At 71.8% G+C, this 56017-nt stretch carries 50 protein-coding genes and 1 pseudogene (2 of these 51 running past the window's edge); 22 read left to right on the top strand and 29 right to left on the bottom strand.

What is annotated here, in order from left to right; all coding sequences use genetic code 11:
* The 4 genes from ACZ69Q_RS28295 to ACZ69Q_RS28280 all read right to left on the bottom strand — a co-directional run.
* Positions 1–818, bottom strand: the start of a protein-coding gene (locus ACZ69Q_RS28295; protein WP_471046842.1) for an N-acyl-D-amino-acid deacylase family protein. The gene continues 913 nt to the left of window position 1, outside the view; only the first 818 of its 1731 coding nucleotides appear in the window; its start codon is at positions 816–818; its stop codon lies beyond the left edge, outside the window.
* Positions 819–930: 112 nt separating this feature from the next.
* The gene (locus ACZ69Q_RS28290; protein ID WP_471046840.1) at positions 931–2049 is read right to left on the bottom strand and encodes an LLM class flavin-dependent oxidoreductase; all 1119 of its coding nucleotides are present in this window, start codon (positions 2047–2049) and stop codon (positions 931–933) included.
* 98 nt (positions 2050–2147) lie between these two features.
* Complete coding sequence (locus tag ACZ69Q_RS28285) at positions 2148–2918, bottom strand: SDR family NAD(P)-dependent oxidoreductase (protein WP_471046838.1); 771 nt, start codon at positions 2916–2918, stop codon at positions 2148–2150.
* A gap of 8 nt (positions 2919–2926) precedes the next feature.
* On the bottom strand, positions 2927–3832 hold the full coding sequence (locus tag ACZ69Q_RS28280) for a TIGR03619 family F420-dependent LLM class oxidoreductase (protein ID WP_471046947.1): 906 nt from the start codon (positions 3830–3832) through the stop codon (positions 2927–2929).
* A gap of 445 nt (positions 3833–4277) precedes the next feature.
* Here ACZ69Q_RS28280 and ACZ69Q_RS28275 point away from each other — a divergent pair, with 445 nt between their 5' ends.
* A complete protein-coding gene (locus ACZ69Q_RS28275) occupies positions 4278–5156 on the top strand; it encodes a hypothetical protein (RefSeq protein WP_471046836.1) in 879 nt (292 codons plus the stop codon).
* Positions 5157–5211: 55 nt separating this feature from the next.
* Here ACZ69Q_RS28275 and ACZ69Q_RS28270 read toward each other — a convergent pair whose 3' ends face one another.
* The gene (locus tag ACZ69Q_RS28270; protein WP_471046834.1) at positions 5212–6444 is read right to left on the bottom strand and encodes an amidohydrolase family protein; all 1233 of its coding nucleotides are present in this window, start codon (positions 6442–6444) and stop codon (positions 5212–5214) included.
* 187 nt (positions 6445–6631) lie between these two features.
* Between ACZ69Q_RS28270 and afsR the strand changes: the two genes are divergently transcribed.
* From afsR to ACZ69Q_RS28255, 3 genes are all read left to right on the top strand, one after another.
* Complete coding sequence (gene afsR / locus ACZ69Q_RS28265) at positions 6632–9592, top strand: SARP-family global regulator AfsR (protein ID WP_471046832.1); 2961 nt, start codon at positions 6632–6634, stop codon at positions 9590–9592.
* 216 nt (positions 9593–9808) lie between these two features.
* On the top strand, positions 9809–10006 hold the full coding sequence (gene afsS, locus ACZ69Q_RS28260; RefSeq protein ID WP_471046830.1) for a regulatory protein AfsS: 198 nt from the start codon (positions 9809–9811) through the stop codon (positions 10004–10006).
* A gap of 198 nt (positions 10007–10204) precedes the next feature.
* On the top strand, positions 10205–11563 hold the full coding sequence (locus ACZ69Q_RS28255) for an O-antigen ligase family protein (RefSeq protein ID WP_471046828.1): 1359 nt from the start codon (positions 10205–10207) through the stop codon (positions 11561–11563).
* Positions 11564–11878: 315 nt separating this feature from the next.
* On the opposite strand, the gene ACZ69Q_RS28250 is transcribed toward ACZ69Q_RS28255, so the two are convergent.
* Entirely contained in the window at positions 11879–13444 is a 1566-nt protein-coding gene (locus ACZ69Q_RS28250; protein WP_471046826.1) for a FadD3 family acyl-CoA ligase, read from the bottom strand.
* A gap of 95 nt (positions 13445–13539) precedes the next feature.
* Here ACZ69Q_RS28250 and ACZ69Q_RS28245 point away from each other — a divergent pair, with 95 nt between their 5' ends.
* Genes ACZ69Q_RS28245 through ACZ69Q_RS28235 form a run of 3 tightly spaced genes read left to right on the top strand, consistent with a single transcriptional unit; the run spans position 13540 to position 15888 of the window.
* Positions 13540–14697 (top strand): lipid-transfer protein, encoded by a 1158-nt coding sequence (locus tag ACZ69Q_RS28245; RefSeq protein ID WP_471046824.1) that lies wholly within the window; start codon positions 13540–13542, stop codon positions 14695–14697.
* A 7-nt stretch (positions 14698–14704) separates the two neighbouring features.
* Positions 14705–15121: a Zn-ribbon domain-containing OB-fold protein gene (locus ACZ69Q_RS28240; RefSeq protein ID WP_471046822.1), complete on the top strand. Its 417-nt coding sequence runs from the start codon at positions 14705–14707 to the stop codon at positions 15119–15121.
* Positions 15118–15888 carry an enoyl-CoA hydratase/isomerase family protein gene (locus ACZ69Q_RS28235; protein ID WP_471046820.1) on the top strand — a complete coding sequence of 257 codons (771 nt, stop codon included), beginning with the start codon at positions 15118–15120 and terminating at the stop codon, positions 15886–15888. The genes ACZ69Q_RS28240 and ACZ69Q_RS28235 overlap by 4 nt, the downstream gene beginning before the upstream one ends.
* A 1-nt stretch (position 15889) precedes the next feature.
* Here the strand turns inward: ACZ69Q_RS28235 and ACZ69Q_RS28230 are convergent, their stop codons facing one another.
* The 3 genes from ACZ69Q_RS28230 to kbpA form a co-directional block, all read right to left on the bottom strand.
* On the bottom strand, positions 15890–16402 hold the full coding sequence (locus ACZ69Q_RS28230; RefSeq protein ID WP_471046818.1) for a hypothetical protein: 513 nt from the start codon (positions 16400–16402) through the stop codon (positions 15890–15892).
* A 269-nt stretch (positions 16403–16671) separates the two neighbouring features.
* A complete protein-coding gene (gene afsK / locus ACZ69Q_RS28225) occupies positions 16672–19026 on the bottom strand; it encodes a protein serine/threonine kinase AfsK (protein WP_471046817.1) in 2355 nt (784 codons plus the stop codon).
* A 233-nt stretch (positions 19027–19259) separates the two neighbouring features.
* Positions 19260–19997 (bottom strand): AfsK-binding protein KbpA, encoded by a 738-nt coding sequence (gene kbpA / locus ACZ69Q_RS28220; RefSeq protein WP_471046815.1) that lies wholly within the window; start codon positions 19995–19997, stop codon positions 19260–19262.
* Between the two features lie 134 nt (positions 19998–20131).
* Between kbpA and ACZ69Q_RS28215 the strand changes: the two genes are divergently transcribed.
* Positions 20132–20767, top strand: coding sequence for a TetR family transcriptional regulator (locus ACZ69Q_RS28215; protein ID WP_269645394.1), 636 nt, complete (start codon positions 20132–20134; stop codon positions 20765–20767).
* Between the two features lie 79 nt (positions 20768–20846).
* On the opposite strand, the gene ACZ69Q_RS28210 is transcribed toward ACZ69Q_RS28215, so the two are convergent.
* Positions 20847–21299 carry an Lrp/AsnC family transcriptional regulator gene (locus ACZ69Q_RS28210; RefSeq protein ID WP_471046813.1) on the bottom strand — a complete coding sequence of 151 codons (453 nt, stop codon included), beginning with the start codon at positions 21297–21299 and terminating at the stop codon, positions 20847–20849.
* 82 nt (positions 21300–21381) lie between these two features.
* On the opposite strand from ACZ69Q_RS28210, the gene ACZ69Q_RS28205 reads away from it, so the two are divergent.
* A complete protein-coding gene (locus tag ACZ69Q_RS28205) occupies positions 21382–22005 on the top strand; it encodes a LysE family translocator (protein ID WP_471046811.1) in 624 nt (207 codons plus the stop codon).
* A gap of 3 nt (positions 22006–22008) precedes the next feature.
* Here the strand turns inward: ACZ69Q_RS28205 and ACZ69Q_RS28200 are convergent, their stop codons facing one another.
* Together ACZ69Q_RS28200 and ACZ69Q_RS28195 are read right to left on the bottom strand one after the other, a co-directional pair.
* Positions 22009–22506, bottom strand: a complete 498-nt coding sequence (locus tag ACZ69Q_RS28200; RefSeq protein ID WP_471046809.1) for a nitroreductase/quinone reductase family protein — start codon at positions 22504–22506, stop codon at positions 22009–22011.
* Entirely contained in the window at positions 22503–23780 is a 1278-nt protein-coding gene (locus ACZ69Q_RS28195; RefSeq protein WP_471046807.1) for an acyl-CoA dehydrogenase family protein, read from the bottom strand. The genes ACZ69Q_RS28200 and ACZ69Q_RS28195 overlap by 4 nt, the downstream gene beginning before the upstream one ends.
* A gap of 105 nt (positions 23781–23885) precedes the next feature.
* On the opposite strand from ACZ69Q_RS28195, the gene ACZ69Q_RS28190 reads away from it, so the two are divergent.
* The 3 genes from ACZ69Q_RS28190 to ACZ69Q_RS28180 are packed head-to-tail and all read left to right on the top strand — an operon-like array spanning position 23886 to position 26206.
* Positions 23886–25064: a thiolase C-terminal domain-containing protein gene (locus tag ACZ69Q_RS28190; protein WP_471046805.1), complete on the top strand. Its 1179-nt coding sequence runs from the start codon at positions 23886–23888 to the stop codon at positions 25062–25064.
* A gap of 32 nt (positions 25065–25096) precedes the next feature.
* On the top strand, positions 25097–25522 hold the full coding sequence (locus ACZ69Q_RS28185; RefSeq protein WP_471046803.1) for a pyridoxamine 5'-phosphate oxidase family protein: 426 nt from the start codon (positions 25097–25099) through the stop codon (positions 25520–25522).
* A gap of 27 nt (positions 25523–25549) precedes the next feature.
* Entirely contained in the window at positions 25550–26206 is a 657-nt protein-coding gene (locus ACZ69Q_RS28180) for a pyridoxine/pyridoxamine 5'-phosphate oxidase (RefSeq protein WP_471046802.1), read from the top strand.
* Between the two features lie 115 nt (positions 26207–26321).
* On the opposite strand, the gene ACZ69Q_RS28175 is transcribed toward ACZ69Q_RS28180, so the two are convergent.
* The 5 genes from ACZ69Q_RS28175 to ACZ69Q_RS28155 all read right to left on the bottom strand — a co-directional run bounded on the left by ACZ69Q_RS28175 (position 26322) and on the right by ACZ69Q_RS28155 (position 30664).
* Entirely contained in the window at positions 26322–27872 is a 1551-nt protein-coding gene (locus tag ACZ69Q_RS28175; RefSeq protein WP_471046800.1) for an alpha/beta hydrolase, read from the bottom strand.
* Between the two features lie 281 nt (positions 27873–28153).
* Complete coding sequence (locus ACZ69Q_RS28170; RefSeq protein ID WP_471046798.1) at positions 28154–29026, bottom strand: GNAT family N-acetyltransferase; 873 nt, start codon at positions 29024–29026, stop codon at positions 28154–28156.
* Positions 29027–29146: 120 nt separating this feature from the next.
* Entirely contained in the window at positions 29147–29752 is a 606-nt protein-coding gene (locus ACZ69Q_RS28165) for a GNAT family N-acetyltransferase (RefSeq protein ID WP_471046796.1), read from the bottom strand.
* A 24-nt stretch (positions 29753–29776) separates the two neighbouring features.
* Positions 29777–30184, bottom strand: coding sequence for a Zn-ribbon domain-containing OB-fold protein (locus ACZ69Q_RS28160; protein ID WP_471046794.1), 408 nt, complete (start codon positions 30182–30184; stop codon positions 29777–29779).
* Positions 30185–30217: 33 nt separating this feature from the next.
* Positions 30218–30664 (bottom strand): DoxX family protein, encoded by a 447-nt coding sequence (locus ACZ69Q_RS28155; RefSeq protein ID WP_471046792.1) that lies wholly within the window; start codon positions 30662–30664, stop codon positions 30218–30220.
* 198 nt (positions 30665–30862) lie between these two features.
* Between ACZ69Q_RS28155 and ACZ69Q_RS28150 the strand changes: the two are divergent.
* Positions 30863–31651: pseudogene (locus ACZ69Q_RS28150) on the top strand (subtype B tannase); the annotation flags it as partial.
* A 17-nt stretch (positions 31652–31668) separates the two neighbouring features.
* Here the strand turns inward: ACZ69Q_RS28150 and ACZ69Q_RS28145 are convergent.
* Positions 31669–32658: a helix-turn-helix transcriptional regulator gene (locus ACZ69Q_RS28145; RefSeq protein WP_471046790.1), complete on the bottom strand. Its 990-nt coding sequence runs from the start codon at positions 32656–32658 to the stop codon at positions 31669–31671.
* Between the two features lie 93 nt (positions 32659–32751).
* Between ACZ69Q_RS28145 and ACZ69Q_RS28140 the strand changes: the two genes are divergently transcribed.
* On the top strand, positions 32752–33183 hold the full coding sequence (locus tag ACZ69Q_RS28140) for a VOC family protein (protein ID WP_471046788.1): 432 nt from the start codon (positions 32752–32754) through the stop codon (positions 33181–33183).
* Between the two features lie 112 nt (positions 33184–33295).
* Here the strand turns inward: ACZ69Q_RS28140 and ACZ69Q_RS28135 are convergent, their stop codons facing one another.
* From ACZ69Q_RS28135 to ACZ69Q_RS28125, 3 genes are all read right to left on the bottom strand, one after another.
* The gene (locus ACZ69Q_RS28135) at positions 33296–33973 is read right to left on the bottom strand and encodes an HNH endonuclease family protein (RefSeq protein WP_471046786.1); all 678 of its coding nucleotides are present in this window, start codon (positions 33971–33973) and stop codon (positions 33296–33298) included.
* Between the two features lie 137 nt (positions 33974–34110).
* Positions 34111–35316: an NAD(P)/FAD-dependent oxidoreductase gene (locus ACZ69Q_RS28130; RefSeq protein ID WP_471046784.1), complete on the bottom strand. Its 1206-nt coding sequence runs from the start codon at positions 35314–35316 to the stop codon at positions 34111–34113.
* 151 nt (positions 35317–35467) lie between these two features.
* On the bottom strand, positions 35468–36415 hold the full coding sequence (locus ACZ69Q_RS28125; protein WP_471046782.1) for an RNA polymerase sigma-70 factor: 948 nt from the start codon (positions 36413–36415) through the stop codon (positions 35468–35470).
* Positions 36416–36613: 198 nt separating this feature from the next.
* On the opposite strand from ACZ69Q_RS28125, the gene ACZ69Q_RS28120 reads away from it, so the two are divergent.
* From ACZ69Q_RS28120 to ACZ69Q_RS28100, 5 genes are all read left to right on the top strand, one after another.
* A complete protein-coding gene (locus ACZ69Q_RS28120; protein ID WP_471046781.1) occupies positions 36614–37852 on the top strand; it encodes a flavin-containing monooxygenase in 1239 nt (412 codons plus the stop codon).
* Between the two features lie 159 nt (positions 37853–38011).
* The gene (locus ACZ69Q_RS28115) at positions 38012–39499 is read left to right on the top strand and encodes a flavin monoamine oxidase family protein (protein ID WP_471046780.1); all 1488 of its coding nucleotides are present in this window, start codon (positions 38012–38014) and stop codon (positions 39497–39499) included.
* A 154-nt stretch (positions 39500–39653) separates the two neighbouring features.
* On the top strand, positions 39654–41879 hold the full coding sequence (locus ACZ69Q_RS28110) for an acetate--CoA ligase family protein (RefSeq protein WP_471046779.1): 2226 nt from the start codon (positions 39654–39656) through the stop codon (positions 41877–41879).
* 169 nt (positions 41880–42048) lie between these two features.
* A complete protein-coding gene (locus ACZ69Q_RS28105; RefSeq protein WP_471046945.1) occupies positions 42049–42870 on the top strand; it encodes an enoyl-CoA hydratase/isomerase family protein in 822 nt (273 codons plus the stop codon).
* Positions 42871–43029: 159 nt separating this feature from the next.
* Entirely contained in the window at positions 43030–43635 is a 606-nt protein-coding gene (locus ACZ69Q_RS28100; RefSeq protein WP_471046777.1) for a flavin reductase family protein, read from the top strand.
* A 13-nt stretch (positions 43636–43648) separates the two neighbouring features.
* Here ACZ69Q_RS28100 and ACZ69Q_RS28095 read toward each other — a convergent pair whose 3' ends face one another.
* Positions 43649–44959 (bottom strand): MFS transporter, encoded by a 1311-nt coding sequence (locus ACZ69Q_RS28095; protein WP_471046776.1) that lies wholly within the window; start codon positions 44957–44959, stop codon positions 43649–43651.
* Positions 44960–45030: 71 nt separating this feature from the next.
* On the opposite strand from ACZ69Q_RS28095, the gene ACZ69Q_RS28090 reads away from it, so the two are divergent.
* Complete coding sequence (locus tag ACZ69Q_RS28090) at positions 45031–46068, top strand: GlxA family transcriptional regulator (protein ID WP_471046775.1); 1038 nt, start codon at positions 45031–45033, stop codon at positions 46066–46068.
* On the opposite strand, the gene ACZ69Q_RS28085 is transcribed toward ACZ69Q_RS28090, so the two are convergent.
* The 4 genes from ACZ69Q_RS28085 to ACZ69Q_RS28070 form a co-directional block, all read right to left on the bottom strand.
* Positions 45976–47229, bottom strand: a complete 1254-nt coding sequence (locus ACZ69Q_RS28085; RefSeq protein WP_471046773.1) for an MFS transporter — start codon at positions 47227–47229, stop codon at positions 45976–45978. The genes ACZ69Q_RS28090 and ACZ69Q_RS28085 overlap by 93 nt on opposite strands.
* A 170-nt stretch (positions 47230–47399) precedes the next feature.
* Complete coding sequence (locus ACZ69Q_RS28080; RefSeq protein WP_471046772.1) at positions 47400–48449, bottom strand: alcohol dehydrogenase catalytic domain-containing protein; 1050 nt, start codon at positions 48447–48449, stop codon at positions 47400–47402.
* On the bottom strand, positions 48449–49594 hold the full coding sequence (locus ACZ69Q_RS28075) for an acyl-CoA dehydrogenase family protein (protein WP_471046770.1): 1146 nt from the start codon (positions 49592–49594) through the stop codon (positions 48449–48451). The genes ACZ69Q_RS28080 and ACZ69Q_RS28075 overlap by 1 nt, the downstream gene beginning before the upstream one ends.
* A gap of 105 nt (positions 49595–49699) precedes the next feature.
* Positions 49700–50614, bottom strand: coding sequence for an SDR family NAD(P)-dependent oxidoreductase (locus ACZ69Q_RS28070; RefSeq protein WP_471046768.1), 915 nt, complete (start codon positions 50612–50614; stop codon positions 49700–49702).
* Between the two features lie 96 nt (positions 50615–50710).
* On the opposite strand from ACZ69Q_RS28070, the gene ACZ69Q_RS28065 reads away from it, so the two are divergent.
* Positions 50711–51637 carry a cyclase family protein gene (locus tag ACZ69Q_RS28065; protein WP_471046767.1) on the top strand — a complete coding sequence of 309 codons (927 nt, stop codon included), beginning with the start codon at positions 50711–50713 and terminating at the stop codon, positions 51635–51637.
* Between the two features lie 412 nt (positions 51638–52049).
* Here the strand turns inward: ACZ69Q_RS28065 and ACZ69Q_RS28060 are convergent, their stop codons facing one another.
* The 3 genes from ACZ69Q_RS28060 to ACZ69Q_RS28050 form a co-directional block, all read right to left on the bottom strand.
* Positions 52050–52511, bottom strand: coding sequence for an ATP-binding protein (locus tag ACZ69Q_RS28060; protein WP_471046944.1), 462 nt, complete (start codon positions 52509–52511; stop codon positions 52050–52052).
* Between the two features lie 508 nt (positions 52512–53019).
* Positions 53020–53922 carry an acyl-CoA dehydrogenase family protein gene (locus ACZ69Q_RS28055; protein ID WP_471046766.1) on the bottom strand — a complete coding sequence of 301 codons (903 nt, stop codon included), beginning with the start codon at positions 53920–53922 and terminating at the stop codon, positions 53020–53022.
* 3 nt (positions 53923–53925) lie between these two features.
* Entirely contained in the window at positions 53926–55059 is a 1134-nt protein-coding gene (locus tag ACZ69Q_RS28050) for an acyl-CoA dehydrogenase family protein (RefSeq protein ID WP_471046764.1), read from the bottom strand.
* A gap of 163 nt (positions 55060–55222) precedes the next feature.
* Between ACZ69Q_RS28050 and ACZ69Q_RS28045 the strand changes: the two genes are divergently transcribed.
* A protein-coding gene (locus ACZ69Q_RS28045; RefSeq protein WP_471046763.1) for a class I adenylate-forming enzyme family protein crosses the window boundary here: on the top strand, positions 55223–56017 show its 5' portion. The gene runs 714 nt beyond the window's last position; only the first 795 of its 1509 coding nucleotides appear in the window; its start codon is at positions 55223–55225; its stop codon lies beyond the right edge, outside the window.

The raw sequence follows: 56017 nt of genomic DNA, 5'->3' as shown, positions 1-56017 counted from the left end.
TCGATGGTCAGCACGTTCCAGTTCAGCGGCCGCCCGGCGGCGGCGCTCATCTCCACGAACAGCTCGATCTCGGCGTCGCTGAACTGATCCAGACACCCGGCGACGATCGCCTCGATCTGCGTCCCCTCGTGCTCGCCGACGGCCTTCGACAGCGCGAGCAGCTCGGCGGGCCCGGCGTGCCGGGAGGCCACCGGCTTGCCGTCCCCGTCGGAGTGGGTGGACGACTGGGTGGTGGAGAAGCCCCAGGCACCGGCGTCCATGGCGTCGTGCAGCAGCCGTACGATCTCGGCGAGTTGCTCCTCGCTGGGCTGCCCCCCGACGGCGTCCTCCCCCATCACGTACCGCCGCAGCGCACAGTGCCCCACCATGAACCCGGCGTTGACCGCGATCCGCCCTTCGAGCGCGTCCAGATACTCCCCGAACGAACTCCAGCTCCAGGGCGCCCCCTCTTCGAGCGCGACCAGCGACATGCCCTCGACCTTGGACATCATCCGGCGGGTGTAGTCGGCGTCGGCGGGCCGGGCCGGGTTCAACGGCGCGAGCGTGAACCCGCAGTTCCCGCCGGCCACGGTGGTCACCCCGTGGTTCAGCGACGGGGTCGCATAGGGATCCCAGAACAACTGCGCGTCGTAGTGCGTGTGCGGATCGACGAACCCGGGAGCGAGCACGAGCCCATTGGCGTCCTCGCTGCTGCGGGCCCCTTCGGTGACGGCACCGATGACGGCGATACGACCGTCGCGTATGCCGACGTCGGCCGTGTACGCGGGCGCACCCGTCCCGTCCACGACGGTCGCGCCTTTGATGACGTGATCGAGCATGCCGGTTCCTCCTCGGATTCGGGGTGGGGGCCGCGCCCTTCAGGGGCGCGGGGAACTGCGCGACCAGCCACGTCGCATCCGCACCCGCCGACGGCCCGCGGCCCTACGGCGATCAGGCGGACTGCCGGAAACGGGACGTCCGGTGAACGGGATCCGTGTCGATCTTCGGAATCACGTGCTCCCCGATCAACCGGATCGTCTGCAACGTCTCCTCCTTCGGCACCCCCACCGGCAGCCCGAAGCTCAACTGATCCGCCCCGGCCTGCTCCCACCGCTTGCACTGCGTGAGCACCTCGTCCGGATCACCGCAGATCAGCAGCTCCTCCTCGATCAGCAGCTCCACGAACTCCGGCGTGTACTCGGGCAGCGTCTCCGGCCACTCCGGGAAGCCCTCGGGCCGCGGGAAGGTGTCGTGGTACCGGAACACCAGCGAGGGCAGATAGTGCAGCCCGCCGTTCACCGCGATCCGGATCGCCTCGTCGTGCGTCGGCGCGCAGATCGCCGTGGTCGTCACCATGACGTTGTCGTTGACGAAGTCGCCGATCGGCTCCGCGTTCACGATCGCCGTCTTGTACTGCTGAAGCACCCACTCCATGTCGGAGACCTTCTGGATGCTGAAGCCGAGGACTCCGAGACCCTTGCGCGCGGCCATCGCGTACGAGGGCGGCGACCCGGCGGCGTACCACATCGCCGGATGCGACTTCCCGTACGGCTTGGGCAGGACCTTGCGCGGCGGCAACTGCCAGTGCTTGCCCTGGAAGCCCACGTACTCGTCCTGGAGCCACATCTTCGGGAACTCGGCGATCGTCTCTTCCCAGATCTCCTTGGTGTAGTTCATATCGGTGACGCCCGGTATGAACCCGAGGATCTCGTGCGATCCGGCCCCGCGCCCGCTGCCGAACTCGAAGCGATTGCCGCTGAGATGGTCGAGCATGGCGACCTTCTCGGCGACCTTCACCGGGTGGTTGACCTGGGCGAGCGGGTTGAAGATGCCGGATCCCAGATGGATCCGCTCCGTCGCATGCGCGAGGTACCCGAGGAAGACGTCGTTGGCGGAGAGATGCGAGTACTCCTCCAGGAAGTGGTGCTCGGAGGCCCACGCGTACTTGAAGCCTGACTTGTCCGCCTGGATGACGTACTCGGTCTCCTCCATCAGCGCCTTGTGCTCCGCGAGCGGGTCGGTCTCGGCGCGTTTGCCCACGTATCCCTGTACAAAGAGCCCGAATTCCAAGGCGGTTCACCGTCCCCGGTTCCGAAGTTTTCTGACACACCGTCAGTTTTGAACGACTGTGGCACCACCCGCATGGAGGGTCAATACCTGATGGTCAGTCAGATGACGCTGACCCCTGCCAGCCACCCCCCGTCGATCACGAACGGCTGCCCGGTGATGTAGGAGGAGTCGTCGCAGGTCAGGAACAGCGCCAGCCGAGCCACCTCCTCCGGCCGCCCGATCCGGCCGAGCGGCACGAGCTTGCGGTACAACCCGTCCAGGGCCCGGCTCGTCTCCTCCGCGTCCGCCTCCGGGTCCAACTGAGCCGGATTGGACATCGCGGTGTCGATCGCGCCGGGGCACATCGCGTTGACCCGGATGCCCCGCGGCGCCAGCTCCAGCGCGGCGACCCGGGTGAGGCCGAGGATGGCGTGCTTGGTCGCGGCGTACGTGCCCACGGCCGCCATGCCCGTGACGGCCGTGTAGGAGGCCGTGTTGACGATCGTGCCGCCGTCCTCCATCTCCGGGGCCACGGTCTTCATGCCGAGGAAGCAGCCGACCTGGTTGACCCGCACGACCTGCATGAACTCGTCCAGGGGCGTGTCGACGAGGGAGTTGAACCGCAGGATCCCGGCGTTGTTGACGAGCCCGTCGACACGGCCGTACGCCTCCTTGGTGGCCGCCAGCGCGGCGCGCCAGTCCTCCTCGTCGCCGACGTCGAGGTGGACGTACAGCGCCCCCAGCTCCTTCGCCAGCGCCCCGCCCTGGTCGTCGAGCACATCGGCGACGACGACATCGGCGCCCTCCGCCACGAACAGCCGCGCCTCCCGCTCGCCCTGTCCGCGCGCGGCTCCGGTGACGATGACGGTCCGTCCGTCCAGCTTGCCCATGGCTCTCCCTAGTCGAGGCGGGGCGCGACCTCGGCCCCGAACGCGGTGATCTGGTCGACGAGCTCGCTGCGGCCCCGGCTGCGGAACCGCACCTGGATCTGGTCCACCCCCATCGCCCGGTACGCCCGCAGCGACTCGGCGAGCGCGTCCGGCGTCCCGGTGAGCGTCCGGCGCCCGACGTCCCAGGCGGGCGCGCCGACGTACAGGGGCTCGACGATGGCGCCGACGGTGTACGGCCCCTCGATGCCCGCCTCCTCCCTGAGCCGCCGGATCCGCGCGATCTGCGCGGGCAGCCGGTCGCGCGGGTCGCCCTGGGGCAGCCAGCCGTCGCCCTTCAGCGCGGCCCTGCGCACGGCGGCCGGGGACGATCCGCCGACCCAGACCGGAATGCGTTCCTGGGCGGGCCGGGGCAACTGGCCGAGCCCCTCGAAGTCGTAGAGCTTGCCGTGGTGTTCGGGGAACTCCTCGGGTCCCAGGGCGGCGCGCAGGGCGTCGATCGACTCGTCCAGCACGGGTCCGCGCCGCTCGAAGTCGACGCCGAGCACCTCGAACTCCTCGCGTACGTGCCCGGCCCCGACGCCGAGGATCAGCCGCCCCGAGCTGAGGTGATCGAGGGTGGCGTACTGCTTGGCGGTCAGCAGGGGGTGGCGCAGGCCGACGACCGCGACATGGCTGAGCAGGCGTACGCGCTCGGTGGCGGCCGCGAGGAAGGCGAGGGTGGCGACCGGGTCGTACCAGATGGTGCTCATCGCGGAGGCCAGGCGGCGCGGGATGGCGACGTGGTCGCAGGCGGCGACGTAGTCGAAGCCGGCGCGGTCGGCGGCGCCGGCCAGGGCGACGAGGTCGTCGGGTCCGGCGCCCGCCTCCCACGGCTCCGCGTAGATCGTGCTCTGCGACTGGACGGGGAGCTGCATCCCGAACAGCGTCCGCCCGTCCGGCGGGACTTGGATGGTCACACGCCCTCCTCGATCTGACGGTCCGTCACATACATCCTCGGGCGCCATCGTCCGGTCTGGCGCCGCAACAGACAAGGGGTGGGGCCGATCCCGGCGGGGCACGGTCCTCCGCATGCCGAGGGTGGGGCCGATCCCGGCGGGGCACGGCCCTCCGCATGCCGAGGGTGGGGCCGATCCCGGCGGGGCACGGCCCTCCGCATGCCGAGGGTGGGGCCGATCCCGGCGTGGCACGGCCCTCCGCGTGCCGACGGTGTCCGGAATTTCGCGATCTTCGTGCGATTGACCACGGGTTGTCGCGCTCATGTCTCAGGGGCGTCACCGGGTGAGGGCAGCCCGGGGGCGGCTCGTACTGGGTGGCGGCTGCTCGGGAGGTCCGGGCGCCGAGACACGGGGAGATTCGAGAATGATCCGCAACCGCATCGCCGCGATCGCCGCCACCACCGCCGCCGCGGCCCTGCTGCTGACCGCCTGCAACGCCACCGACGACGCCGCCTCCGCGGCCCGCGAGGGCGCCGGATCCGCCCTGCAGAGCCTGAACTTCGGCAGCGGCACGGCCAAGCAGAACAACGCGGCCCCCGGCACCGGCGACTGGGCGACCCGCCCGGGCAAGCCCGCGACCAAGCCGGTCGCCAAGAAGTGGGTGCAGCTCAGCGCGTCGCGGGCGGGCGACCTGAACCCGGTCGTGGTCAACGGTGCCGGGTTCACCCTCTACCGCTTCGACAAGGACACCGCGGACCCCTCCAAGTCGAACTGCTCCGGCGACTGCGCCACCACCTGGCCGCCGGTCCTGGTCGCCCCCGGCGGCAGGATCTTCGTCGACGGCGTGGCCAAGTCCGACGTCGGCGTGGTCAAGCGCGACGACGGCACCCTCCAGGTCACCCTCGGCGGCTGGCCGGTCTACCGCTTCAGCAAGGACCTGAAGCCCGGCGACACCAACGGGCAGGGCGTGGGCGGCACCTGGTTCGGCGTGACGCCGGACGGACAGAAGGCGGGCACCCCCGCCGAGGAGCAGGAGCAGGGCGACGGCGGCACCGCCGCCCCGGCGAGCAGCGTCACGCTCTCCGACGAGATCAACTTCGGCGACCCCTCCGAGGGCCTGGCCGGCGCAGGCTGCCAGAACGTCGGCCGTGACGACTCCGCCTCCTCCCTCCAGGCCGCCGGCACCCTGAAGATCTGGTCCGAGAAGGACTGCAAGGGCGAGTCCAAGGTGGTGCAGGGCAACATCGCCGACCTGAACTCGGTCGGCTTCGACGACAAGATCTCGTCGGTGTTCCTCGGCTGACGCCTTCGGCGGCGCACCCGTGGGCCGCGGTCCCCTTCCGGGGGCCGCGGCTCCCTCATGCGCTCCCCGGCCAGAGCCCGTCGTCGGTCAGCCCCAGCAGCTCGATCGCGTTGCGCCGTACGATCCGGTCGACCACGTCGGCGTCCAGGTGCCCCATCTGCGCCTCGCCGACCTGGCGGGACTCCGGCCAGGTGGAGTCGGAGTGGGGGTAGTCGGTCTCGTAGAGCACGTTGCCGACGCCGATGGAGTCGAGGTTCCTCAGCCCGAAGGCGTCGTCGAAGAAGCAGCCGTAGACGTGGTCGGCGAACAGCTCGGACGGCGGCCGGTGCACCTTGTCCGCGACCCCGCCCCAGCCCCGGTTCTCCTCCCAGACGACGTCGGCGCGCTCCAGGATGTACGGGATCCAGCCGATCTGGCCCTCGGCGTACATGACCTTGAGGCCCGGGAAGCGCTCGAACTTGCCGCTCATCAGCCAGTCGACCATCGAGAAGCAGCAGTTGGCGAAGGTGATCGTCGAACCGACCGCGGGCGGCGCGTCGGCGGAGGTGGAGGGCATCCGGCTGGACGAGCCGATGTGCATGGCGACGACCGTGCCTGTCTCGTCGCAGGCGGCGAGGAAGGGGTCCCAGTAGTCGGTGTGCACGGAGGGCAGTCCGAGGTGCGGGGGTATCTCGGAGAAGGCGACGGCCCGCACGCCCCGGGCCGCGTTGCGGCGGACCTCGGCGGCGGCCAGCTCGGCGTCCCACAGGGGGATGAGGGTGAGCGGGATCAGCCGCCCGCGGGCGTCGGGCCCGCACCACTCCTCCACCATCCAGTCGTTGTACGCCCGCACGCCCAGCAGGCCCAGCTCGTGGTCCTGCGCCTCGGTGAAGGTCTGGCCGCAAAAGCGCGGGAAGGTCGGGAAGCAGAGCGCCGACTGGACGTGGTTGACGTCCATGTCCGCCAGCCGGGAGGGCACGTCGAACGAACCCTTGCGCATCTGCTCGTAGGTGATGACCTCCAGCTTGATCTCGTCCCTGCTGTACCCCACGGCGGTGTCGAGGCGGGTCAGGGGCCGGTGCAGGTCCTCGTACACCCACCAGTCGCCGATCGGCCCGTCGTCGCCGGGCCGGCCCATGACGGGCTTGAACCGCCCGCCCAGGAAGGTCATCTCCTTCAGCGGCGCGCGGACTATGCGCGGTCCGATGTCCAGGTACTTCTTCGGAAGCCGGTCCTGCCACACCGTGGGCGGCTCCACCGTGTGGTCGTCGACGGAGATGATCAGGGGAAACGTCGTCTCGGTGTCCATGGCGCTCACGGTAGCGCCGATCTGACGACCCGTCAGCTATGCCGGAGCGGCCACTACCGTGCGAAGAGCGCGTGAGGACCTTGTGATATCCCGCGCGCCTGGCTGTGATCACCCCCTCCACGGCTGACGCATCTGCCATGAACAAGGCAAACTGGCGGAGATGTAAACAGGCCCTAGGGGGACGGCGATGGACGGGGTACCGCGAGTGCCGGAGCAGAGGCGTCCCGGCTCCGCGAAAGATGCGGCGGAGCCGGCGGCGGCGCTGCGCTTCGGCGTGCTCGGTCCGGTGCGCGCGTGGCGCGGCGAGGAACAGCTCGCCACCGGCTCCCCCCAGCAACGCGCCCTGCTCGCCGCCCTGCTGCTGCGGGAGGGCCGTACGGCGACCGCGGCGGAGCTGATCGACGCCCTATGGGGCGAGGAGCCACCCTCGCAGGCGCTGGCGGCGCTGCGGACGTACGCCTCCCGGTTGCGCAAAATCCTGGATGCCGGGGTCCTGGTGAGCGAGTCGGGCGGCTACGCGGTGCGGGGCCTGGCCGAGGGCGCGCTGGACCTGGGGGTGGCGCAGGAGCTGGCGACGGAGGCGGAGAAGGCCCGGGGCGCCGGGGATCTGTGCCGGGCGCGGGACGCACTCGCGCGGGCGCTGGCGCTGTGGGACGGCGAGGTGCTGGCCGGGGTCCCCGGGCCGTACGCGGAGGCCCAGCGGGTCCGTCTTGAGGAATGGCGCCTCCAACTGCTCGAATCCCGCCTCGACATGGACCTGGAACAGGGCTGCCACGCGGAGGCGGTCTCGGAGCTGACGGCACTGACGGCCGAGCACCCGCTGCGCGAGCGACTGCGGGAGCTGCTGATGCTGGCGCTGTACCGCAGCGGCCGGCAGGCGGAGGCGCTGGCGGTGTACGCGGACACGCGGCGCCTGCTGGCGGACGAGCTGGGCGTGGACCCGCGCCCCGGCCTGAAGGAGCTCCAGCAGCGCATTCTCCAGGCGGACCCGGCCCTCGCGGAGCCGTCGGCGCCGACGGCCGAACCGGCGGCGGTCCCGGTGCGTCCGGCGCAACTGCCCGCCACGGTCCCGGACTTCACCGGCCGCGCCTCCTTCGTCTCGGAGCTCGGCGAGGTCCTCGCCTCGGCCGAGGGCCGGGTGATGGCGGTGTCGGCGCTCGCGGGCATCGGCGGGGTGGGCAAGACGACGCTGGCGGTGCACGTGGCGCACCAGGCGCGTGCGGCCTTCCCCGACGGGCAGCTCTACGTCGACCTCCAGGGCGCCGGCCCTCGCGCGGCGGAGCCGGAGACGGTGCTGGGCTCGTTCCTGCGGGCGCTGGGCACCGCGGACTCGGCGATCCCGGACTCCCTGGAGGAACGGGCCGCGCTCTACCGCTCGGTGCTGGACGGACGCCGGGTCCTGGTCCTGCTGGACAACGCCAAGGACGCGGCGCAGGTACGGCCGCTGCTGCCGGGTATGGAGGGCTGCGCGGCGCTGGTGACGTCCCGGGTGCGCATGGTCGACCTCGCGGGCGCCCACCTGGTCGACCTGGACGTGATGTCGCCGGACGAGGCGCTGTCCCTGTTCACGAAGATCGTGGGCGAGGAGCGGGTGGCCTCCGAGCGGGAGGCCGCGCTGGACGTGGTCGCGGCGTGCGGCTTCCTGCCGCTGGCGATCCGCATCGCGGCGTCCCGGCTGGCGGCACGGCGTACGTGGACGGTGTCGGTGCTGGCGGCGAAGCTGGCGGATGAACGCCGCCGCCTCGACGAACTCCAGGCGGGCGACCTCGCGGTGAAGGCCACCTTCGAGCTGGGCTACGGCGCCCTGGACCCCGCCCAGGCCCGCGCGTTCCGGCTGCTGGGCCTGGCCGACGGCCCGGACATCTCCCTGGCCGCGGCGGCAGCGGTGCTGGACCTCCCGACGGAGGACACCGAGGACCTCCTGGAGGCCCTCGTCGACACCTCACTCCTGGAATCGGCGGCGCCCGGCCGGTACCGGTACCACGACCTGGTGCGACTCTACGCGCGTGCGTGCGCGGAACGGGACGAGTGGCCGCCGAGCGAGCGGGATGCGGCGTTGTCGCGGTTGCTGGACTTCTATCTGGCCACGACCGCGCAGGTGTACGCCATCGAGCACCCCGGGGACCGGCTGACCGACGACCTGGAGCCCACCCGCTATCCGGGGCTGCGGTTCGCCGAGGGGACGGCGGCCCTCGACTGGCTGTACACAGAGGCCGGGCAACTGCTGGCCTGCGTACGGCAGGCGGCGGGGACGGAGCGGCTGCGGCGTGCGGTCGATCTGCTGTGGGCGGCGAAGGACCTGACCGAGTCCGGGGCCAACTCGCATCAGTACGAGATGACGGCGCGGGCGACCTGCGAGGCCACCCGGGCCGCCGGCCACGAACGGGCGGAGGGCAGGGCGCGTACGGTGCTCAGTGATGTGCTGCTGGTCTCCGGGCGCATCCAGCCGGCCGAGCAGGAGGCCCGAGTCGCCATGGGACTCGCGGGGAGCGCACAGGACGCCACCGCCGTGAGCTGGGTGGCCAACAACCGGGGACTCATCTGCCTGCACGAGAGCCGGTTCGCCGACGGCAAGGTCTTCTTCGACCAGGCCCTCGAGGGTCTGCGGGCGGCAGGGAACCGGCCCTTCGAGGCCACCGTCCTGGGCAACCTTTCCCGTGCCCACCTGGGCATGGGCAACATCGCGAAGGCCGTGGAGATGGCACAGCACGGGCTGGCCGTGCACAGCGAGATCGGCCGGACGGTGCGCCTCGCCAACGGTCACTTCGCGCTCGGTGTCGCCCTGACCCGCGCGGGCCGTTACACCGAGGCGCTCAGCCAGTTCTCCGACGCGCTCGGCATCTTCAACGACCATCGGCAGCGACTATGGGAGGGCGTCACCCACTTCCGCATCGCCGAGGTGCACGCGGCCGACCGCCGCCCGGCGCAGGCTGCCCAGCACGCCGAACAGGCGCTCGCGCTGGGCTGTATCGGCGGCGACCGGATGCAGGGCAACGTCCTTACGCTTCTTGGGCGTTCGCTCTTCGCACTCGGTCAGGCGGACCGGGCCCGGGCGTGCTGGCGTGAGGCCCTGAGCCTCTACGAGCAGAACGGCGCCGGGGAGGCCAACGCGGTGCGCGCGCTGCTCACCTCGGCTGCGGCAGCGTAGAACTCGAGTCTGTGACCTGCGGATTGTGGGCGTTCAGCGTTCGTTTATCTCCGCCCGGCAGTCTCTTCCCTGTCAGACCGTCGCGTCGGGGGGCAGGCGGTCCGACCCGGAGCCCGACCGATTACTGTGCGGCTCCGAACGCCCGTCCGGCGATCCGCGGGGGAATCCCCGGACGGGCGTTCCTCACTCATCGCCGAAACAGAGGAACACGAGCCCATGAGCGACAAGAAGAAGGACGCGACCGTCTCTCCGGACAACAACGCGATGCCGAGCGAGCCGGCCGCCGCGGACGAGAAGATCACCACCCTCAACAACGCCATGCCGAGCGAGCCGGCTGCCGCTGAGGAGAAGATCACCACGCTCAACAACGCCATGCCGGCCGGGCCCGCGAAGCTGAACCTGAACGACAAGTAGGCCTCATCGCACGGGGATCGGCCGCGGCGGCTCGGAGGGGGAGCCACCGCGGCCGAGGTGTGTCCGGGGGGGGCGCCGGGCGGTCGCTGTCGCGGCGTGCGCTGTGAGGCGGGCGCAATGGCGCGTCCCCACAGCCTCTGCGCGTCGTTCCCTCTCCCGACACCCGGCCGTCGCACCCGACCGCCACGCTCGGGTGTCATGGCATCCGAGCAGAGCGCGGCGGCGGGCGCCGGACAGCCGTCGGCGCTCGTCAAGTTCGTTCAGTTCGTCCCGCTGGGCGCGGTGGCCGTCGTGCTGCTCGACTCCGCCACGGACTTCTTCCCGGACGACCCGCTCGCGGGCATCCTGACGCCGACCCGGCTCGCCCTGCTGCTCGGGATCATCGCCTTGGCCGTGCCTGTACGGGGCCGGCCGCGGGCGCGGCTGCGGGACTTCCGGACGCGGCTGGATCTGCCCGTCGGGCTGCTCGTCGCCGTATCGGCCGCGACGACGTACCGCGGCGGCCACCCCACCGCACCCCTGCGCGGCCTGCTCACCGTCATCGCCTGCTACTACCTGGTCGTCGCGGTGCGCCGCACGCAGCCCGAGTCGTGGCGCGCGATCGGCCTCCTCGCGCTGACCGGCGTCGCGGCCGCCGCCACCAGCGCCTTCTCCCAGGTGACCAACGAGACGCCGACCGGCTTCTGCCGCACCGGACTGCTCACCGACATCGCCTGCGACGCGGGCGGCGACGGCGTCCTGATCCGCGCCACCGGAACCTTCTCCAACCCGAACCTGCTGGCCGCCTTCCTCGTGCTGCTGCTGCCGTTCGCCCTGCTCGCCGCCGTGTGCGTGGACGAACGCACGGCCCGTACGGCGATCGTCGTACTCGTCGTGACCGGATACGGCGCCCTGCTGACCACCTTCTCGCGCGCCGGGTATGTCGCCGGCGCCGCCGGTCTCCTCGTCCTCGGCGGTGCCTACTGGCTGGCGCCCAGGATCGCCGACCGCGCGCAGCGCCGGCTGTTCGCCGTCCTCGGCACCCTCGCCCTGCTCGGCGCGGCCGGCGCCATCTGGGCCGTGTCCCGGGCCGGCAACTCCCTGGGCGTGCGGGGCCAGGCGTGGGAGGCGGCGCTCGGGCTGGCCGCCGACAACCCCCTCGGCGTCGGCCTCGGCCGCTCCGGCGCCGCCATATCCGCCACCGCTCCCGGCGAGCGGACCTTCGTCCACGCCCACAACCTGTGGCTCAACTGGCTGGTGGAGGCGGGCCCGCTCGGGCTCCTCGCCATCACCGCCGTGGCCGTGATCGCCGTGTCCTCGGCGGCCCGCGCCGCCCGCGCGAAGTCGGTCATCGGCACGGTCGGCCTGGCGGCCCTGACCGGCTTCTTCCTGATGAGCATGATGGACCACCCGGCCAACCTGGACCGCATCGACGCCCTGCTCTGGTACGCCCTCGCGATGGTCATGGCCGACACCCCGGCCACCTGGCGCAAGCGCGCGGGCACCACCCCGGCCCCCGTCCCGGCGCAGATCAAACGCCCCCGCCACGGCCCGCAACGCATCGGCGCCGCGAGCTGACGGCCGACGTGGAGCCCGGATCGCGATCGCGGCCCACTCCGACCCGCAACGCATCGGCACCCCCGGCCGACCGCCGACGTGGAGCCCGGCCCACTCCGACCCCCAGCGCGTCAGCGCCCCCGGCCGACCGCCGAGGCAGGGCCCGGCTCACTCCGACCCGCAACGCATCGGCACCCCCGGCCGACCGCCGAGGCGGAACACGACCCACTCCGACCCGCAGCGCATCGGCACCCCCGGCCGACCGCCGACGTGGAGCCCGGCCCGCAACGCATCGGCACCCCCGGCCGACCGCCGACGGCAAGAGCAGCCGGTTCCTCAACCCCTCCCCCGCAACTCCCCCTTGACCACCTTCCCGCTCGCGTTCCGCGGCAGCTCGCCCACGAACTCCACCGCCCTCGGCACCTTGTAGTTCGCCATCTCCCGCCGTGCCCAGGCGATCAGGTCGTCCCCGGTCAGCACGGCCCCCGGCCGCCGCACCACGAACGCCTTCCCGGCCTCCCCCAGCCGCGCGTCCGGCACGCCGATCACCGCGACGTCCGCGACATCGGGGTGCAGCCCCAGCATCTGCTCGATCTCCGCCGGGTAGGCGTTGAAGCCGCCGACGATGAACATGTCCTTGATGCGGTCGGTGATGCGCAGGTTGCCGCCCTCGTCCAGCACGCCCACGTCCCCGGTCCGCAGCCAGCCGTCCTCCGTCAGCACCTCGGCCGTCGCCGCCGCGTCCTCGTAGTAGCCCCGCATGACGTTGAAGCCGCGGACCAGCACCTCGCCGGGTTCGCCGGGCGGCGCCTCGACGCGCACCTCCGTGCCCGGTATCGCGCGGCCCGACGTGGAGGCGATGACCGTCGGGTCGTCGCCGCGCCGGCACATCGTCACGATGCCGCTGGCCTCGGACAGGCCGTACGCCGTCAGGACCGTCTCCACGCCCAGCTCCCCGCGCAGCCGCTCCACCAACCGCAACGGCACGACCGCGGCGCCCGTCACCACCAGCCGCAGCGCGGACAGGTCGTGCGCGTCGCGTGCCGGGTGGTCCAGCAGCGACTGGTGCAGGGTCGGCGGGCCCGGCAGCACCGACACCCGTTCCGCCGCGATGTTCGCCAGCGCCGTGCCGACGTTGAACACCGGCTGGGGGATCATCGTCGCGCCCCGCATGAGGCAGGCGATCACCCCGGCCTTGTAGCCGAAGGTGTGGAAGAAGGGGTTCACGATCAGGTAGCGGTCGCCCTGCCGCAGTCCCGCCAGGTCGCTCCACACCTCGTACGCCCGCAGCGTCTGCGCGTGGGTGATCACCGCGCCCTTCGGGCGGCCCGTCGTACCGGACGTGAAGACGATGTCCGACGCCCAGGAGCCCTGGACGGACTCCGCACGGGCCCGCACCTCGGCCGCGTCCACCCCGTCCCCGCTCGCCAGGAAGTCCTTCCAGGTACGGAAGTCCGCGGGGGCGTCGTCCGAGAGCACCACCACCTGCTCGAGCGCCGGCAGCCCAGGCCCCTCCGCGACCGCCCGCCGCAGCGACGCCACGTACGACGTCCCCAGGAACGTGCCCGTCACGAACAGCAGCCGCGCCCCGCTCCTGCGCAGCACATCGGCCGCCTCCCCGCCCTTGAAGCGGGTGTTCAGCGGCACCAGCACCGCCCCCGCCGACACCGCGCCCAGCGCGGCCGTGATCCAGTCCAGCGTGTTCGGCGCCCAGATGGCGACCCGGTCGCCCGGCGCGATGCCGTTCGCCATGCAGGCCGCGGCCGAGCGCTCGACGCGGGCGCCCAGTTCGGCGTACGAGATCCGGCTGCGGCCCTCCACCACCGCCTCGACGTCCGCGTACCGCTCGGCCGCGGACCGCACAAGTTCCGGAACGCTGCCCCACTCCAAGTCACCGCGCACCACGGCCTCCAGACCCACTAGCTGACTACCCGTCAGATTAGCTGTAGCCTGACGCCCTGTCAGCAGCCGCTTCAGCATGCGGAGGTGCGCGCAGCATGACCTCAGGCACCGGCCTCAAGGACGCCACCGCGATCGTCGGCATCGGACAGACACCCTTCGCCAAGAACCTTCCGGACGACGAGAGAACACTGGCCTGCCGGGCCGTTCTCGCCGCCCTCGACGACGCCGGCATCGCCCCCGGCGAGGTCGACGCCCTCGCCTCCTACACCATGGAGGAGACCGACGAGGTCGAGCTGGCGAAGGCGGTCGGCTTCGGTGACCTCACCTACTTCAGCAAGGTCGGCTACGGCGGCGGCGGTTCGTGCGCCACCGTCGCGCACCTGGCCACCGCCATCGCCACCGGGCAGGCGACGGTCGGCGTCGCCTGGCGGTCCCGCAAACGCGGCAGCGGCCCCCGGCCGTGGCGGAACACCACCGCCCAACTGCCCACCCCGGCGCAGTGGACCCGGCCCTACGGCCTCCTGCGCCCCGTCGACGAGATCGCGATGCTCGCCCGGCGGTACATGCACGAGTACGGCGCGACGCGGGACCACCTGTTCAACGTCGCCCTCGCCTGCCGCAACCGGGCCAACCAGAACCCGGACGCGATCATGTACGACCGGCCGCTGACCCGCGAGATGTACATGACCTCGCGCTGGATCAGCGAGCCGCTCTGCCTCTTCGACAACTGCCTGGAGACCGACGGCGCCCTGGCCTGCGTGATCGTCAGCCGCGAGCGCGCCCGCGACTGCCGGCACACCCCCGTCTACGTCCACTCCGCCGCCCAGGGCCTGCCCGCCCAGCACCACGGCATGGTCAACTACTGGAACGACGACCCGCTCACCGGCCCCGCCTGGACCGCCGCCCGGCATCTGTGGAAGCACGCCGACCTCACTCCACAGGATGTGGACGTCGCCCAGATCTACGACGCGTTCACCGCGCTCATACCGCTCTCGCTGGAGGGCTACGGCTTCTGCGGGCGCGGCGAGGGAGGGGCGTTCACCGAGGGCGGCGCCCTGGAGATCGGCGGGCGGCTGCCGATGAACACCGGGGGCGGCGGGCTCAGCGAGGCCTACGTGCACGGCTTCAACCTCATCAACGAAGGCGTCAAACAGCTCCGCGGCACCAGCACCGCCCAGGTCCCCGGCGCCGCGACCTGTCTCGTCACCGCCGGCGAAGGCGTGCCCACCTCCGCGCTGCTCCTGAGGAGTTGATCGAAGGATGCTCTCCCCCGTCACCGACCCCGACGGCGCCCCCTTCTGGCAGTACGCCGCCCAGGGCGAGCTGCGCGTCCAGTCCTGCGCCGACTGCGGCGAGGCCCGCTTCCCGCCCCGCCCGTGCTGCCCGCACTGCCAGTCCTTCGCGAGCGAGTGGCGGCGGATGAGCGGGCACGGGCGGATCTGGTCGTACGTCGTCCCCCACCCGCCCCTGCTGCCCGACTACGCCGCGCAGGCGCCGTACAACGTCATCGTCGTCGAACTCGCCGACGCCCCCCGCATCCGCCTCGTCGGCAACCTCGTCACCGGCCCCGACGCGGCTCTCGACTCCGTGCCCCCGGACCGGATCCGCATCGGCGCGAAGGTGCAGGCCGTCTTCGGCAGAGCCGGTCTGCCGCGTTGGATCCTGGAGCGGCCGTGAGCGTCGACGTCACGACCGACAAGGACACCGCCGTCGCCGTCGTCACCCTCGACCGGCCCGACCGGCTCAACGCCATCGACCTGCCGATGCGGGACGAACTCGTCGCGGCCTGGCGTCAGTTGCGGTTCGACGACACCGTGCGGGCCGTCGTCCTCACCGGCTCCGGGGAGCGGGCCTTCTGCACCGGGCTGGACCGGGACGCCGTCGTCCCGCAGCCCGACTCGCCCTACATGACCGACGATCCACTGCTGCGCGTCGGGCCGAAGTCCAACGACCTGTGGAAGCCCGTCGTCGCCGCCGTGACCGGCATGGCCTGCGGGGGCGCCTTCTATCTGCTCGGCGAGGCGGACTTCCTCGTCGCCGACCCGGCGGCCGCCTTCTTCGACCCGCACACCACCTACGGCATGGTCAGCGCCTACGAGTCGATGCTCATGGCGCTGCGCATGCCGTACGGGGAGGCCGCGCGGATGGCGCTCATGGGCAGCGCGGAGCGGCTGTCGGCCCGGCGGGCCCATCAGATCGGGCTGGTCTCGGAAGTCACCGAACCCGGCGGCGCGTTGGCCGCCGCCGTCGACTGCGCCGCCGTACTCGCCGGGTATCCGGCGGAGGGGGTGCAGGGGACCGTGCGGGCGCTGTGGGCGGCCAGGGAGGCCGCCCTCGCCCACGCCTTCGCGCAGGCACCGCACCTGGTCGCGCTCGGGAACCTGCCGGGTGAGCGGCAGGCGGAGCTGTTCCGGGCGCGGCGCCGCGCGTTCAGGACACGGTGACCTAGTAGCGGTCGGCCATGCGCATCGGTTCGCTCAGCTCGCAGCTTCCGCCGGAGGCGCTCTTCCGGGCGACGACGTCGGTGGTCTCGCCGGCGCCCGCGTCGACGGTCAGGATCCCGGAGGTCGCGGTGTCCAGCACCGTGCCGGCCGAGTCCTTGAAGGTGACGGTGAAGGTGTAGGAGTACGTCGTGGTCGCGCTGCTGTTGGTGGCGCGGACGCGGGCGACGAGCCCCTTGGCCGCGTCGTACTCGCACTCCTCGATCTTCACGTCCCCGGTGTCCTCCGCGGCCGGCCCCTCGGTCGCCTGCGCACCGCCGCCCGAGGACGACCCCGTGTCGTAGTCGTCATCGTCGTCGTAGTGCGTGCTGCCGCCGTAACTCCCGCCCGAACCGCTCGACGAGCTGCTGGAGTTCGAGTTGCTGTCGCAGCCGCCGCCGCTGGAGTGCCGTGCGCCCGTCAGGGCGACGACTACTCCGACGAACACGGCCACCGCGCGGACATGGCGAAGCTTCACGGTGTTTCAACCCCCGTTGTCGCGATCGTGAACACGTCACGTTAGCAGCGGCCGCATGGCGGTAAGCGCTCACCCGGCGTAGCGTCTCGTGTAAGAGCGGTGAAGATGGCCGCTCTTCCGGGACGGCCGCCGTCCGGATCCCTTCCGTACACCGGCACGACGGCCGTCACACACCGACGGCTCATGCATGCCAGGGGCGGACGGGGCCCCTTCAGGGGCGCGGGAAACCGCGCGACCAGCCACGACGGCGCCGCACCCGACCGCTGACGCTACGCGGTACGCGCCGTACCGGTGCCCTTCTCCGCGTCCAGCGCATACACGCACCGATCCTTGCTGCACGCGTACACGACCCCGTCCTTCACCACGGGCGACCCGGTGATCTCGCCCCCCGTGGCGAGCTTCCAGCGCAGCCGGCCGTCGTCGGCCTTCAGGGTGTACAGCAGATGGTCGGTGGAGCCGAAGTGGATCCGGCCCTCGGCCACCGACGGGGCACCCACGAGGTCGCCGCCCGCCTGGAAGCGCCACTTCGGCGTCCCGGTGACCGCGTCCAGCGTGTACAGGCCCTTGCCGCTGCCGACGTGGACATGGCCCCCGGCCACCAGCACCGGCTCGATCGAGGAGCGGGACTCCGTGGCGATGCGCCAGCGGTCGCGGCCGTCGGTGGCGTCCAGGGCGTAGACCGTGCCGAGGTAGTCGGCGAGATACACACCGCCGCCGGTCACCGCAGGGCCCGGCACGAAGGCCGGCGGGCACAGGAAGACCGCCGGGGCCTCGAAGTGCCAGCGCACATGCCCGCTCATCACGTCGAGCGCGAGCACGCGTGTGCCGGCCGAGACGTACACATGGCCGTCGTGGGCCTGCGCCACGCGCACCGGCACCCCGCCACAGGAGGCGGCGTCGCCGATCGGGTACGACCAGCGCTCGTCGCCGGTGCGCGCGTCCAGGGCCTTCAGCCGGGCGTCCTGCCAGACGTACACCGTGCCGTCGTACAGCGCCGGCCCGGCCTCCGGGGACTCGAAGTCGGTCTGCGCCCCGGTGATCTCCCACAGCTTCTGGCCGTTGGACGCCTCCCAGGCCTGGACGCCGCCGCCGCGCGTGCCGGTGACGACGGTGCCGCGCTCGGCCTTGAGGGAGTAGACCCAGGCGTCCGTCTGCAGCCGCCACAGGTCGGCGCCCTCGCGGCACTCCAGGGCGAACAGCGTCGGTCCGTCGGAGGCGTGGATGCGGCCGTCCGCGACCGCCATGGACCAGGCGACGTCCCGGGTCTTGAAGCGGCGGCGGCCGGTCGCCACGTCCAGGGCGTGCACCTCGAAGGAGGTGACGTAGACGAGGTCTCCGTCGACGGCCGGGGTACCCCAGACGTCGTTCGACATGCGAAAACGCCAGGGCCGCCAGCCGGCCGCGTTCTCCGGGGGCACGGGCGGCACGGCGGGGCCGACGGCGGGGTCGGTGCCGTTTACGCCGGGGCGGGGCTTGGACCAGGAGGCGACCAGGCCGGCCTCCGGAGGGGGCGCCTTCATGGCGGCGGCACGGGCGTCGGCGACGCGCGGGCCGGGGCCGATGGGGACCGCGGCGCCCGCCAGGCGGACCGGGCCGGTGTCGGGGGCGCCGACCGGGACGGGCTGCGGGGCCGGGACGACCGGGTCGTGCGAGGGCGGGGGCGGTAGCGGCGCGGGGGCGATCCGGCCGCCGCTGCGGCCGGAGGCGGGCGAGGGCTTGGCCGCCGGGCGGCCGCCTCTGCGCGACTCGATCAGGCCCACCGCGCGCTCGGGCAGCCACGCGGACGCCGTACCGCTGTCGTCGGAGCCGGAACCGAAGAGGTGGGGCGCGAGCTGGGCCTGGAGGTCGGCCGGGTTGGGGCGGGCCGTGGCCTCCATCTGCATACAGGACTCGATCAGCGGGCGCAGCTCGTCCGGGAGACCTTCCAGGTCCGGGCCCTCGCGCAGCAGCATGAAGACCGTCTCGACCGGGTTGGCCCCGTGGAACGGGGGGTGTCCGGTGGCGGCGAACACCAGCATCGAGCCGAGCGAGAAGACATCGCTCGCGCCGGTCACGCTGCGCGAGTCCTTCGCCTGCTCCGGCGACATGTACGCGGGCGTACCGACGGCGACATTGGTCATCGTCAAACGCGTGTTCGATACGCCGGACGCGATACCGAAGTCGATGACGCGGGGACCGTCCTCGACCACGAGCACGTTGGACGGCTTCAGGTCGCGGTGCACGAGCCCGGCGCCGTGGATCGACTGGAGGGCCTCCGCCACACCCGCGGCCAGCCAGCGCACCGCCTGGGCCGGCATCGGCCCGCACTCGTTCACTATTTCCTCGAGGGAGGGCGCGGGCACGTACGCGGTGGCCAGCCACGGCACGGCGGCGCGCGGGTCGGCGTCGACGACCGCGGCCGTGTAGAAACCGGAGACCGCCCGGGCCGCCTCCACCTCACGCGTGAAGCGGACGCGGAAGAGCTGGTCCTCGGCGAGCTCCGTACGGACGGTCTTGATCGCCACGCGCCGGCCCGAAGCCGAGCGCGCGAGATAGACCAGCCCCATGCCGCCGGCGCCCAGCCGTCCGAGCACCTCGAACGGCCCGATCCTGCGCGGATCGTGCTGCGTAAGCTGATCCACCACTCTGCCTGCCACCTCCCCGTACGGGCCCCGTCACCCAGATATGTACGCGACCCCGTGCAGCGTCTCACCACCGCACCGCCTTGGCGGCACGCACCCCGATTCTTCCTGTCCGAGGGCGTGGTTGCGAACCCGACGGCGGAACGGGGTGTCTTGGGACAAAACCACACTCCGGTGCCACCGCAAAGCGCCGGTTCGCATAGTGGGACGCCGAAGGTAAGAGTGCGGTCGGCGTTTCAGCGTTCCAGGACCGCGAAGGAAGCGCCCTGGTCGTCGGTGACGACGGCGACCGTCCCGTACGACGTTTCGAAGGGCGGCACCTGCACCCGCCCGCCGAGCCGGTTCACCGTGCCGAGGATCTCCGCGCAGTCCGCCACCCGGAAATGGACCACGAAATGAGGCGGCATCATCGCCGGAAACACGTCTTCGACGGCCGCCCGGCCGAAGTCCGGTTCGGCGTCCGGCCCGAACAGGGCGTCGTGGAAGAGCCCGCCGTAGAAGGTGTTGGCGGCCTCGGTGTCCCGGGCGTACAGCTCGGCCCAGGCGAAGGTGCCGACCTTGTGCCGGCGCCCGAATCCGGTGTGCCCGTCCGCCTGCCACAGCCCGAAGACCGCGCCCTCGGGGTCGGTGACCAGCGCGGCCGTGCCGAGCTCCGCCCCGATCCGCGCCGGCGAGGTGACCACCTGTCCGCCGGCGTCACGGATCCGCCCGGCCAGCCCCTGTGCGTCCGGGGTGGCGAAGTACACCGTCCACACGGTGGGCATCCGCCCGTCCGTCTTGCGGGAGAGCGCGGCGACGCGGTCGCCGTCCAGGCGGGCCCATACGGTGGAGTCGTACGCCTCCTCGAAGTCCCACCCGAAGAGCTCGCCGTAGAAGCGCTTGCCCGCCGCCACGTCCGCGAGCTGCGCTTCGACCCAGCACGGGACGCCCTCCATGTATCCCGTTCCGTTCGCGGATGCCCTGTTTTCGGCCATGCGGCAAAAGTAGCGGCCTCTCCCGCACCCCGCAGACCAGGCACACCAGCCTCGCGCTCCTCGTGCACCCCATTTGCAGTCGGCCGAATCGCGCCCCGATCACGCCTCGGTAAGCTGACGACATGACAGGACAAGTGCGTACCGTCGACGGCCGCGTGGCCGGCCGGCGTGGGCAGGCGACCCGGCAGAAGCTGCTCGACTGCCTCAGCGAGATGCTCAGCTCTTCCCCGTACCGGGACGTCAAAGTCATCGATGTCGCCCGGAAGGCGGGCACTTCGCCCGCCACCTTCTACCAGTACTTCCCGGACGTCGAGGGCGCCGTCCTGGAGATCGCCGAGCAAATGGCGGCCGAGGGCGCCGGGTTGACCGAGCTCGTCGAGGGCCGTAGCTGGGTCGGCAAGGCCGGCTGGCAGACGGCACAGGAACTCGTCGACGGCTTCCTCGAGTTCTGGCGCAAGAACGACGCGATCCTCAGGGTCGTCGACCTCGGGGCGTCCGAGGGCGACAAACGCTTCTACAAGATCCGTATGAAGATCCTGAACTCCGTCAACAACTCCCTTGCGGAAGCCGTCACTCAGCTTCAGTCCAAGGGCAAGGTCGACAAGGACGTCAACCCGGCGGCGGTCGCGGGCTCGCTCGTCGCGATGCTCGCGGCGGTGGCCTCCCACCAGAAGGGTTTCCAGACGTGGGGCGTGAAGCAGGCTGAACTCAAGCCGAACCTGGCGCTGTTGGTGCACCTGGGCGTGACCGGCAAGAAGCCGACGAAGTAGCGGCGCTCAAGTCCTGTCTTGCAGGCGGTGGTCCACACAGGTGGGGCCACCGCCTGCTGCCCGTTCACGGCACCTCGCGTCACGCGGGCAGGGGCCGGTCGTTCACGACGTGCTTCATCACCAGCGTCGAGGTCAGCCGCTGCACTCCCGGCAGCGTGGCCAGCTTCTCGTCGTACAGCCGCTGGTAGGCGGCGAGGTCCGCGGCGACGACCCGCAGCAGGTAGTCCGGCTCCCCGAACAGCCGCTGCGCCTCCACCACGTGCGGGATGTCGGCCAGCGCGCCCTCGAACCCGGCGACCGTGTCCCGGTCCTCCTGTCGCATGGAGACGAAGACCAGCGCCTCGAAGTTCAGCCCCACGGCGGCCGGCTCCACGACGGCCCGGTATCCGCTGATGGCGCCGGCCCGCTCCAGCTCCCGCAGCCGACGGTGACACGGCGAGACGCTGAGCCGCACCCGCGCGGCCAGCTCGGTCACGGTCAGCCGCCCGTCCTGCTGGAGCTCGGCAAGAATCTGTCTGTCCACGTCGTCCATGAGGCAGATCTTCCCTCACGACTGCGGATCATGGGCAAACTTCGACAACACTTTCGGGCCATTCCCGCCTAATGTCCCCACCATGGACTCCGGACTGCTCATTTCCTTCCTCGCCATCGACCTGCTGCTGGTCTGCGTGCCGGGCGCCGACTGGGCGTACGCGATCTCCGCCGGGCTGCGCGGCCGCTCGCCGGTGACGGCGGTGGCGGGCCTGGTCACCGGATACGCGCTGCACACCGTCCTCGCGGTGGCCGGCCTCGCGGTGCTGGTGGCGAGCGAGCCGGGTCTGCTCACCGCGCTGACCGCCGCCGGCGCCGCGTACCTGGTGTGGCTGGGGTGGGGCGTGCTGCGCCGTCCGGGCACCCCGGGGGAGGCCGAGGAGGCCGTGGCCGCGAGCCCGGCCCGCGCCTTCCTGCGCGGCGCCACGATCAGCGGCCTGAACCCCAAGGGCCTGCTGCTCTACCTGTCGGTGCTGCCGCAGTTCCTGCTGACGAAGGGCGACCACCTGCCGGTCCCCGCCCAGACCGCCGTCCTCGGCCTGCTCCACATGGCCTGCTGCGCCGCCGTCTACCTCACGGTCGGCCTCACGGCCCGAGCGGTCCTCGGCGCCCGCCCGACAGCGGCCCGCGCGGTCGCCCGCACCTCGGGCGCGGCCATGCTGGGAATCGGCGCGTTCATGCTGGTACAGCGCCTGGCGACGCTGTAACGGTCACCGGCCCGGGAGATCCTTGCGGACGATCCGGAACAGCCGGATCTCCCGCTCCACCCGTGCCTGGTACGTCGCATACGGCGGCCAGAACGCCAGCGCCGTCTTCCACACCGCCGCCCGCTCCTCCCCCTCCAGCAGTTGGGCCGTGACGGGGATGTCGTGGCCCTTCCAGTTGACCTCGGCGTCGGAGTGGGTGAGGAGGTTGTGGGTCCAGGAGGGGTGGCCCGGGCGGCCGAAGTTGGAGCCGACCAGGATCCAGGAGCGGCCGTCCTCCTCGGGCATGCAGGCCAGCGGCGTGCGGCGGGGCAGGCCGCTGCGGGCGCCGGTGGAGGTGAGGATCACGCCGGGCAGCATCTGGGCGCTGAGCAGCACCTTGCCGCGGGTGAGGCGGTGGACGGCGCGGTCCAGAGCGGGGATGACGTGCGGGGCGACCTTGGCGAAGCCCCGCGTGGAGGACACCTTCTGCACCGCTCGTACGACCACGGGTACGCCGATCACACCGCCACCTCCTGGGGGTCGGACATCTCGAAGAGCCGGGCGGCGGCCGCGGCGTGCGCGCGGAGCCGGTGTACCGGGCCGAAGAGGAGGTCGTCCCCGGCGGCCCGCTTGAAGTACAGATGCGCCTCGTGCTCCCAGGTGAAACCGATGCCGCCGTGGAGTTGGATGCCCTCGGCGGATGCGGTGCGTAGCGCCTCCAGGGCCTGTGCGAGGGCGAGGCGCGCTTCGGGTGGGGTCGTGCCAGGTTGTTCTTTGTCCGCGGGTTCGTCGTGGCTGGTCGCGCAGTTCCCCGCGCCCCTTAGGGGCGTTGCCTCTCGGGACGTTGCCGCCCACGCCGCGTAGTACGCCGCCGAGCGTGCCGCCTGCACCTGGACGTATACGTCCGCCAACCGGTGCTTCACCGCCTGGAAGGAACCGATCGGCCGGCCGAACTGCTCCCGCTGGCCGACGTACTCCACGGTCTGCTCCAGCGCCCGGCCGGCGGCTCCCACGGCCTCGCAGGCGAGGACGGCGGCAGCCGTGTCGCCGGCCGAGGCGAGGGCCGTCAGGACCTCCCGGCCGTCCTCCTCGCCCAGCAACTCGGCGTCCACGTCCCGGAGTTGGACCCGACCCTGGGGGCGCGTGGCGTCCAGTGCCGTCTGCCGTACGCGCACCACCCCGGCGGCGTCCCCCGGCACCAGGAACAGCAGGGTCCGCGACCGCGCGAACCCTCCGGCGTGCGCGGCGACCACCAGCAGCCCGGCGCTGTGTCCGTCCAGTACCTGCTCGACCTGCCCGTACAGCCGCCAGCCGTCCTCCGTCCGCCGCGCCTGCACGCCTCCGGCGCGCCCGCCACCTGCCCAGTCGCCGCCGTTGTCGCCGGTGAGGATGAGGGCGGCGGCGAGTGCGGTGCCCGGGACGGCGAGGGCGGCGGTGAGCTTGCCGGAGGCGAGGCGGGGCAGCAGCTCGGCGCGCTGGGCGTCGGTGCCGAGCGCGGCGATCAGCGGGGCGGCGAGGACGGCGGTGGCCAGCAGCGGGGAGGGGGCCAGCGCGCGGCCCGTCTCCTCACAGGCCAGGGCGAGTTCGGTCGCCGAGCAGCCGACACCGCCGTACGCCTCGGGAAGGGCGAGTCCGGGCAGGCCGAGCTGTTCGGCGAGGGCGGTCCACAGGGCGGGGTCGTGTCCGGCGGGGGTGTCGAGGGCCGCGCGCAGCTCCCGGGGTCCGCAGCGGCTGTGGAGCAGCTCGCGGAGGGTGCGGCGGATCTCGTCCTGCTCGGGGGTGAGGCTGGCGTCCATGGGCTCTTCCCTCCGGCTCTTCCCCTCGGATCTGACGGGCCGTCATATTAGGAGGGACGTAACGAGATGCACAGAGGTTGGACGCCAAGGGGTTGGAGGCCTCTCATGACTTCCGGGAGCCGGAGAGTCGCCGTCGTCGGAGTGTCCCTCTCCGACTGCGGCCGGGTGGACGACGCGACGCCGTACGCCCTGCACGCCCAGGCGGCCCGCCGCGCGCTGGCCGACGCGGGGCTCGGCCGCGAGGTGGTGGACGGCTTCGCGTCCGCCGGCCTCGGCACGCTCGCCCCCGTCGAGGTGGCCGAGTATCTGGGGCTGCGCCCGACCTGGGTCGACTCCACCTCCGTCGGCGGCGCCACCTGGGAGGTCATGGCGGCCCACGCGGCGGACGCGATAGCCGCCGGCCACGCGAACGCGGTGCTGTTGGTCTACGGCTCGACGGCCCGCGCGGACATCAAGGCGGGCCGGCGGACGGGGAACCTGTCCTTCGGCTCCCGGGGTCCCTTGCAGTTCGAGGTGCCCTACGGCCACACACTCATCGCCAAGTACGCCATGGCCGCCCGCCGCCACATGGTCGAACACGGCACGACCATCGAGCAGTTGGCGCAGGTGGCCGTCCAGGCTCGGGCGAACGCCGCGCTGAACCCCGAGGCCATGTTCCGCGACCCGATCACCGTGGACGACGTCCTGTCGGGCCCGATGATCGCGGCCCCCTTCACCAAGCTGCACTGCTGCATCCGCTCCGACGGCGGCGCGGCGGTGCTGCTGGCCGCCGAGGAACTCGTACGGGACTGCCGTACCGCGCCCGTGTGGGTCCTGGGCGCCGGGGAGCACGTCTCGCACTCCGCGATGTCCGAGTGGCCCGACTTCACGACCGGCCCGGCGGCGGTCAGCGGACGGCTCGCCTTCGAGCGGGCGGGGGTGCGGCCCGAGGAGGTCGACTTCGCGGAGATCTACGACGCCTTCACCTACATGACGCTGGTGACGCTGGAGGACCTCGGCTTCTGCGAGAGGGGCGAGGGCGGCGCGTTCGTGGAGAAGGGGCGGCTGCTGGTGCGGGGCGGGGAGCTGCCGGTGAACACGGACGGGGGCGGTCTTTCCGCCCAGCATCCCGGGATGCGCGGGCTGTTTCTGCTGGTGGAGGCGGTGCGGCAGTTGCGCGGGGAGGGCGGGGAGCGTCAGGTGTGGGGGCCGGGCGGACCCGGGGAGCTGCCTCGTTTGGGGGTCGCCTCGGCCACGGGGGGATGGTTCTGCTCGTCGGGGACGTTGGTACTGGGGAGGGATTGAGACGACCGTGGACCCGACCGGGAGGAACCGGCATGGCCCTGACCCGCGAAGAGCGTGAACAGTTCCTGGCCGAACCCCATGTCGCCGCGCTGGCGGTCGACGCGGGCGCGGGGCGGGCGCCGCTGACCGTGCCGATCTGGTACCAGTACGAGCCCGGCGGCGAGCTGTGGATCATGACCGGGCTGGACTCCCGCAAGAACGAACTCATCCAGGCGGCGGGCCGGCTGTCCCTGATGGTCGACCGGCTCGAACCCACGATCCGGTACGTGTCGGTGGAGGGACCGGTCGTCGGGACGACCCCCGCCACCCTCGAACAGCTCCGGGAGATCTCCGCCCGCTATCTCCCGGCCGAGAAGGTCGACGGCTATGTCGACTTCGCCTGGAAGAACCACGGCGAGCAGGTGGTCGTCCGGGTACGGCCCGAGCGGTGGGTCTCGTCGGACCTCGGGCAGGTGTGAGCCGGCGCCGCACGTGACAATCGGGGCATGGGAACGGATCTTCATGACCTGCTGAGGTCGCTGCGCGTGTGGGACGTCGAGCTGCCGTCCTTCGACCCGGGCGCCGCGCCCGCCGACCCGCTCGCGCTGTTCACGGCCTGGTTCGCCGAGGCGGTCGCGGCCGGGCAGACGGAGCCGCACACGATGTCCCTCGCCACGGCGGACGAGGCGGGCCTGCCGGACGTACGGACCGTGATGATGCACGGCGCCGACGCGTCCGGCTGGTCCTTCGCGACGCACGTGGGCAGCAGCAAGGGGCGCCAGCTCGCCGCCCGCCCGCACGCGGCCCTGGGCTTCTACTGGCCCGCCCAGGGCCGCCAGGTGCGCCTGCGCGGCCCCGTGACGGCGGCCCCGTCCGCGGAGTCCCAGGCCGACCTGCACGCCCGCTCGACCGGCGCGCTGGCGGCGGCCCTGACCGGCAGGCAGAGCGAAGTGCTGTCCTCCCTGGAGGAGTTGGCGCGCGAGTCGCAGGCGGCCTGGGAACGCGCCCAGCACGAGCCGCAGGCCCCGGTCCCGTCCTGGACGCTGTACCGACTGCTCCCGGACGAGGTCGAGTTCTTCCAGGGCGACGCGGCCCGCCGCCATGTACGGCTGCTGTACCGCCGTACGGAGGACGGGTGGACGCGGGAACTGCTGTGGCCCTGAGAAGTCCGCGACGGTTCAGCCGCGCCCCTTAAAGGGGCGCGGGGCCGTCATCAATTTGCGGCCACCGCCGCGTGAGCGCGACCAGCCACGACGGCCCCCGCACACAACCGACGACCTATCGCACCGTCGGCAGCGGCAGCGGATTGACGGCCCGCTCACGGGACGCCGGCGCGGCCTTGCACGTCGCGTCCTTCTCCGGCAGCTTCCCGGTCGTCAGATACGTCGTGGCCGTCTTGTCCGCGCAGGACTTGGAGCCGTAGATGCCGTGCCCGACTCCGCCGAGGACGGTGACCATCTTCGAGCCCTTCATGACCCGGCGCAGGCCCTGGCCGCTGGCCAGCGGGGTCTGGGAGTCCCACTCGTTCTGCAGGATCAGCGCGCCGACCTTGTTGTCGACCTTGGTGGCGGGCTCGGAGCCGCTCTTCTTCCAGAACGCGCACGGCATGATGTTGGAGACGAAGTCGCCGTACAGCGGCCACTTGGCCTTGTCGCGGATCGCGTCGGCGCGGTACTGCTCGGGGTCACGCGGCCAGTTGCGGGTGTCGGCGCAGACGACGGACCAGAAGCCGGCGGTGCCGTTGTCCGCGGGCGTCTCGCGGGCGAACGACGGCGGAGCGGGCGTGGGCGTCCGGTCCGCCCGGTCACCGGACGCGGGCCTGCCCGCGGCGGCGTTCTTCAACTGGACGACCCACTCGGCGGCGTCACGCACGGAGAAGAACGTGCCGCGGCTCATGGAGCGGATCTCGTCGCCGTTCATCTTCGAGCCGTCGAGCTCGATGGGCTTGCGGTCGGCCTGGGCGACGATGTCGTAGAAGGTCTTGCGGACCGCTTCGGGAGTCTTGCCCAGTTTGTATGTGGAGTCGCGCTCGGCGGTCCACTCGGTCCAGCGGGTGAAGGCGGGCTCGGTGCCCTCCGCCCAGATCTGGATCATGCCGCGCCAGATCCTGGCCGGGTCGACGGCGCTGTCCAGGACGATGCGGTCGGAGCGCTTGGGGAAGAGCTGCGTGTAGACCGCGCCGAGGTAGGTGCCGTACGAGTACCCGAGGTAGGAGATCTTCTTCTCGCCGAGCACGGCACGGATCACGTCCATGTCCCGGGCGGTGTTGCGGGTGGTGATGTGGCGCAGCTTGTCGCCCTGCTTGGCGTCGCACTTCTCGGCGACGGTCCGCGCCCACTTGACGTCCTTGGCGAACGTCGCTGCCTTGTACGGCCGTTCCCAGTTCTGCTCCGCCTCCGTCATGCCGCAGCCGACGCCCGAGCTCTGGCCGATGCCTCGCGGGTCGAAGCCGATGAGGTCGTACTTGGCCTTCACGCTCTTCGGCAGCTCGGTCGCCATGATCTGCGGCATGTCCAGGCCCGTACCGCCGGGTCCGCCCGGGTTGAGCAGCAGCACACCGCGACGCTCGGCCCTGGTGCTCGTCTTCAGCCGCGATATCGCGAGATCGAGCTTCTTGCCGTCGGGACGGCTGTAGTCGAGGGGCACCTTGATGGTGGCGCACTGGAAGTTCGCCGGCATCGTTCTGTCGCAGCGGTGCCAGGCGGGCGTCTGCCGCAGGTACTGGTCCAGGGGGTTCGCCGCGGCGGACGCCGTGGCCGGTGCGAGCGCGGGAACCAGGGTGGCGACGACACCGGCCGCCAGGACAGTAGCTATTCGACTGCTTCGCACGTGGGGGGTCCTCGGGTTGTTGCGTATGAGACGCAGCAACCCTTTCGTGCGGTGGAGTTGGGCGAATCCATCAATGAGGCAGATTTCCTCCGTCCATGGATGGACGGACGGATCTGTCAGATGGTCCCCGAGTCGCACAACCGCGACCGGCTGCGCACCGTCTTACTCAAGAGGCCGCCCGCCGGGGATACGTGAGGCCGCCCGTCGGAGATACCTGAGGCCGCCCGTCGGAGATACCTGAGGCCGCCCGTCGGAGGTACCTCTCGCGGGCGTCGGCGAGCCTAGAAGCCCCGCACCCCGCGGAAGTCGTACGCGGCGAAGTCGGCCACCGCCCGGTATCCGATGCGCTGGTAGAGGCTGTTGCTCGTCCGGTTGTCGAGGTCCGTGAAGAGCAGCACCTCGCGCACCCCGGAGGCGAGCACGGCCCGGGTGACCGCCGCGGTGACCGCTCCGGCGTAGCCGCGTCCGCGCAGCGGGGCCGGGGTGTAGACCGGGGCGACCCGGACCTGCCCGGCGACCACCGGGGTCACACCCGCCATGGCGAGCGGGGTGCCGTCCTCGCCCTCCCAGAAGGTGACGCCGCCGTAGGAGATCCGTGAGTCGGCCCACGCACCGGCGTCACGCGCGGCGACATGACCGACGGCCTCGACGAACTCGGCGTGCCAGCGCGTCACCTGCTCCCGGTCCTCCTTGCCCGCGACCCGCGCCCGGCCCGCCGGCACGGGCTGCGGAACGGTCAGGTTGCCGAGCCGGTACAGGCGCTGCCGCTGTCTGACCGTGCCCCGGGCACCCCCGTGCCGGCGCCAGGCCGCACTGAAGGCCTCGGCGGTCTCGCGGGCCGCGATGACACCCGGGACGCTCTGGCCGAGGCCGAGAAGATGGGCGGCGAGGGAGTCGGCCTCCTCGGGGGTGAGGGGGGTGATGTTCAGGTGGTAGGGCGGGGTACGGAAGTAGGCGGCCCGTACCTGCCCGTCCAGCTCCAGCGCGCCGAAGACGGGCGCCTCGTCGCCGTACGCACGCAGCCCGTTCGTGCGCAGCGTCTCGGTCACCGTCAGGGGGACGGTGTGCAGATCGGGGCGTGAGCGCAGGAAGCCGCCGGCGTGAGCGAGAAAGGCGGTGAGGTCCTGGGTGCTGTACCAGTCGTCCGGGCGCATAGCTCATGATCCCGCGTGCCGGGGAGGCTGTGCACCGTTTTCAGCCGTGGACACCAACCCGACACAAGAGGCCACTGCCAGGCGGGGGTTGCCGAGCACCGGGTTCACCGGCGCCCGGGGCTACGGGCCGACGTCGGGATCCGTGGCCAGCCGGCCATGCATGTGCATGTCCCGGTACGCGTCGTGCCGCCCCGCCTCCCACATGGCGCCCCGCAGGGTCCCCTCGTAGCGGAAACCGCATCGTTCGGCGATGTGACAGGAGGAGTCGTGGCCGACGGCGTGGTCGAGTTCGAGGCGGTGCAGGCCGAGTTCGGTGAGGGCCCAGCGGGTGGCGAGGGCGAGCGCGTGGGTGGCGACGCGGCGGCCGCGTGCCTCGGGGAGCACCCAGTAGCCGACGCGGGCGGAACTCATGACCCGGTTGATGACGTTGACGCCGACGTGCCCGAGGGGTGCGCCGGTGGCGGCGTCGGAGACGCGGAACGCCGCCGAGGTGCCGTCCCTCATGTTCTCGGCCGCGGTGCGCAGGGAGTCGCGGGCGCTGTCGAGGTCGGTGGTGATGCGCAGCGGGGTGTTCCAGCGCCGGAACTCCGGGTCGGTGCGTCCCCGGAACCAGCTCTCCACGTCGGCCTCGGAGTCCGCGTCCCAGGGGCGCAGAGACAGGCCGTACGCGTGGAGCCCGGGGAGGGGACGGGGATGGGGGTGGTGTGGTCCGCCGGCGATGGTCATGGGCTCATTGAAACCACCCGGCGATCAACTCGGCACCGCTTCGGGGCGGAACACCGGCACCCCGTCCCGGAAGACGACCTCCAGCTCCATCCCGGCCCGCAGCAGCGCGAGGTCCGCGCACCCGACGACCTCGGTCATCATGCGGGGCCCTTCGGCGAGATCGACGACGGCCGCAACGTAGGGCGTGCGCTGCCCGAAGGGCGGCAGGTCGTTGCGGTGCACGACGGACCACGTGTAGAGGGTGGCCCGGCCGCCGGCGGGTTCCCAGGCGACGTCCTCGCTCCAGCAGTGGGGACAGAACTCGCGGGGGTAGTGGTGGGCGCGTCCGCAGCCGTGACAGCGGCGGATCAGCAGCCGCCCTTCCGCGGCCGCGTCCCAGTAGGTACGGGTGAAGGCGTCGGCCTCCGGAATGTCGTAGCGCGGCTCACTCATCGGACCAGGCCCCTTCGGTACGAACCCCTCGCGTCAGAACAGCCCCAGCGCGCTGTCCACCGACCACGACTGCCAGGACATCCCGAACAGCGCGACCACCGAGATCAGCGCCATCATCGAGTTCTGCCCCTGCTCGGCCCAGTCGTGGATCATCAGGAAGAAGTAGAGAAGGTTGAGCAGCAGCCCGCCGACGAGGGCGATCGGGGTCAGGAACCCGAGAACGAGCCCGAGTCCGAGGGCGAGCTCCGCGTACAGGACGACGTACGCCATGGTCCGCGGCCGGGGCTTGACGACGACGTCGAAGCCGGAACGTACGGCGCTCCAGCGGTGCTTGGCGGCCACGTCGGCCGCCCAGGCGATCCCCGCGCCCTCGAACCAGCTCTTCTTGTCCTTGTGCCGCCAGCTCTCCAGCCACCACAGCCCGAGGCCTATGCGGAGCACGGCCAGCCATTGCGCACCTGTGAGCCAGATCGCGTCCATGGATCTGACGGTACGTCAGATAAAGAGGGCCTGGCAATCGCCCGTGCGTCCGTGATGAGTTCGACGAAATTGTTGGCAATTTCGTCGGCACGAGCTTACGTTCGCTGACGCAAGGACCGAGGAAGCAGTCAGGGAAGCCGTAGCAGCCGAGGAGAGTCCGCCGTGAAACACAGGGCAGTCAGGCGCAGGAGCGTGGTCATGGGGATCGGGGCGACCGCGGGGGTCGCGGCGGCCGGGGGCATCGCACTGACCGCCCAGGCGTCGAGCGGCGCGAGTGCCTCGGGGGCTTCCGGGACCGCGGGTGTTTCCGGGGCCGCGGGGGCCACGTCGCCGGAGAGCGCGCTCGCCTTCGACAGGGACGCGTACACCACCCTGACGACCACGATCACCGACGCCGAAGGTGCCGAGCACGAGGTGGAGTACCGCTTCCACAAGGCGATCACGTACGTCGCCAAGCCGGTCGACGAGACGTACCAGTGCCTGAACGTCAGCGTGCCGGTCAAGATCGACGGCACGGCGGTGGACGCGACGGACGCGCCCGTCCTCTTCGCCAACTCGGTGGGCGGGTACATGCCGTCGTCGGTTGCGGACGCGACGGGTGTGGGGGGTGGTGGGGCGACGGGGATGCCGGGCGGCGGCGCTCCTGGCGCGTCAGCCTCCGCGAGTCCGTCGCCCTCGGGCGAGGTGGCGTCCGGCGGCAACGGCATGGTGGCGTCCGGCGGCTACGGCATGGTGAACGCACAGCGCGCGATGGTCAGCCTTCCGAAGCTGGCGCTGGCGGCGGGGTACGTTGTCGTCGAACCCGGCGCGCGCGGCCGCGCGCTGGTCGACGGCGGCGGCACGTACTACGGCGTCGCCCCGGCGGCGATCGTCGACCTCAAGGCGGCGGTCCGCTACGTGCGGTCCAACAAGGGCCGTATACCCGGCGATGTCGACCGCATCGTCTCGTCCGGCACGAGCGCGGGCGGCGCGCTGTCCGCCCTCATGACATCGGTTCCTCGCTGTCAGGCTTGGCGGGCGGAGGACGCGAGGCGATCGGCGAGCGCGATGACGAGGTCGCGCAGTTCATCGGGACGCTCGATGACGAACGGCCGGTCGAGTGCGGCGAGTACCGGAGGCAACCAGTCGAGCCGCTCCGCCCGCAGCTCGACGCGCATCCAGCGCTCGGTCGCCGGGTCCTCGCCTGCCACGGGCGCGTGTTCCTCCAAGTTCGCGACGCCGGCGGGAAGGTGGGCGCGGATCTGCTCGGCCGTCCCGTGGATCCGCAAGGTCACCTCATGCCGGTACTCGGCCGTGGCGAACCCCGACACCACGCGCTGTGCCGGACCGGGACCCGCCGGCGCCTCGAACGAACCGGGCAGGGTCCGCGCGTCCGCGATGCGATCGAGCCGGAAGGTTCGGTCCTCGCCGATCCGGGCGTCCTTGCCCGTGACGTACCACCGGCCCGAATGGGCGACGATTCCGTACGCGTGCAGCGTGCGTTCGCTGCGCCGCCCGTCGCGGTCGGTGTAGCGGATCGAGACCGGTCGGCGGTGGCGCACCGCATCGGCGAGGGTGAGCAGGACCCCGGCGTCCGGGGTGTCGAACTCTCCGGGCCGGTCCGTGAAGGCGAGGGATTCCAGGAGTGTGTCGAGCCGGCCGGCGATGTGCTTGGGCAGCACCCGCCGGATCTTGGCCGATGCCGTCTCGCTTGCCGTGTGCTGCGTCGTCGTCAGCCCTGCCCGGCGGCCGGCGACCAGGCCGAGCAGCACGGCCAGCGCCTCGTCGTCGCTGAGCATGAGCGGAGGCAAGCGGTACCCGGGGGCGAGCCGGTACCCGCCGTAGCGGCCGCGCACCGATTCCACGGGCACGTCGAGGTCGATGAGCTGGTCCACATACCGCCGCACGGTGCGCCCTTCGACACCGAGCCGGTCGGCGAGTTCGGCCACCGTCCGGGTGCCGCCCGACTGCAGCAGCTCCAGGAGTGTCAGCACGCGGCCGGTGGGTCGAGGCATGTGCACAAGCTAGCGCGAATACAGGACCGATTCTGTCCACTATTTCTCCTAGCCTGCGCAGTGCACACCTCCAGCGCAGCCAAGGAGATCCCCATGGACTTCGTCTCGATCCGCATCATCACCGGCGACGTAGCGCGCCTCGTCGAGTTCTACGAGCGAGCCACAGGGGCGCGGGCGACATGGGCCACCGAGGACTTCGCCGAACTCAGGACCCCGGGCGCCACCCTCGCGATCGCCGGCACCCGCACCGTCCCGCTGTTCGCCCCGGGCTCCGCCCGCCCGGCGGACAACCACAGCGTGATCACCGAGTTCCTCGTCGACGACGTGGACCGTGTTCACCAGAACCTGACCGGCCTCGTCACCGACTTCGTCACCGAGCCCACCACGATGCCCTGGGGCAACCGATCGCTGCTGTTCCGCGACCCCGACGGCAACCTCGTCAACTTCTTCACCCCCGTCACCCCGGCGGCCATCGAAAAGTTCACACGCCGACCCCACGCACAGCCGCTCACGCGGGAGCCCTGAGATCCCGGGGCTCCCGGTGAACGCGGCCGCCGAGTCCGGGAACTGGCAGCTCACCCTCGAGGACTTGGTGCAGCCAAGGCCCCACCCCGCGCTGAAGGGTGGGGTCTTGGTTCTACGGTGCGGGCTCGTAGGTGACGGTGGTCGCCGGGCAGGCCTCCGCGAGCTGGGTGAGGGCTTCGCGTTCGGCGGCGTCGGCGGTCAGGCCCCAGCGGAGCTTCGTCGAGATCCACTCCGAGGCGTACCGGCAGGTGACCTCGACCGTCGGCGGCAGCCACTCGGCGGGGTCCTGGTCGGCCTTGCTGCGGTTCGAGGCCGCGGAGACGGCGACGAGGGACGGATTCACGGCGAGGTCGTTGGCGTACGACTCACGCCGCTGGGCGGTCCATTGGGACGCCCCGGAGTCCCAGGCCTCGGCCAGCGGCACCATGTGGTCGACGTCCAGGGCGGATGCCGAGGTGAGCCACTTGGAGTCGTAGTACGACCACCAGCGCCCGCCCGAGAGCTTGCAGCCGGGCAGGACCTGGGGCCGGTCCACCGCCTCGGCGAGCAGCACCTCCGCCCGGGTGTTGCAGCCGTCGCTGGGGATCTGGCCCGCGTTCCAGTGCTTGAAGCTCGTGCGCTCGTAGCCGTCCCGCACCTCCGCGGCGATCGGGAGGAGCTGGACCGAGGTCGCGATGGGGAACGTGTACGTCTCGAGGGAACGATCCTGCGCATGGGCGGGGGCGGGTGCCGCGAGGGACATGAGAAGGAGTGCGGCCGTCATCGCGGCTCGCCTGATGTTCTTGATCACACATCGTAGGATTGGCTGTTCATACCTCGTTCGAGGGACTCGACTCGAACGGATGAGCCAGGTGGATGCGTGAGTTCACCAGACCGGTGTGCCGTGGGCCGCTTGACGGCCGTACGGCACCCGCTCCCCCGCCCGCGTCACGCCGCCGTCTTGACCCCCGAACCGCTGCGCACCGCCTCCGCCACGACGCGCCGCTTCCGGGCCGGGATGCCGACCGTCGGGTTGGCCACGCCCCACGCCGCGCCCTTGCAGATGAGTTCCTTGTAGGCGGCGGCGAGTCGTCCCGTCAGCGCGGCACTCACGGCGCGGTCGTCGGCGGTGACGTACTGGATGAGACCTTCCCTGCGGCCCAGCGAGATGCACTGGTTGAAGTAGCGCAGCGGCGTGGTCGGGACCTTCGCGCCGGTCAGCCGGGCCGCGATGGCGTCGGCGGCCTGCCACGCGGTCGGGACACCCGAGGCGCACGACATCCGCAGCGGCTTGTCGCCGGGGCCCATCACCATGGCCGCGTCACCGATGGCGTACACCTCGGGGTGCGATACCGAGCGCATGCTCCGGTCGACGACGATCTGGCCGGTGCCGGTGATCTCCAGGGTGGTGGCCTGCGCGATCGGGTGGACGGCGAAGCCGGCGGTCCAGACGGTCACCGCGGCCGGGACGAAACCGCCGTCGGCGGTGGTCACCCGGTCGGCCTCGACGGCCGCGACGGCGGTGTCCTCGTGGACCGTGATGCCGAGGTTGTCGACGACCTTGCGCAGGTGCCGGCGTCCCTTGGGCGACAGCCAGTCACCGAGGCCGCCGCGCACGGCGAGGGCGACATCGAGGTCCGGGCGGGCCTCGGCGATCTCGGTCGCGGCCTCCACGCCGGTGAGGCCGCCGCCGACCACGACCACGGGCTGTCCGGCGTCCAGGCCGGCCAGGCGCTCGCGCAACCGCAGTGCTCCGGGGCGGCTGGCGACCTCGTGGGCGTGCTCGGCCGTACCGGGCACGCCGTGGTCGTTCCAGCCGCTGCCGAGGGCGTACACGAGGGTGTCGTACTCCAGTTCCTCGGCCTCGGCTGCCCCGTTCGCGGCGACCACGGTGACCGTCCTGCGGTCGACGTCGATGCCGGTGACCTTCCCGAGCTTCAGTGCGACGCCGGTGCCCGCGAACATCTCGCCGAACGGCCGGGGCTTGAGCGACTGGCCGACCGCGAGCTGGTGCAACCGGACACGCTCCACGAAGTCGGGCTCGGCGTTGACGAGGGTGATGGCGACGTCTTCGCGGTGCAGTCGCTTGGCGAGGCGCCCGGCGGCGGTGGCTCCGGTGTAGCCGGCCCCGATGACGACGATGCGGTGCTGCATGTCCGTACTCCTGTCTTCAGCGGATTCGCCCCTTGAACCGAGCGGCCCACCGATTCCTGACAGGTATGCGATGTGAAGCAGCTCACATCACATGCGACCCTCCACCACGCCGGACGGCCGACCTCACCGCCACCCCTCCCCCCTCACTCGATCAGAACGCGCTGAGCAGCAACGGCTCCCCGTGGTCCTCCGCCGCCCAGACCCTGGTCGCCCGTTCGAGCTTGTCGGGGTTGACCTGGTTGCGGAATGCGGCGATGCCCTCGGCCGTGATCTCCAGGCACATGACCCCGATGACCCGGCCGTCGAGCACCGCCAGGAGGGCGGGGCCGCCGTTGGCGAACGAGCCGTAGATCTGCGGCGAGCCGCCGGTCAGCGCACGCTTGGCCTCGCTCGGCTTGAACAGGCCCCGCATGAACTTCGCGACCGCGAGAGCACCCTCGAACGCCTTCGCGCGGGCCGGGACCTTCCCGCCGCCGTCGCCGATCGCGATGGAGTCCTCGGTGAGCAGCCGTACGAGCGGCTCGGTCCTGCCGCTGGTCGCGGCCGCGAGGAACTCGTCCACGATCCGCCGGGCAGTGGCCTCGTCCACCTCGGTGCGGGCCTTGCCCTGAGCGACGTGCTTCTTGGCGCGATGGTAGATCTGCTGGCTGGCGGCCTCGCTGACGTCGAGGATCTCGGCGATCTCCCGGTGCGGGTACTCGAAGGCCTCCCGCAGCACGTACACCGCCCGCTCGCTGGGCGAAAGCCGCTCCAGCAGGGCGAGTACGGCGTACGAGACCGACTCGCGCTGTTCGGCGGTGTCGGCCGGGCCGAGCATCGGGTCGCCGACGAGCAGCGGCTCGGGGAGCCACTGGCCGACGTACGTCTCGCGCCGCGCGCGGGCCGAAGTGAGCTGGTTGAGGCACAGGTTGGTGAGCACCTTCGTCAGCCATGCCTCGGGGACCTCGACCCGTTCGACATCGGCGGACTGCCAGCGCAGGAACGTCTCCTGCACGGCGTCCTCCGCCTCGCTCGCCGAGCCGAGGAGGCGATAGGCGATGGCCTCCAGGCGGGGCCTGGACGCCTCGAACCGGTCCACGTCGTTCATGGTCAGGGCCATGACGCCGGATCCTAACTCCCCCACCACCGACCGCATCAGGGCGCCATGTCCGGACTCGCGCCAAGTCCACCCCACAACCACAACCAGGAGACCTACGTCACACATCTCACCCAGGCCTCCCACAGCCGTGATCGATCCGCAACCAATTCCGGGCTTGACCGAGACCCATCAACCCGGCGCGTGATTACGCTCCGAACCATGGCCGACACCCCCCGACACCCCCAACACCCGGACCGTCCCGCCGCAGAGCACGCCACGGACCACCCCGCCACCGACCGCCCCGTCTACGTCATAGGCGGCGGTCCCGGCGGACTCTCCGTCGCGTACGCCCTGCGCGCCCAGGGACTGCGTGCCGTCGTGCTGGAGAAGTCGGACCGGGTCGGGGCCTCCTGGCGGCGGCACTACGACCGCCTCCATCTGCACACCACCCGGAAGCTGTCGGGCCTGCCAGGGCTTCCGATGCCGCGCCGGTTCGGGCGCTGGGTGGCTCGCGACGACGTCGTGCGCTACCTGGAGAAGTACGCCGAGCACCACGACCTGGAGATCGTCACCGGCGTCGAGGTCTCCCGCGTGGAGCGCGCGCCCGACGGCTCCGGCTGGCTGCTGCGCGCCACCGGCGGACGTGAACTCACCGGTGCCGCGGTCGTCGTGGCCACCGGGCACAACCACACCCCGAGCATTCCGCACTGGCCCGGACGCGACACCTTTACCGGCGAGTTCCTGCACGCCGGCGAGTACCGCAACCCGGCGCCGTACGCCGGCCGCGACGTCCTCGTCGTCGGCGTCGGCAACACCGGTGCCGAGATAGCCGTGGACCTGGTGGAGGGCGGAGCCTCCCGGGTGCGGCTGGCCGTACGGACCGTGCCGCACATCGTGCGCCGCTCCACCGCCGGCTGGGCGGCCCAGTTCACCAGCATTCTCGTACGGCGGCTGCCGGTCCGGCTCGTCGACCGGCTCGCCCGGCCCATGGCGAGGCTGAGCGTGCCGGACCTGTCGCAGCAGGGGCTGCCGCGTCCCGACAGCGGGCTCTACAGCCGGGTCCGGGAAGGGGCGATCCCGGTTCTCGACGTCGGCCTCATCGACGCCGTGCGCAAGGGGCGCATCGAGATCGTGGCCGCCGTCGACGGCTTCGAGGGCGAGAAGGTCGTCCTCGCCGACGGCACCCGTCTCTCGCCGGACGCCGTCGTCGCGGCCACCGGATACGTCCGTGCGCTGGAGGACCTCGTCGGCCATCTCGGCGTCCTCGACGAGCGCGGCAGGCCGGTCGTCCAGGGCCGCAGCACCCCGGCCGACGCCCCCGGCCTGTACTTCACCGGCTTCACCAACCCCATCAGCGGCAATCTCCGCGAGATGGCGATCGACGCGCAGAGGATCGCCAAGGCCATCGCCGGCGACCGCGACGCCGGCCGACGGGTCTCGCGACTGCCGGTGACGTAGACACCCTCAACTCTCTTACGTAGATCTCCTGTTACTTGTGAGTCAGAAGTTGCGGGAGATCTGTACCGCGCCCTCGTGCGGAGCCAGAATGTGAGCCCTGTTCAGCTTTTCGGCTTCACTTTCCGGCTCCACTCCCTCTCGGTACGACGGAGGACGCACGTGGCACGCGAAAGACAACTCTCCCGCCGCTCCCTTCTCGGCGGCGCGGCCGCCACCGCCGGCGCCGCGGCCCTCACCGCAACCAGCGCCGGTACGGCCGCCGCGGCGACCCGCGAGGTCGACGTCGCGATCGTCGGCGCCGGGCTCGCCGGACTCACCGCCGCCCGCGACCTGGTGGCCGCCGGCAAGTCGGTCGTCGTCCTGGAGGCGCGCGACCGGGTCGGCGGCCGGGTGCTGGGCCTGAACCTGGCGAGCGGCGGCGTCACCGAGGGCGGCGGCGAGTTCATCGGCCCCACCCAGGACCGCATCAGGGCCCTCGCCGACTCCCTCGGCGTACAGACCTTCGCCACCTACAACACGGGGAACAACCTCCTCTACAAGGACGGCAAGAAGACCCCCTACGCCACCGACGGCATCCTCGGCTCCGTCCCGCCCATCGACGCGGCCGGGCTGGCCAACGCCGCGATCGTGCAGGCCAAGCTCGACGGTCTCGCCAAGGAGATCCCGCTCGACGCGCCCTGGACCGCCGCGAAGGCCGACGAATGGGACCGGCAGACCTTCGAGACCTGGCTGCGCGCCAACGCCGTCATCCCGTCCGCCAAGTTCCTCTTCGACGTGGCCTGCACGTCGATCTTCTCGGCCGAACCCCGCGAACTCTCCTTCCTGTTCGTCCTCTTCTACATCGCCGCCGCCGGCAACGCCGCCAACCCCGGCACCCTGGAGCGCCTCACCGAGACCGCGGGCGGCGCCCAGGAACTGCGCTTCGTCGGCGGCTCCCAGCTCGTGCCGGTCAAGCTCGCCGCCACTCTCGGCGACCGGGTGGTGCTCGGCGCCCCGGTGCGCAAGATCGCCAAGTCCGGCGCCAGGTACGTCGTGACCGCCGACGGCATCACGGTCACCGCCGGGAAGGTCGTCGTGGCCGTACCCCCGCCCATCGCCGCCCGCATCACCTACGACCCCCTCCTGCCGGCCGCCCGTGACCAGCTCACCCAGCGCCTGCCGATGGCCTCGGTGGGCAAGGCCATCGCCATCTACGACACCCCCTTCTGGCGCGCCGACGGACTCAACGGCCAGGTCGTCAGCGACACCGGCGTGATCAGCTCGACCTTCGACAACTCCCCGCCCGACGCCTCCTTCGGCGCCCTGATGGGCTTCATCGAGGCCGACGAGGCCCGCAAGCTGGACGCGGCGAGCGAGGCCGAGGTGCGGGCGGCCGTGCTGAAGGACTACGTGACGTACTTCGGCGCGAAAGCGGCCTCCCCCACCTCCTTCGTCCTGCAACGCTGGAACAACGAGGCCTACACCCGCGGCGGCCCCGTCTCCATCGCCGCGCCCGGCGTCCTGACCCGGTACGGCCCCGCCCTGCGCGAGCCGGTCGGCGGCATCCACTGGGCCGGGACGGAGACCTCCACGTACTGGATGGGCTTCATGGACGGGGCCGTGCGGTCGGGCGAGCGGGTGGCGAAGGAGGTGCTGGCGGTGCTGTGAGCGCACCGCCGGGCGTCGCCCTCGCACCGATCCCGCCGGGCGTGGAGTGCTCTCCCGCTCAACTTTGCGTGCACAGCCGTTCCTGACTGAGCGTCAGTTCCTTTAATCTGACACTGCGTCAGTTAATCGCTGTCACACAGGAGCGGGCGGACCGATGCTTGGATCAACCCAAGGCACCCTCACCACCGACTCCCGCCGGGCCCGGGTCATCGCCTGTGGCGAGCAACCCGGGCCCGCCGTCCACGGCCGGCCCGCCGAGGTCGACGATCTCGACGTCAGCGGCCGTCCCCTGTACTGCGACGTGCCCGATCTGGACCGCCTCTTCCGGCCGGAATCGGTCGCCGTGATCGGCGCCTCCGACGCCGAGGGCCGGCCGAACACCGGTGTCACCCGCCAGCTCATCGCCTGGTCGGAGCGGGTCGGCGCCCGGCTCCACCCGGTGCACCCGAGCCGCACGTCCGTCTTCGGCATCCCCTGCTCCCCTTCCGTCGCCGACCTGCCCGAGCAGGTCGATCTCGCCGTGCTGCTGGTCGCCGACCCTCTTCCGGTGATCGAGGAACTGGCCGAGACCAAGGTGAAGTTCGCCGTCGTCTTCGCCTCCGGGTTCGCCGAGACCGGCGAGGAGGGAGCCGCCGCGCAGAACCGGCTGACCGCCGCGGTCGAGCGGTCCGGGATGCGGCTGCTGGGCCCCAACACCAACCTCAACGCCTTCGAGCGGTTCCGCGACGACCTCGACGGCCCCGCGATCGCCCTCATCACCCAGTCCGGCCACCAGGGCCGCCCCGTCTTCGCCCTCCAGGAGCTCGGCATCCGCCTGTCCCACTGGGCGCCCACCGGCAACGAGGCCGACCTGGAATGCGCCGACTTCATCTCCTACTTCGCCGAGCGGCCCGAGGTCGGCGCCATCGCCGCCTACGTCGAGGGCCTCAAGGACGGCCGCGCCTTCCTGCTCGCCGCCGACCACGCCGCCCGCCGCGGCGTGCCGGTCGTCGCGGTCAAGGTGGGCCGCACCGAGACCGGCGCCCGTACGGCCGCCTCACACACCGGCAAGCTGACCGGCGCGGACGCGGTGGTGGACGCGGCGATGCGGCAGTACGGCGTGATCCGCGTCGACGGTCTCGACGAACTCCAGGACACCGCCGCCCTGTTGGCCCGCGCACGGCCGCCCCGCGCCGACGGCGTCGTCGTCTATTCGATCTCGGGCGGCACGGGCGCGCACTTCGCCGACCTTGCGACCGAGGCGGGACTGCGACTGCCGGCACTGTCGCAGGCCAAGCAGGCCGAACTGCACCAGTGGATACCCGAGTATCTGAGCGTGGCCAACCCGGTCGACAACGGCGGTCATCCCGTCGGCGACTGGCGCGGCCGGAAGATCATCGACGCGATCCTCGACGACCCCGCGGTGGGGGTGCTGATCTGCCCGATCACCGGCCCCTTCCCGCCCCTCAGCGACCGGCTCGTCCAGGACCTGGTGGACGCCGCCGAGCGCACGGACAAGCTGGTCTGCGTGGTGTGGGGGTCGCCGGTCGGCACCGAGCCGGCCTACCGCGAGGTCCTGCTCGGCTCCTCGCGCGTGGCCACCTTCCGCACGGTGGCGAACTGCATCACCGCCGTGCGCGCCTACCTCGACCACCACCGCTTCGTCAGCGGCTACCGCTCCCCCTTCGACGAGGCCGCGCGCACCCCGTCGCCGTCCTACCGCAAGGCGCAGGCACTGATGCGCCCGGGACAGCAGCTCAGCGAGCACTCGGCGAAGCAACTGCTGCGGGCGTACGGAATCCGCGTCCCGCGCGAGCAGTTGGTGACCAGCGCGGCCGCGGCCGTACGGGCGGCGGGGCTGGTGGGCTACCCCGTGGTGATGAAGGCGTCCGGCGCGCGGATCGCCCACAAGACCGAGCTCGGCCTGGTCAAGATCGGGCTGACCTCCGCCAGCCAGGTCCGCGACGCCTACCGCGAGTTGACCGACATCGCCCGCTACGAGGACGTGTCCCTGGACGGCGTCCTGGTCTGCCAGATGGTCGAGCGGGGCGTGGAGACGGTCGTGGGCGCCGCGCACGACGAGCTGTTCGGACCGACCGTGACGGTCGGGCTGGGCGGGGTGCTCGTGGAGGTGCTGAACGACACGGCCGTACGCGTGCCGCCCTTCGGGGAGGAACAGGCCCGGGACATGTGCGCCGAGCTGCGCGGGCGGGCCCTCTTCGACGGGGTCAGGGGGCGGCCCCCGGCGGATCTCGACGCGCTCGTGGAGGTCGTCCTGCGGGTGCAGCGCATGGTCCTGGAACTCGGGGACGACCTCGCGGAGCTCGACATCAACCCGCTGATGGTGCTCCCCAGGGGACAGGGCGCGGTGGCGCTGGACGCACTGGTGGTGTGCCGCTGAGATGAACGACCGCGACGAGCGGACCGCCGACGCCGGGACGACTGCCGGAGCCGACGTGACTACCGACGCCGGGACGACTGCCGAAGCCGACGTGACTACCGACGCCGGGACGACTGCCGAAGCCGACCTGACTACCGACGCCGACCTGACTACCGACCGTGAGATGAGCATGCCCGATTCCCCCCGTGCATCCGGAAATTCCGTCGATTCATTGGTACAGCACGCCACTGACAGTCAGGTCTGCCGCATCACCCTCAACCGGCCCGAGGCTCTCAACGCGATCACCCCCGACCAGCGCGAACGCATCATCGAGCTGCTCGCCGACGCGTCCGCGGACCCGGACGTGCGGGCCGTGGTGCTGACCGGCACGGGCCGTGGCTTCTGCGCGGGCGCCGACCTGCGCGGAACGGCGGCCGGCACGGAGCGCGTCGCCGGCGACGTCGCCCGCACGATCCGGCTCGGCGCCCAGCGGCTGATCGCGGCCGTGCTGGACTGCGAGAAGCCGGTGATCGCCGCCGTCAACGGCACCGCGGCGGGCATCGGCGCGCATCTGGCGTTCGCCTGCGACCTCGTACTGGCCGCGGAGTCCGCACGGTTCATCGAGGTGTTCGTACGACGCGGCCTCGTGCCGGACGGCGGCGGCGCCTACCTCCTCCCGCGCCTCATCGGACTCCACCGCGCCAAGGAGCTGATGTTCTTCGGCGACGCGCTCACCGCCGCGGACGCGGAGCGGCTGGGCCTCGTCAACCGGGTGATCCCGGACGGGGAGTTGGACAAGACGGCCCGCGAGTGGGCCGAACGCCTCGCCGCCGGCCCGACCCGCGCGCTCGCCCTCACCAAGCAGCTCGTCAACGCCTCACTGGACACCGACCGCACCACCGCCTTCGCCGCGGAGGCGGCCGCACAGGAGATCAACATGACGACGCGGGACGCGCGGGAGGGCGTGGCGAGTTTCGTGGAGCGCAGGAGCGCGGAATTCAAGGGGCGTTGAACGCGCTGGGCGTTGAGCGCTGGACGCTGGACGCTGGGGAATGGGGAATGGTGTGCGGCCATGTCTGCCCACCCCATGTGCGCAGGGCACACATGGTGTTCCCACACCCTCGCACACCCCTTCCCATCTGACGATCCGTCAGTTTCAATGGATGTCGTGATGGGACACGCAGGGATGGCGGCCGCCGCCGTCCGCTACCTGAGGTCGGCCGACGCCCCGCCCGTTCAGGCGCTGCCGCGCCCGGCGCTGCGCTGTGTCGGCGAGGACGAGCGCGCGCCGATCCCGCAGGACGAGTTCCGGCGGGTGCTCGGCAACTTCGCGACGGGCGTGGTCGTCGTGACGGCCCCGGCCGGCCCGGACACCCCGCACGCCCCCGCAGCCCCCGCCGGCTTCGCCTGCCAGTCCTTCTCGTCCCTCTCCCTCGACCCGCCGCTGGTCGCCTTCATGGTCGGCCGCACGTCGACGACTTGGCCACGCATCGCCCGCGCGGGCGTCTTCTGTGTGAACGTGCTGAGCGCCGACCAGGGCGAACTGTGCCGCGCCTTCGCGGTGAGCGGTGCGGACAAGTTCACCGGGGTGACCTACGACGCCGCCCCCGCCTCCGGCTCACCCCGCCTCGCGGGCACGCTCGCGTGGATCGACTGCACGATCCACGCGGTGCATACGGGGGGCGACCACCTCATCGTCGTAGGACGTGTGGACGCCCTCGGGGTGAGCGACGGCGACGAGCCACCGCTGCTGTTCCACAAGGGGCGGTTCCTGTAGCCCCGTCCGCCCGTTAGGCAGCCATCGCGACCGGCGCCGGCCGCCGCCGGATCACCAACGCCATCAGCGCCGCCCCCGCGCACAGCGCCCCGGACGCGTACCAGACCATGTCGTACGTGCCGAAGACGTCCCGCGCGACTCCGCCGGCGAAGGCGACCAGCGCGGCGCCCACCTGGTGGGAGGCGAGGACCCAGCCGAAGACGATCGCGCTGTCGTCGCCGTACTGCTCACGGCACAGGGCGACGGTGGGCGGGACCGTGGCGACCCAGTCGAGGCCGTAGAAGACGATGAAGAACAGCATCGGCGGGTGAACGCTCGGCGCGAGCAGCATCGGCAGGAACAGCAGCGAGATGCCGCGCAGGGCGTAGTAGACCGCGAGCAGGCGGCGCGGCTCGAAGCGGTCGGTGAGCCAGCCGGAGAAGATCGTGCCGACGACGTCGAAGACGCCGATGACCGCGAGCAGCGAGGCGGCGGCCGTGATGGGCATGCCGTGGTCGTGGGCGGCGGGCACGAAGTGGGTCTGGATGAGGCCGTTGGTGGAGGCGCCGCAGATCGCGAACGTGCCGGCCAGCAGCCAGAAGGGGCCGGTACGGGCCGCCGAGAAGAGCACCGTCACGGCCCGGCGGGCGGCGCCCTGCGCGGGCGGCGGCTTCGGCACGAACTCCTTCGAGCCGTACGGCGCCAGGCCCACGTCGGCCGGGTGGTCGCGCAGCAGCAGCCACACGAAGGGGACGACCGCCAGGGCCGTGAGGGCCACCGTGACGACGGCCGGACGCCAACTGTGCTCCTCGATCATCCAGGACAGCAGCGGCAGGAAGATGAGCTGGCCGGAGGCCGAAGCGGCGGTGAGGATGCCGGTGACCAGACCGCGCCGCTCGGTGAACCAGCGGTTGGTGACCGTGGCGGCGAAGGCCAGCGCCATCGAACCGGTGCCGAGTCCCACCAGCAGACCCCAGCACAGCAGAAGCTGCCAGGCCGCCGTCATCCAGTACGTCAGACCCGAGCCGACCGAGATCAGGGTCAGGGCCGCCGCGACCACCCTGCGTATGCCGAAGCGGTCCATCAGCGCGGCGGCGAACGGGGCGGTCAGGCCGTAGAGCGCGAGGTTGATGGAGACAGCGGCCCCGATCGTGCCGCGCGACCAGCCGAACCGGTCGTTCAGCGGGTCGATGAGCAGCCCCGGCAGGGAGCGGAAGGCGGCCGCCCCGAGGATCGTCACGAAGGCGACGGCGGCGACGAACCAGGCGCGGTGGATACGGGGACGAGGCGGCCTCGTCGGGGACGTGGCCTCGGTGGCGGCGGTGGCGGGGGTTGTCTGCGTCACGACAACGAGCTTCGGGCCTGCTCCGGCGAGGATCCATTGGCCCGAAGGACAGCATTCGTTAGGATCGGGCCATGAGCAGTGAGCCGGAGCCCCGTCCGCCGTCGGATTTCCGCCCGCACCGCGTGGTCGTCCTCGCGCTGGACGGGCTGCTCCCCTTCGAGCTGGGCATCCCGCACCGGATCTTCGGCCGCCCCAAGGACGCCCGCGGGCGCCATCTGTACGAGGTCGTGACCTGCTCGATCCGGCCGCCGGGCCCCGTGCGGACCGACGCCGACTTCGCCATCCAGGTCGAGCACGGCCCCGAGGTGCTGGCCACCGCCGACACCGTCATCGTCCCGGCGTCGTACGAGCTCGGCCCGGTCTTCGAGGAGGGCGTGCTCACCGACGAGCTGGCCGCCGCGCTCGCCCACATCCGCCCCGGCACCCGGCTCGCCTCCATCTGCACCGGCGTGTACGTCCTCGCCGCGGCCGGCCGGCTCGACGGGCGCCCGGCGACCACGCACTGGGCCGACGCCGAGCGCTTCCAGCGGCTGTTCCCGCGGATCAAGGTCGACGCGGACGTGCTCTTCATCGACGACGGCGACGTGCTGACCTCGGCCGGGGTCGCGGCCGGGATCGACCTGTGCCTGCACATGGTGCGCCGCGACCACGGCACGGCGATCGCCACCGAGGTGGCCCGCCGCACGGTCGTACCGCCCCATCGCGACGGCGGCCAGGCGCAGTACATCCACCGCCCGGTCCCCGACCCGCAGCAGTCGTCCACGACCACGGCCCGCGCCTGGGCCCTGGGCCGGCTCCACGAGCCCATCCAGTTGCGGGACATGGCCGACCAGGAGTCCATGTCGGTGCGCACCTTCACCCGCCGCTTCCGCGAGGAGGTCGGCGTCAGCCCCGGCCAGTGGCTCACCCAGCAGCGCGTCGAACGCGCCCGCCACCTCCTGGAGTCCACCGACCTCTCGGTCGACCAGGTGGCCGGCGCCGCGGGCTTCGGCACGGCCCAGTCGATGCGGCAGCACCTACAGGCGGCACTCGGGGTCACACCCACCAGCTACCGGCGCACCTTCCGCGCCGGCGGCAAGGCCGACCGCCAGGTCGTCGGCCGCACCTGAGACGTCCCGCCGGGCCTCTCCCCACCAGCCGAGCACGGTGAGCAGCAGGGTCAGCGACACACCGGCCAGGACGGCAGTGGACGGCGCGACCACCTGGAGCAGGCCGCCCGCGAGGGAACCCGTCGCCGCGTAGCCCGCGCCGGCGGCCGCGTACAGCACGGAGTATCCGGCGGCCAGGGCGCTCTGCGGGAGGGCCTCGCGCAGAGACAGGTTGCGGGTGATCAGCGCGCCCGACTGGAGCACGCCCGCGACGACGAGGGCGATCGTCATCCCGGCGCCGCCCGGTATGAGCGCGACCAGCGCCACGAAGACCGCCATGCTGCTGATCAGCACCGCACTGCGCGCGTGCAGCCGCCCGGGCCACGACCGCAGGCCGTACAGGAACGCCCCGAGTCCCGCCCCCACGGCCATGCCCGCCAGCATCGGGCCCGACCAGCCCACGCCGATGCCGCGCTGCTCCAGCAGTGCGGGCAGGGTGAGTTCGGTCAGGCCGAGCAGGGTGATGCTGGCCGCGCCCGTGACGTACACCGGCCAGGCCCGCAGCAGCACGCGGGTCTTCGCCCGGCCCGTGTCCCCGTCCTGTTCGCTCCCGGCCCAGCCCGCGGGCAGCAGCCAGTGGCCCGCGATCGACAACGCCATGCAGGCCGCCGCGAGGAGCAACGGCACCCGGGGCGCCACCGCGAGGGCCAGACCGGCGACGGCGACCGGGGAGACGGCCCACACCCCGGACATCAGCATCGACTCGGCCGACAGCGCCTGCGCCACGGCGCGTTCCGGAACCAGCGACGTCAGCAGCGCACGCTGCCCGCCGGCGGCCGCGGAGGGGGCGGCCCCGGCCAGGAACGCGAACGCCCCCAGCACCACGGGGTGCGAGTCGGCGAATATCCCGAGCCCGATGAACCCCAGCGCCCCACCCGCGAGTCCGACGACCAGATGACGCCGGCCGTGCGCCGGGTCCAGCCGCATCCCGAGGACCGGGGCGCCGATGATCTCGCCGAGCACATAGACCGCCGCGAGCGTCGCGCCCAGCGTGTAGCCACCGGGCCGCTCCCGCACCAGGAACACCAGCGCCAACGGCGTCATGGCGACCGGCATACGAGCGGCGACGGCGGTACACGCCCAGATCAGCACCTGCTTGGTGGCGACGTCTCGATAGGTCATGCAGATGACGGTAAGCGCCCCCACCGACAACACGGCAGCCGATTTCCGGGCCTGTGGAAAACCCCGCCACAAGCCGTCACCGCAGGCCGAGGGAACTCGCCGCGAACCGAGGAACCCCCGGAAGCCCCGGAAGCCCCGGAGACCCCGGAACCCCGGAGTCCCCGAAGACCTCAGAACGTCAGCACCCCGCGCGCCACCTTCCCCGCCTCCGCGTCCGCCGCCGCCCGCTCGAACTCCTCCACCGGATACGTCTGCGTCACCAGTTCGTCCAGCATGAGCCGCCCGGCCCGGTACAGCTCGGCGTACAGGGCGATGTCGCGCTGCGGCCTCGACGACCCGTAGCGGCAGCCCAGGATCGACTTGTCCAGGTACATCGAGGACACGAGGAAGGACGCCTCGGCGGTGGCCGCCGGCACCCCGAGCAGTACTGCCTGCCCGTGACGGTCGAGCAGATCGACGGCCGCCCGGATCAACTCCACGCGCCCCACGCACTCGAAGGCGTGGTCCGCCCCCGTCGGCAGCAGGTCCCGCACCCCGTCCACCGACGTCAGGAAGTCCGTCGCCCCGAACTGCCGCGCCACCGCCTCCTTCGCCGGATTGGCGTCCACCGCCACGATCCGCAGCGCCCCCGCGATCCGCGCGCCCTGGATGACGTTGAGCCCGATCCCGCCGGCGCCGATCACGACCACCCGGTCGCCGCGGTCGACCCGCGCCCGGTTCAGTACGGCCCCCACCCCGGTCAGCACCCCACACCCGATCAACGCGGCGGACGGCAGCGGAATGTCCTTCGGGATCCGCACCACCTGCACCGCTTTCACCACGGTCCGTTCCGCGAAGGCGGAGTTGGACGCGAACTGGAACACGGCCTGCTCACCCCGCCGGAACGGCCTTCCCGGCCGCCCTATGGCCTGCCGGCACATGGTCGGCCGCCCCCGGTCGCACTCGGCACACGCACCACAGTTGGCGAGCGTGGACAGCGCCACATGATCCCCGGGCTCGACATGGGTGACCCCCACACCGACGGCCTCCACCACCCCCGCGCCCTCATGGCCCAGCACCACAGGAACGGGGAAAGGTATGGTCCCGTCCACCACCGACAGATCGCTGTGGCACAACCCGGCAGCCGAGATGGACACCAGCACCTCACCCGGCCCCGGATCCCGTACCTCCAGATCGTCCACGACCTCGACCCGCTTGCCGTCGAACATCACTGCGCGCATCAGACGACCCCCTTGGGCTCCCTGGGCAGACCGAGCACCCGCTCGGCGATGATCGTGCGCTGAACCTGGTCCGAACCCCCGTAGATCGTGTCGGCGCGGGAGAAGAGGAACAGATGCTGAGCGTCGTCGAGTTCGTACGGCGCCGAGGGCGCCCACTCCCGCGGCCCCGCGCTCGCCGACGCACCGCGCACCTGCACCGCCAGCTCCCCGAGCCGCTGATGCCAGCCGCCCCACAGCAGCTTGGCCACACTCGGCGCCCCCGCGTCGCCCGAACTCCCCAGCGTCCGCAGGGCGTTCCACCGCATCACCCGCAACTCGGCCCACTGCCGCACCAGCCGGTCGCGTACGACGGGATCCTCCACGGCGCCGGACCGCACCGCCGCACCCACGACCCGCGCCAGCTCCCCGGCGAATCCGATCTGCTGGGCGAGCGTGGAGACCCCCCGCTCGAACCCGAGCAGGCTCATCGCGACCTGCCACCCCGCGCCCTCACCGCCGACCAGGTGCTCCGCGCGCGCACCGTCGAAGAAGACCTCGTTGAACTCACTCGTGCCGGTCATCTGCCGGATCGGCCGCACCTCGATACGCCCCGGCTGGTCCATGGGGACGAGCAGGAAGCTCAGTCCGTGATGGCGCCGGGAGTCCGGCTCGGTACGGGCCAGCACGAAGCACCAGTCCGCCTCATGGGCGAGGGAGGTCCAGATCTTCTGCCCGGTGACGCGGTACGTCCCGTCCGAGGCCCGTTCGGCCTTCGTGCGCACCCCGGCGAGGTCCGACCCAGCCCCGGGTTCGCTGTACCCCTGGCACCACAGCTCCTCCCCGAGCGCGATCGGCGGAAGGAACCGCGCCTTCTGCTCCTCGCTCCCGTGCGCGAGCAACGTCGGCGCGAGCAGTTTCTCCCCGATGTGCCCGGACCGCGCCGGCGCCCCCGACCGCGCATACTCCTCGGCCCACACGACCTGCTGAGTGAGCGTGGCGACCCGATTCCCGTACCCGCCCTCCCCCCACCCGAGCCCGATCCACCCGGCTTTCCCGAGGGTGCGCTCCCAGGCACGGCGTTCCTGCCCGCTTTCGGCATGCTCACAGAGCCACGCCCGCGCCTCCGCGCGGAACGTCTCGTCCTCGGCGGCGAATTCAAAGTCCACTGACCTCTCCTCTTGACGCCGGACTGCTGAAACCCCCCAGGGGCGCGGGGAACTGCACGATCAGCCACAACAGACCCGCAGCCGTCCACCGGCAACAGCCCCGAGCTATTGGGCGTTCGGCCGCGACCCCTCCCGCGCGGCCCTCTCCATCGCCTCCACCCGAGCGAGCATCGGCATCGGATCCACCCCCACCGACCCGGGCAACGCCTGCGCGATCGACTCCGGCGTCCACCCGCCGGAGGCATACGCGGCCCGCAGCTCCCTCGGCTGCGCCCACACCGCGATCTTCGGCCCGGCGACGGTGTACACCTGCCCCGTCACCCCCTGCTCGCGAGCCGCGTCCGACAGCAGGTACGCCACCAGCGCGGCCACGTCCTCCGGCTCCCCGATCTCCGCGAGCTCCATGGGCACGTTGGCCGACATGCGGGTACGGGCGACCGGCGCGACGGCGTTCGCGGTCACCCCGTACTTGTGCAGCCCGAGCGCGGCGCTGCGCACGAGAGAGATGATCCCGCCCTTCGCCGCGCTGTAGTTGGCCTGCGAGACCGACCCCTGATGGTTGCCGCTGGTGAACCCGATCAAGGTCCCCGCCCGCTGCTTGCGCATCACGGCCGACGCGGCCCGGAACACGGTGAACGTCCCCTTCAGATGAGTTGCGACCACGGGGTCCCACTCGTCCTCTGACATGTTGAACAGCATCCGCTCGCGCAGGATCCCGGCGACGCACACGACTCCGTCGAGCCGCCCGTACGACGACAGCGCCGTGTCCACGATCCGCTGTCCGCCCGCCATCGTGGAGACGTCGTCGGCCACGGCGACGGCTTCCCCGCCCGCCGCCTCGATCTCCTTGACCACGGCCTCGGCGACCTCGCTCGTGGGCGAGAGGCCGTCCATGGACACCCCGTAGTCGTTGACGACGACGCGCGCGCCCTCGGCCGCGGCGGCGAGCGCCACCGCCCGCCCGATGCCCCGCCCGGCGCCTGTGACGGCGACGACCTTGCCTGCCAAGAAGTTCCCCACGCCCCGGCCCCTTCCCGCAGTTTCTGACGGTCCGTTAGATTCAACTTGATTCTACGACCCGTCAGATACGCGGAGACAAGCCCCGGGGAGGGACTCATGTCACTGCCGGACGCGTTCCACGAGATCGCCAAGCGCGTGAACAACTGGGGGCGTTGGGGCGCCGACGACGAGATCGGCACCCTGAACCTCATCACCGACGAAGTCGTCCGCGAGGCGGCGGCCTGCGTCCGCACCGGCCGCCGTATCCCGCTCGCCCTGCCCCTGAAGGAGGACGGCGTGCAGACCGGGATGATCCCCGGGCGTATCAACCCCCTGCACACGATGGTGCAGATCAACCAGGAGCTGTTCGGCCCGGGAACCGTCGCGTGCAGCGACGACGCCGTGACCATGGGCCTCCAGGCGGCCACCCACTGGGACGCGCTCACCCATGTCTCGCACTCGGGCCGCCTCTACAACGGCCGCCCCGCCGACACCATCACCGCGCACGGCGGCGCCGAGTTCAGCGGCATCGACAAGGCACGGCACATCGTCTCGCGCGGGGTGCTGCTCGACGTGGCACGCGCGCGTGGCGTCGCCCGGCTCGACGGCGGGCACGCGGTCACCCCGGAAGACCTGGAAGCGGCCGAGGAACTCGCGGGCACGCGCGTGCGCGCGGGCGACATCGTGCTCGTACGGACGGGCCAGATCCAGGTCTGTCTCGCCGGCGACAAGCACGCGTACGGCTATCCCTCGCCCGGCCTGTCGATCCGCACGCCGGAGTGGTTCCACGCGCGCGACGTGGCGGCCGTCGCCAACGACACCCTCACGTTTGAGATATTTCCGCCCGAGACAGAGGATTTGTGGCTGCCCGTGCACGCGCTCGACCTCGTGGAGATGGGGATGCTCCAGGGCCAGAACTGGAATCTCGAAGAGTTGTCCACAGCCTGTGGACAAGAGGGCCGCTATGCGTTTCTGCTGTCGGCGATGCCGGAGCCGTTCGTCGGCGGCACGGGGACGCCCGTCGCGCCCGTGGCGGTGCTCTGAAGTCCGGTGAGGTCGGCTGGCGGCGCGGCTCCCCCAGCTCCCGGCCGCGCCCGAACGGGGAGGTGCCCCATCCGCCCCGGGCACGACACCGCGCGCCGCCATCCGAACTCCGGCGTACCTCCCCGGTCTCCCCTGGCCCCGAAGAAGACCGACACCGATTCACGACCCACGCTCGGCAAGGGCATCCGTCACCGAAGTCCTCGTCGTCCCCTCACGGCGAATCGCTGACCACAAGCGTGATCAACCGGACACGCGGCGTCAACACCTAATCGGGGATTTGTTACTTACGCCCCATTTCTCGACGGCGCGCACAGAAGCATGCCCGGGCGCACCAGCACATACCCGAGGCGAGGGGACAGCGCTTTCTGCAACCGTGCACCGAATCCGCCGGAGTTGCCGCTCCGTGCGCCCGTCACACCGCCTCGTACGCGAGCCCCTCGTACGCCGAAGATCCGCTGCCGTAGGCAGAGGCGGCGCCCTGCGAGTCGGCGTCGCGGTCCAGTTCGCACCAGATCCGCTTGCCGCCGCCCTCGGAGGACCAGCCCCACCGGTCCGCGAGGCCGTCGACGAGGGCGAGGCCCCGGCCGCCCGTGGCGTCGCCGTCGGCGCACCGGGGCACGGGGGCGCGGCCGCTGCGGTCGGCCACCTCGAGGCGGACGGTGGCGGCGTCCTGAGCCGCTCCGGGAAGGGACAGGCGCAGCACGGCCGGACAGCCGGTGTGCACGACGGCGTTGGTGACCAGTTCGGACACGAGCAGGATCAGGGTCTCGGCGAGCGGCTCATCGGCGCCTATCCCGGACCCGGCGAGCCGCGAGCGGGCCCACCGCCGGGCTCGCCCCACCTCAGCGGGGTCGGGCCGGATCTCCAGCGTCACTTGAAGCACCTGCACCGCTCACACCATCCGAACCGGCGGACACAAAGCCCCGCGCCTCACGAGGGCCACGATCCTAGCCATTCTTTTCATGACCAGATCAATGGCCGGAGCCAGGGTCACGGAACGTGAATCCCTTAGCTGACAGCATGGTTGACGTACAGTCACCCCAACAAGCGCTTCGGGCATATTCCAGCGTGAAGGAGTACCCGTGCGGCATACTGTGCGACGCTTGTCATGGGGAGTCGAACAGGCGGGGGCCGACGGCCCTCCCGCCTTGCGAGCAACGGCGCGCACCGCCGGATCCGGAGCCGCCTCCAGGGCAACTCCGGCATGGCTCGTGCTCGGAACCACTCGCATCTCACACAAGGTACCGGAGCAGACGGCCGACTCCAGGCCGTGACGAGTCACGCGTAGGACACAACCCGATATCAACGCTCCGTAATTCCGGTATGCCACAATCCGCGACATCCGCGCGGGAGCCGTGGGCGACGTCGCAGACCAGGGGCCTTCAAGCCGTCTCGGCGAGAAGTTCGGCGGCCAATCGCTCCTCACTCTCCGTAGCATCGCTCGTACGGTGCGTTCGCACCCATGCGCGCTTGAGATGCAGGTGGACCTCGAACTCCCAGGTGAATCCCATGCCGCCGTGCACCTGGAGGCAGTCGCGGGCGCCGCGCACGGCGGCGTCGTCGGCGAGCAGCCGCGCGGTGTCGATGTCGGCGGGGTCGGCGGTGACGGCGGCCGCGTAGACGGCGGCGCGGGCGATCTCGGTGCGCACCAGCATCTCCGCGCAGAGGTGCTTCACCGCCTGGAAGGCTCCGATCGGCCGCCCGAACTGCTCACGCGTCCGGGCGTGTTGCACGGCGAGTTCGCACGCGCGTGTGGCGCTGCCCAGTTGTTCGGCGGCGGTGAGGAGTACGGCGACGGGGTCGGCGCCGGGCGCCGCGGGAACCCGGTGCACAGCAGTGCCGGGAACCCGGTGCAGCGGGGTCAGCGGATCGACCGACCGCAACGGCACGGCCCCCGCCGCGTCGCCCCGTACGACGTCCGCCGCCGCCAGCCACTCCACCAGCCCGCACCCGCCGACGTCCGTCACGACCGTCTCCCCGGTCGCCGCGCCCGGCACCTCCCCCGCCGCGAGGTGGGTGGCCACGAGCGGCCCCGGCAGCAGCGCCCGCCCGGCCTCCTCGAAGGCCAACACCGCCTCTGCCAGCCCGAGTCCGACACCGCCCGCCGCCTCGGGCAGCCTCAGCGCGAAGAACCCGGCCGCGCCGAGCTCCCGCCACAGCCCCCGCTCCGGTCGACCGGGTTCCTCGACGGCGGCCCTCAGCTCCTGCGGGCCGAACCGCCGTGCCAGCAGTTCCCGTACGCCGGTCCGCAACGCCCGCTGGTCCTCGGTCAGTTGGAAACGCATCCGTCACCGCTCCTTCGGCAGCCCGAGAATCCGCTCGCCCACGATGTTCCGCTGGATCTGCGAGGTGCCCGCCGCGATGGTGTACGACAGCGAGGACAGCCTGTCGGGCATCCACGGGCGGTCGAGGTCCAGCGAGGCCGGCCCCAGCACGTCGGCGGCAGCGTCGAAGAGCTCCTGGCGGGCGTGCGAATACCTCAGTTTGAAAACCGAACCCCCGACGCCGGGTACACCGCCGGCGGCCTCCGCCTCGCTCACGTTCCACTGCGTCAGCCGCCACAGCGCCCGGAACTCGGCGTTCAGCCGCCCGAGCCGTCGACGCAGCACGGGGTCGTCCCAGCGGCCGTTCCCGCGGGCCTCGGCGGCGAGTTCGCGCAGCACCCGGCGGCAGGCGACCACCTCGCCCACGAAGGCCGTGCCGCGTTCGAAGGACAGGGTCACCATCGTCACGCGCCAGCCGTCGTTCTCCGCGCCGACCCGGTTGGCGGCCGGCACCCGCACCTCGTCGAGGAACACCTCGGCGAACTCCGTGGTCCCGGCGAGGGTCTTGAGCGGTCGTACGGTGATGCCCGGCGCGTCCATGGGCATGGCCAGCCAGCTTACGCCGCGATGTTTGGGGGCGTCGGGGTCGGTGCGGACCAACAGCTCGCACCAGTCGGCGACTTCGGCGTGCGAGGTCCAGATCTTGGACCCGCTCACCACATAGTCGTCGCCGTCCCTGCGCGCGCGCGTGCGCAGCGCCGCGAGGTCGGACCCGGCGTCCGGCTCGCTGAAGCCCTGGCACCAGACCTCCTGCCCGCGCAGGATCGGCGGCAGCCAGCGCGCCCGCTGCTCCTCGGTGCCCTCGGCGGCGATGGTCGGCCCGGCGTGCAGCAGCCCGACGAAGCCCGCGCCCACATAGGGGGCGCCCGCCTTCTCGGTCTCCTCCAGGAAGATCAGCCTTACGGTCGGGGAGGCGTCCCAGTGGACGTCGCCGTACCCGGCGTCGTGGAGCATGCGCTGCCAGCCGAGGTCGTAGGCGCGGCGCCCCGGCCAGTCGTCGGGGGACGGCTTCGGCGGCAGCGTGGGCAGCGCCTTGGCCAGCCACTCCCGCAACCGCGCCCGGAACTCCTCCTCGGCCGGCGTGTACGCGAGGTCCATGCGGCCCCTCCATATCTGATGAGCCGTCAGATATCGCTCTATGGGAAGGCTAAGTCCCGCACCCCTGGACCGACAAGGCATCCCGCCCTACGCTCTGCCCACGATCTGACTGACCGTCAGTTACGACGTCGAGACCACGACCGCTTGGTGGCAGGGGGCCGTCATGAACGACACCGCGCACGCCCTGAGTTCCTCCCGCACCCTCTGGGACCTGCTCGCCCGCCGCGCCGGCCTCACCCCCGACCGCCCGGTCCTCCTCCAGGACGACCGCACGCTGACCTTCGGCGCGCTGCACGCGCGTGCCGAGCGCGTCGCGGCCGGCCTGTACGACATGGGCGTACGCCCCGGCACGGTCGTCGCCTGGCAGTTGCCCACCCGTATCGAGACCGCCCTGCTGTCCTTCGCGCTGGCCCGCCTCGGCGCCGTGCAGTCGCCGGTCATCCCCTTCCACCGGGACCGCGAAGTCGGCTTCGCGCTGCGGGAGTCGAAGGCGGAGTTCTTCGCGGTGCCGGGTGTGTGGCGGGGCTTCGACCACACCGAGATGGCCCGGCGCCTCGGCGCGAAGGGGATCTTCGAGGCGTACGACACCCTGCCCGACGGCGATCCCGCCGTCCTGCCCCCGCCGCCCGCCGAGGGCACCTCGGTGCGCTGGATCTACTGGACCTCGGGGACGACCTCCGACCCCAAGGGCGTCCTGCACACCGACCGCTCACTGATCGCGGGCGGCTCCTGCCTCGGCCACGCCCTGCGCCCCACGTCCGCCGACGTCGGCTCGATCGCCTTCCCCTACGCCCACATAGGCGGCCCCGACTACATGGTGATGGTCCTGCTGTACGGCTTCCCGGCGGTGCTGTTCGAGCAGTTCGCGATGCCCGACGCGCTGGCGGGGTACCGCAGGCACGGCGTCACCATCGCGGGCGGTTCGACGGCGTTCTACTCGATGTTCCTCGCCGAGCAG

The sequence above is a fragment of the Streptomyces sp. NPDC036764 genome (assembly GCF_055609385.1).
Note: the sequence above shows the minus strand (reverse complement) of the source record. Positions and strands in the feature narration are given on the sequence as shown.

Excerpts from the sequence above, each read along its gene's own strand:
- ACZ69Q_RS28210 (WP_471046813.1), bottom strand. The coding sequence starts at position 21,299 with ATGGACGACGTGGACAGACAGATTCTTGCCGAGCTCCAGCAGGACGGG.
- ACZ69Q_RS28245 (WP_471046824.1), top strand. The coding sequence starts at position 13,540 with ATGACCTCAGGCACCGGCCTCAAGGACGCCACCGCGATCGTCGGCATC.
- ACZ69Q_RS28165 (WP_471046796.1), bottom strand. The coding sequence starts at position 29,752 with ATGACCATCGCCGGCGGACCACACCACCCCCATCCCCGTCCCCTCCCC.
- ACZ69Q_RS28155 (WP_471046792.1), bottom strand. The coding sequence starts at position 30,664 with ATGGACGCGATCTGGCTCACAGGTGCGCAATGGCTGGCCGTGCTCCGC.
- ACZ69Q_RS28050 (WP_471046764.1), bottom strand. The coding sequence starts at position 55,059 with ATGGACCTCGCGTACACGCCGGCCGAGGAGGAGTTCCGGGCGCGGTTG.
- ACZ69Q_RS28255 (WP_471046828.1), top strand. The coding sequence starts at position 10,205 with ATGGCATCCGAGCAGAGCGCGGCGGCGGGCGCCGGACAGCCGTCGGCG.
- ACZ69Q_RS28195 (WP_471046807.1), bottom strand. The coding sequence starts at position 23,780 with ATGGACGCCAGCCTCACCCCCGAGCAGGACGAGATCCGCCGCACCCTC.
- ACZ69Q_RS28085 (WP_471046773.1), bottom strand. The coding sequence starts at position 47,229 with ATGACCTATCGAGACGTCGCCACCAAGCAGGTGCTGATCTGGGCGTGT.
- ACZ69Q_RS28080 (WP_471046772.1), bottom strand. The coding sequence starts at position 48,449 with ATGCGCGCAGTGATGTTCGACGGCAAGCGGGTCGAGGTCGTGGACGAT.
- ACZ69Q_RS28170 (WP_471046798.1), bottom strand. The coding sequence starts at position 29,026 with ATGCGCCCGGACGACTGGTACAGCACCCAGGACCTCACCGCCTTTCTC.
- ACZ69Q_RS28105 (WP_471046945.1), top strand. The coding sequence starts at position 42,049 with ATGCCCGATTCCCCCCGTGCATCCGGAAATTCCGTCGATTCATTGGTA.
- afsS (WP_471046830.1), top strand. The coding sequence starts at position 9,809 with ATGAGCGACAAGAAGAAGGACGCGACCGTCTCTCCGGACAACAACGCG.
- kbpA (WP_471046815.1), bottom strand. The coding sequence starts at position 19,997 with ATGGCCGAAAACAGGGCATCCGCGAACGGAACGGGATACATGGAGGGC.
- ACZ69Q_RS28125 (WP_471046782.1), bottom strand. The coding sequence starts at position 36,415 with ATGGCCCTGACCATGAACGACGTGGACCGGTTCGAGGCGTCCAGGCCC.
- ACZ69Q_RS28285 (WP_471046838.1), bottom strand. The coding sequence starts at position 2,918 with ATGGGCAAGCTGGACGGACGGACCGTCATCGTCACCGGAGCCGCGCGC.
- ACZ69Q_RS28180 (WP_471046802.1), top strand. The coding sequence starts at position 25,550 with ATGGGAACGGATCTTCATGACCTGCTGAGGTCGCTGCGCGTGTGGGAC.
- ACZ69Q_RS28055 (WP_471046766.1), bottom strand. The coding sequence starts at position 53,922 with ATGCGTTTCCAACTGACCGAGGACCAGCGGGCGTTGCGGACCGGCGTA.
- ACZ69Q_RS28110 (WP_471046779.1), top strand. The coding sequence starts at position 39,654 with ATGCTTGGATCAACCCAAGGCACCCTCACCACCGACTCCCGCCGGGCC.
- ACZ69Q_RS28090 (WP_471046775.1), top strand. The coding sequence starts at position 45,031 with ATGAGCAGTGAGCCGGAGCCCCGTCCGCCGTCGGATTTCCGCCCGCAC.
- ACZ69Q_RS28140 (WP_471046788.1), top strand. The coding sequence starts at position 32,752 with ATGGACTTCGTCTCGATCCGCATCATCACCGGCGACGTAGCGCGCCTC.
- ACZ69Q_RS28190 (WP_471046805.1), top strand. The coding sequence starts at position 23,886 with ATGACTTCCGGGAGCCGGAGAGTCGCCGTCGTCGGAGTGTCCCTCTCC.
- ACZ69Q_RS28100 (WP_471046777.1), top strand. The coding sequence starts at position 43,030 with ATGGGACACGCAGGGATGGCGGCCGCCGCCGTCCGCTACCTGAGGTCG.
- ACZ69Q_RS28130 (WP_471046784.1), bottom strand. The coding sequence starts at position 35,316 with ATGCAGCACCGCATCGTCGTCATCGGGGCCGGCTACACCGGAGCCACC.
- ACZ69Q_RS28280 (WP_471046947.1), bottom strand. The coding sequence starts at position 3,832 with ATGCAGCTCCCCGTCCAGTCGCAGAGCACGATCTACGCGGAGCCGTGG.
- ACZ69Q_RS28160 (WP_471046794.1), bottom strand. The coding sequence starts at position 30,184 with ATGAGTGAGCCGCGCTACGACATTCCGGAGGCCGACGCCTTCACCCGT.
- ACZ69Q_RS28270 (WP_471046834.1), bottom strand. The coding sequence starts at position 6,444 with ATGGACACCGAGACGACGTTTCCCCTGATCATCTCCGTCGACGACCAC.
- ACZ69Q_RS28145 (WP_471046790.1), bottom strand. The coding sequence starts at position 32,658 with ATGCCTCGACCCACCGGCCGCGTGCTGACACTCCTGGAGCTGCTGCAG.
- afsR (WP_471046832.1), top strand. The coding sequence starts at position 6,632 with ATGGACGGGGTACCGCGAGTGCCGGAGCAGAGGCGTCCCGGCTCCGCG.
- ACZ69Q_RS28240 (WP_471046822.1), top strand. The coding sequence starts at position 14,705 with ATGCTCTCCCCCGTCACCGACCCCGACGGCGCCCCCTTCTGGCAGTAC.
- ACZ69Q_RS28185 (WP_471046803.1), top strand. The coding sequence starts at position 25,097 with ATGGCCCTGACCCGCGAAGAGCGTGAACAGTTCCTGGCCGAACCCCAT.
- ACZ69Q_RS28120 (WP_471046781.1), top strand. The coding sequence starts at position 36,614 with ATGGCCGACACCCCCCGACACCCCCAACACCCGGACCGTCCCGCCGCA.
- ACZ69Q_RS28065 (WP_471046767.1), top strand. The coding sequence starts at position 50,711 with ATGTCACTGCCGGACGCGTTCCACGAGATCGCCAAGCGCGTGAACAAC.
- ACZ69Q_RS28275 (WP_471046836.1), top strand. The coding sequence starts at position 4,278 with ATGATCCGCAACCGCATCGCCGCGATCGCCGCCACCACCGCCGCCGCG.
- ACZ69Q_RS28205 (WP_471046811.1), top strand. The coding sequence starts at position 21,382 with ATGGACTCCGGACTGCTCATTTCCTTCCTCGCCATCGACCTGCTGCTG.